General features: G+C 67.6%; 52 protein-coding genes (1 of these 52 only partly in view). 18 read left to right on the top strand and 34 right to left on the bottom strand.

Annotated features, from left to right (window positions below; genetic code table 11):
• The 6 genes from AC1DCJ_RS19615 to hemF all read left to right on the top strand — a co-directional run.
• On the top strand, nt 1–1110 hold the final stretch of the coding sequence (locus AC1DCJ_RS19615) for a S9 family peptidase (protein ID WP_478071728.1). The gene continues 1257 nt to the left of window position 1, outside the view; the window shows 1110 of its 2367 coding nt (coding positions 1258–2367); its start codon lies beyond the left edge, outside the window; it ends in the stop codon at nt 1108–1110.
• Complete coding sequence (locus AC1DCJ_RS19610) at nt 1111–1542, top strand: NUDIX hydrolase (protein WP_428710921.1); 432 nt, start codon at nt 1111–1113, stop codon at nt 1540–1542.
• Nucleotides 1543–1572: 30 nt separating this feature from the next.
• Nucleotides 1573–2166: a tetraspanin family protein gene (locus tag AC1DCJ_RS19605; RefSeq protein WP_137190787.1), complete on the top strand. Its 594-nt coding sequence runs from the start codon at nt 1573–1575 to the stop codon at nt 2164–2166.
• Between the two features lie 64 nt (nt 2167–2230).
• Nucleotides 2231–3760: a hypothetical protein gene (locus AC1DCJ_RS19600; RefSeq protein ID WP_478071727.1), complete on the top strand. Its 1530-nt coding sequence runs from the start codon at nt 2231–2233 to the stop codon at nt 3758–3760.
• A 176-nt stretch (nt 3761–3936) separates the two neighbouring features.
• On the top strand, nt 3937–5604 hold the full coding sequence (locus AC1DCJ_RS19595) for a hypothetical protein (protein ID WP_478071726.1): 1668 nt from the start codon (nt 3937–3939) through the stop codon (nt 5602–5604).
• A gap of 54 nt (nt 5605–5658) precedes the next feature.
• On the top strand, nt 5659–6555 hold the full coding sequence (gene hemF, locus AC1DCJ_RS19590) for an oxygen-dependent coproporphyrinogen oxidase (protein WP_478071725.1): 897 nt from the start codon (nt 5659–5661) through the stop codon (nt 6553–6555).
• Nucleotides 6556–6690: 135 nt separating this feature from the next.
• Here the strand turns inward: hemF and AC1DCJ_RS19585 are convergent, their stop codons facing one another.
• Both AC1DCJ_RS19585 and polA read right to left on the bottom strand, forming a co-directional pair.
• Entirely contained in the window at nt 6691–7167 is a 477-nt protein-coding gene (locus tag AC1DCJ_RS19585; protein ID WP_038685514.1) for a DUF421 domain-containing protein, read from the bottom strand.
• A gap of 375 nt (nt 7168–7542) precedes the next feature.
• Nucleotides 7543–10314, bottom strand: a complete 2772-nt coding sequence (gene polA / locus AC1DCJ_RS19580) for a DNA polymerase I (RefSeq protein ID WP_038685512.1) — start codon at nt 10312–10314, stop codon at nt 7543–7545.
• A 95-nt stretch (nt 10315–10409) separates the two neighbouring features.
• Between polA and AC1DCJ_RS19575 the strand changes: the two genes are divergently transcribed.
• Both AC1DCJ_RS19575 and AC1DCJ_RS19570 read left to right on the top strand, forming a co-directional pair.
• Nucleotides 10410–10694, top strand: coding sequence for a DUF2782 domain-containing protein (locus AC1DCJ_RS19575; protein ID WP_137190793.1), 285 nt, complete (start codon nt 10410–10412; stop codon nt 10692–10694).
• Between the two features lie 79 nt (nt 10695–10773).
• Entirely contained in the window at nt 10774–11013 is a 240-nt protein-coding gene (locus tag AC1DCJ_RS19570) for a hypothetical protein (RefSeq protein WP_137190794.1), read from the top strand.
• Nucleotides 11014–11240: 227 nt separating this feature from the next.
• Here the strand turns inward: AC1DCJ_RS19570 and AC1DCJ_RS19565 are convergent, their stop codons facing one another.
• The 3 genes from AC1DCJ_RS19565 to AC1DCJ_RS19555 form a co-directional block, all read right to left on the bottom strand.
• Nucleotides 11241–11687 (bottom strand): universal stress protein, encoded by a 447-nt coding sequence (locus AC1DCJ_RS19565; protein WP_137190795.1) that lies wholly within the window; start codon nt 11685–11687, stop codon nt 11241–11243.
• 72 nt (nt 11688–11759) lie between these two features.
• Nucleotides 11760–12320, bottom strand: a complete 561-nt coding sequence (locus AC1DCJ_RS19560) for a sugar O-acetyltransferase (RefSeq protein ID WP_478071724.1) — start codon at nt 12318–12320, stop codon at nt 11760–11762.
• Between the two features lie 72 nt (nt 12321–12392).
• Entirely contained in the window at nt 12393–12665 is a 273-nt protein-coding gene (locus tag AC1DCJ_RS19555) for a hypothetical protein (RefSeq protein ID WP_478071723.1), read from the bottom strand.
• Between the two features lie 255 nt (nt 12666–12920).
• Here AC1DCJ_RS19555 and AC1DCJ_RS19550 point away from each other — a divergent pair, with 255 nt between their 5' ends.
• Entirely contained in the window at nt 12921–13643 is a 723-nt protein-coding gene (locus AC1DCJ_RS19550) for a DUF4386 domain-containing protein (RefSeq protein WP_478071722.1), read from the top strand.
• Here the strand turns inward: AC1DCJ_RS19550 and rtcA are convergent.
• Together rtcA and AC1DCJ_RS19540 are read right to left on the bottom strand one after the other, a co-directional pair.
• On the bottom strand, nt 13633–14649 hold the full coding sequence (gene rtcA / locus AC1DCJ_RS19545) for an RNA 3'-terminal phosphate cyclase (protein WP_478071721.1): 1017 nt from the start codon (nt 14647–14649) through the stop codon (nt 13633–13635). The two genes, AC1DCJ_RS19550 and rtcA, sit on opposite strands and share 11 nt — an antisense overlap.
• Before the next feature lie 55 nt (nt 14650–14704).
• A complete protein-coding gene (locus AC1DCJ_RS19540) occupies nt 14705–15925 on the bottom strand; it encodes an RtcB family protein (RefSeq protein ID WP_137190800.1) in 1221 nt (406 codons plus the stop codon).
• Nucleotides 15926–16231: 306 nt separating this feature from the next.
• Between AC1DCJ_RS19540 and rtcR the strand changes: the two genes are divergently transcribed.
• Nucleotides 16232–17842, top strand: a complete 1611-nt coding sequence (gene rtcR, locus AC1DCJ_RS19535; protein ID WP_478071720.1) for an RNA repair transcriptional activator RtcR — start codon at nt 16232–16234, stop codon at nt 17840–17842.
• 482 nt (nt 17843–18324) lie between these two features.
• Here rtcR and AC1DCJ_RS19530 read toward each other — a convergent pair whose 3' ends face one another.
• Both AC1DCJ_RS19530 and AC1DCJ_RS19525 read right to left on the bottom strand, forming a co-directional pair.
• Nucleotides 18325–18879 (bottom strand): hypothetical protein, encoded by a 555-nt coding sequence (locus tag AC1DCJ_RS19530; RefSeq protein WP_038685497.1) that lies wholly within the window; start codon nt 18877–18879, stop codon nt 18325–18327.
• Nucleotides 18880–18984: 105 nt separating this feature from the next.
• Nucleotides 18985–19323: a low molecular weight protein tyrosine phosphatase family protein gene (locus tag AC1DCJ_RS19525; RefSeq protein WP_478071719.1), complete on the bottom strand. Its 339-nt coding sequence runs from the start codon at nt 19321–19323 to the stop codon at nt 18985–18987.
• 205 nt (nt 19324–19528) lie between these two features.
• Here AC1DCJ_RS19525 and AC1DCJ_RS19520 point away from each other — a divergent pair, with 205 nt between their 5' ends.
• Nucleotides 19529–20245 (top strand): hypothetical protein, encoded by a 717-nt coding sequence (locus AC1DCJ_RS19520; RefSeq protein ID WP_478071718.1) that lies wholly within the window; start codon nt 19529–19531, stop codon nt 20243–20245.
• A 150-nt stretch (nt 20246–20395) separates the two neighbouring features.
• Here the strand turns inward: AC1DCJ_RS19520 and uvrD are convergent, their stop codons facing one another.
• The 6 genes from uvrD to rpmB all read right to left on the bottom strand — a co-directional run bounded on the left by uvrD (nt 20396) and on the right by rpmB (nt 27598).
• A complete protein-coding gene (uvrD, locus tag AC1DCJ_RS19515) occupies nt 20396–22588 on the bottom strand; it encodes a DNA helicase II (RefSeq protein WP_038685491.1) in 2193 nt (730 codons plus the stop codon).
• Between the two features lie 34 nt (nt 22589–22622).
• Complete coding sequence (bla, locus tag AC1DCJ_RS19510; protein ID WP_478071717.1) at nt 22623–23630, bottom strand: subclass B3 metallo-beta-lactamase; 1008 nt, start codon at nt 23628–23630, stop codon at nt 22623–22625.
• A gap of 146 nt (nt 23631–23776) precedes the next feature.
• Nucleotides 23777–25177: an FAD/NAD(P)-binding protein gene (locus tag AC1DCJ_RS19505; protein ID WP_478071729.1), complete on the bottom strand. Its 1401-nt coding sequence runs from the start codon at nt 25175–25177 to the stop codon at nt 23777–23779.
• Nucleotides 25178–25213: 36 nt separating this feature from the next.
• Nucleotides 25214–26632, bottom strand: a complete 1419-nt coding sequence (gene cls, locus AC1DCJ_RS19500; RefSeq protein ID WP_137190894.1) for a cardiolipin synthase — start codon at nt 26630–26632, stop codon at nt 25214–25216.
• A gap of 551 nt (nt 26633–27183) precedes the next feature.
• Nucleotides 27184–27351: a 50S ribosomal protein L33 gene (rpmG, locus tag AC1DCJ_RS19495; RefSeq protein ID WP_172407465.1), complete on the bottom strand. Its 168-nt coding sequence runs from the start codon at nt 27349–27351 to the stop codon at nt 27184–27186.
• Between the two features lie 10 nt (nt 27352–27361).
• The gene (gene rpmB, locus AC1DCJ_RS19490) at nt 27362–27598 is read right to left on the bottom strand and encodes a 50S ribosomal protein L28 (RefSeq protein WP_019185625.1); all 237 of its coding nucleotides are present in this window, start codon (nt 27596–27598) and stop codon (nt 27362–27364) included.
• 306 nt (nt 27599–27904) lie between these two features.
• Here rpmB and AC1DCJ_RS19485 point away from each other — a divergent pair, with 306 nt between their 5' ends.
• Nucleotides 27905–29164: a glycosyltransferase gene (locus AC1DCJ_RS19485; protein ID WP_478071716.1), complete on the top strand. Its 1260-nt coding sequence runs from the start codon at nt 27905–27907 to the stop codon at nt 29162–29164.
• A gap of 216 nt (nt 29165–29380) precedes the next feature.
• Here the strand turns inward: AC1DCJ_RS19485 and AC1DCJ_RS19480 are convergent, their stop codons facing one another.
• From AC1DCJ_RS19480 to AC1DCJ_RS19410, 15 genes are all read right to left on the bottom strand, one after another.
• Nucleotides 29381–29875, bottom strand: coding sequence for a hypothetical protein (locus AC1DCJ_RS19480; protein WP_478071715.1), 495 nt, complete (start codon nt 29873–29875; stop codon nt 29381–29383).
• A 187-nt stretch (nt 29876–30062) separates the two neighbouring features.
• The gene (locus AC1DCJ_RS19475) at nt 30063–33269 is read right to left on the bottom strand and encodes an efflux RND transporter permease subunit (RefSeq protein ID WP_478071714.1); all 3207 of its coding nucleotides are present in this window, start codon (nt 33267–33269) and stop codon (nt 30063–30065) included.
• Nucleotides 33259–34236 carry an efflux RND transporter periplasmic adaptor subunit gene (locus AC1DCJ_RS19470; RefSeq protein ID WP_141058855.1) on the bottom strand — a complete coding sequence of 326 codons (978 nt, stop codon included), beginning with the start codon at nt 34234–34236 and terminating at the stop codon, nt 33259–33261. Before AC1DCJ_RS19470 ends, AC1DCJ_RS19475 begins: the two co-directional genes overlap by 11 nt.
• A complete protein-coding gene (locus AC1DCJ_RS19465) occupies nt 34233–35528 on the bottom strand; it encodes a TolC family protein (RefSeq protein ID WP_478071713.1) in 1296 nt (431 codons plus the stop codon). The genes AC1DCJ_RS19470 and AC1DCJ_RS19465 overlap by 4 nt, the downstream gene beginning before the upstream one ends.
• Nucleotides 35529–35584: 56 nt before the next feature.
• On the bottom strand, nt 35585–35953 hold the full coding sequence (locus AC1DCJ_RS19460) for a DUF2946 family protein (protein ID WP_478071712.1): 369 nt from the start codon (nt 35951–35953) through the stop codon (nt 35585–35587).
• Between the two features lie 100 nt (nt 35954–36053).
• Nucleotides 36054–37838, bottom strand: a complete 1785-nt coding sequence (locus AC1DCJ_RS19455; RefSeq protein WP_478071711.1) for a DUF885 domain-containing protein — start codon at nt 37836–37838, stop codon at nt 36054–36056.
• Nucleotides 37839–38132: 294 nt separating this feature from the next.
• On the bottom strand, nt 38133–38474 hold the full coding sequence (locus AC1DCJ_RS19450) for a lipid-A-disaccharide synthase N-terminal domain-containing protein (protein ID WP_038685475.1): 342 nt from the start codon (nt 38472–38474) through the stop codon (nt 38133–38135).
• The gene (locus tag AC1DCJ_RS19445; RefSeq protein WP_478071710.1) at nt 38474–39196 is read right to left on the bottom strand and encodes a glycosyltransferase family 2 protein; all 723 of its coding nucleotides are present in this window, start codon (nt 39194–39196) and stop codon (nt 38474–38476) included. Before AC1DCJ_RS19445 ends, AC1DCJ_RS19450 begins: the two co-directional genes overlap by 1 nt.
• Nucleotides 39197–39283: 87 nt before the next feature.
• Nucleotides 39284–40249, bottom strand: a complete 966-nt coding sequence (locus tag AC1DCJ_RS19440; RefSeq protein ID WP_313425188.1) for an NAD-dependent epimerase/dehydratase family protein — start codon at nt 40247–40249, stop codon at nt 39284–39286.
• 50 nt (nt 40250–40299) lie between these two features.
• Nucleotides 40300–41025, bottom strand: coding sequence for a suppressor of fused domain protein (locus AC1DCJ_RS19435; RefSeq protein WP_141058850.1), 726 nt, complete (start codon nt 41023–41025; stop codon nt 40300–40302).
• A gap of 41 nt (nt 41026–41066) precedes the next feature.
• Nucleotides 41067–41375 (bottom strand): helix-hairpin-helix domain-containing protein, encoded by a 309-nt coding sequence (locus AC1DCJ_RS19430; protein WP_137190815.1) that lies wholly within the window; start codon nt 41373–41375, stop codon nt 41067–41069.
• Between the two features lie 35 nt (nt 41376–41410).
• The gene (locus AC1DCJ_RS19425) at nt 41411–42334 is read right to left on the bottom strand and encodes a ParB/RepB/Spo0J family partition protein (RefSeq protein ID WP_038685464.1); all 924 of its coding nucleotides are present in this window, start codon (nt 42332–42334) and stop codon (nt 41411–41413) included.
• Nucleotides 42334–43131, bottom strand: coding sequence for a ParA family protein (locus tag AC1DCJ_RS19420; RefSeq protein ID WP_038685462.1), 798 nt, complete (start codon nt 43129–43131; stop codon nt 42334–42336). The genes AC1DCJ_RS19425 and AC1DCJ_RS19420 overlap by 1 nt, the downstream gene beginning before the upstream one ends.
• Nucleotides 43132–43342: 211 nt before the next feature.
• Nucleotides 43343–43981, bottom strand: coding sequence for a 16S rRNA (guanine(527)-N(7))-methyltransferase RsmG (rsmG, locus tag AC1DCJ_RS19415; RefSeq protein ID WP_038685460.1), 639 nt, complete (start codon nt 43979–43981; stop codon nt 43343–43345).
• Between the two features lie 151 nt (nt 43982–44132).
• Nucleotides 44133–44732, bottom strand: a complete 600-nt coding sequence (locus AC1DCJ_RS19410; protein ID WP_478071709.1) for a 4'-phosphopantetheinyl transferase family protein — start codon at nt 44730–44732, stop codon at nt 44133–44135.
• Nucleotides 44733–44822: 90 nt separating this feature from the next.
• On the opposite strand from AC1DCJ_RS19410, the gene AC1DCJ_RS19405 reads away from it, so the two are divergent.
• Nucleotides 44823–45074 (top strand): GlsB/YeaQ/YmgE family stress response membrane protein, encoded by a 252-nt coding sequence (locus tag AC1DCJ_RS19405; protein ID WP_038685456.1) that lies wholly within the window; start codon nt 44823–44825, stop codon nt 45072–45074.
• A 115-nt stretch (nt 45075–45189) separates the two neighbouring features.
• On the opposite strand, the gene xth is transcribed toward AC1DCJ_RS19405, so the two are convergent.
• On the bottom strand, nt 45190–45957 hold the full coding sequence (gene xth / locus AC1DCJ_RS19400) for an exodeoxyribonuclease III (RefSeq protein ID WP_038685452.1): 768 nt from the start codon (nt 45955–45957) through the stop codon (nt 45190–45192).
• Nucleotides 45958–46108: 151 nt separating this feature from the next.
• On the opposite strand from xth, the gene AC1DCJ_RS19395 reads away from it, so the two are divergent.
• Nucleotides 46109–46435 carry a hypothetical protein gene (locus tag AC1DCJ_RS19395; protein ID WP_313425200.1) on the top strand — a complete coding sequence of 109 codons (327 nt, stop codon included), beginning with the start codon at nt 46109–46111 and terminating at the stop codon, nt 46433–46435.
• Between the two features lie 36 nt (nt 46436–46471).
• On the opposite strand, the gene AC1DCJ_RS19390 is transcribed toward AC1DCJ_RS19395, so the two are convergent.
• Nucleotides 46472–47881, bottom strand: a complete 1410-nt coding sequence (locus AC1DCJ_RS19390; protein ID WP_478071708.1) for a coniferyl aldehyde dehydrogenase — start codon at nt 47879–47881, stop codon at nt 46472–46474.
• 445 nt (nt 47882–48326) lie between these two features.
• On the opposite strand from AC1DCJ_RS19390, the gene AC1DCJ_RS19385 reads away from it, so the two are divergent.
• On the top strand, nt 48327–48749 hold the full coding sequence (locus AC1DCJ_RS19385; protein WP_478071707.1) for a hypothetical protein: 423 nt from the start codon (nt 48327–48329) through the stop codon (nt 48747–48749).
• Nucleotides 48743–49171, top strand: coding sequence for a hypothetical protein (locus tag AC1DCJ_RS19380; RefSeq protein ID WP_478071706.1), 429 nt, complete (start codon nt 48743–48745; stop codon nt 49169–49171). The genes AC1DCJ_RS19385 and AC1DCJ_RS19380 overlap by 7 nt, the downstream gene beginning before the upstream one ends.
• 573 nt (nt 49172–49744) lie before the next feature.
• On the opposite strand, the gene AC1DCJ_RS19375 is transcribed toward AC1DCJ_RS19380, so the two are convergent.
• Complete coding sequence (locus AC1DCJ_RS19375; protein WP_141058847.1) at nt 49745–51394, bottom strand: MFS transporter; 1650 nt, start codon at nt 51392–51394, stop codon at nt 49745–49747.
• Nucleotides 51395–51497: 103 nt separating this feature from the next.
• Entirely contained in the window at nt 51498–52925 is a 1428-nt protein-coding gene (locus AC1DCJ_RS19370) for a DcaP family trimeric outer membrane transporter (protein WP_141058846.1), read from the bottom strand.
• Between the two features lie 437 nt (nt 52926–53362).
• On the opposite strand from AC1DCJ_RS19370, the gene acs reads away from it, so the two are divergent.
• Together acs and AC1DCJ_RS19360 are read left to right on the top strand one after the other, a co-directional pair.
• Nucleotides 53363–55306: an acetate--CoA ligase gene (gene acs / locus AC1DCJ_RS19365; RefSeq protein WP_448134759.1), complete on the top strand. Its 1944-nt coding sequence runs from the start codon at nt 53363–53365 to the stop codon at nt 55304–55306.
• A gap of 162 nt (nt 55307–55468) precedes the next feature.
• Entirely contained in the window at nt 55469–56134 is a 666-nt protein-coding gene (locus AC1DCJ_RS19360) for a response regulator transcription factor (RefSeq protein WP_038685440.1), read from the top strand.
• The last annotated feature ends 455 nt before the right edge of the window (nt 56135–56589 follow it).

Genomic DNA, 56589 nt, shown 5'->3' with positions numbered 1-56589 from the left:
ACCGCCAAGCCGCAGGCACTGACCGGTGGCAAGTGGGAAACCTCGATGCCGGTGCCCAGCGCCGACGGCCGCGGCTTCTACTTCCTGTGCAACCAGCAGAGCCCGGGCGACTACGAAGTCTGCGCGGTCGACACCGCCAGCAGGCAGGTGCGTGAGCTGACCGCGCTCAACGGCGTGGAAGACTTCTCGCTGTCCCCGGACGGCCAGCAGCTGCTGGTGCGTTACTCCGGCGCCTACCTGCCGGCGCAGCTGGCCGTGGTGCCCACCAGCGGCGGCCAGGCCAAGGTGCTCACCGACACCCGCACCGCCGCCTACAAGGCCCGCGAGTGGGTGCAGCCCAAGCTGGTGCAGGTGCCGTCCAAGCATGGCGCCGGCGTGGTCTGGGCCAAGTATTACGGCCCGGAAAACCCCGAACCGGGCAAGCAGTACCCGATCGCCATGTTCGTGCACGGTGCCGGCTACCTGCAGAACGTCCACCAGCGCTACCCGGCCTACTTCCGCGAGCAGATGTTCCACAACCTGCTGGTGCAGCAGGGCTACATCGTGTTGGACATGGATTACCGCGGCAGCGAAGGCTACGGCCGCGACTGGCGCACCGCCATCTACCGCAACATGGGCCACCCGGAGCTGGAAGACTACAAGGACGGCCTGGACTGGCTGGTGGCCACCAAGCAGGGCGACCGCGACCACGCCGGCATCTACGGCGGCTCCTACGGCGGCTTCATGACCTTCATGGCGCTGTTCCGCTCGCCGGGCACGTTCAAGGCCGGTGCCGCGCTGCGCCCGGTGGTCGACTGGCACCAGTACAACCACGGCTACACCGCCAACATCCTCAACACCCCGGACATCGACCCGGAGGCGTACCGTAAATCGTCGCCGATCGAATACGCCGACGGCCTGCAGGACCACCTGCTGATCGCGCACGGCATGATGGATGACAACGTGTTCTTCCAGGACTCGGTCAACCTCACCCAGAAGCTGATCGAGCTGCACAAGGACAACTGGTCCATCGCGCCGTACCCGCTGGAACGCCACGGCTACGTCCGTCCGGACTCGTGGCTGGACCAGTACAAGCGCATCCTCAAGCTGTTCAACGACACCTTGAAGTAAGTGGCGGCGCAGGCCAGCCACCCCGCGGCGCCGATCGAGATCGTCGCCGCGGTCATCCTGGATGCCACCGGCCAAGTGCTGGTGGTGCGCAAGCACGGCTCGGATACCTTCATCCAGCCCGGGGGCAAACCCGACCCGGGCGAAGCGCCGCTGCAGGCGTTGGCGCGTGAACTGCACGAGGAACTGGGCGTGCAGCTGGATCTGGGCAGCGCCCAGGCACTGGGCCGTTTCGAGGCCTGGGCGGTGCACGAACACGGCCGCCGGGTACGGGCCCAGGCATGGCGGGTGCAGGTCACCGGCACACCGCAGGCGCAGGCGGAAATCGCCGAGTTGGCCTGGGTTCCCCTGCAGGCGCCGCATGGGCGGCGCTTGGCAGCCTTGAGCGAAGACCATATCCTGCCCGCGGCCGCACGCGCGGTGGCCGCGGGCTGATGCCCGTGGCCGACTCCAACAGGACACCGGATGTCATCGCCCCCGCAATTGCCTAGTGCCCAGCCGCCCGTAGACCCGCTGGCGCCCCCGAAATTCCTGTCGCCGATGGCCATGTCGGTGCTGCTGGTGTGCGTGGCCTCCGCCGTGGGCTGGGCCATTGCGGCGCTGGTCGCCGGCCCGCTGTCGATCGGCGCCTTCCTGCAGGAACAGGTGGAAACCCGCGATGTGGCCTGGCTGTCACCGCCACTGCAGTGGCTGACCACGCACGCGCTGGGCATCTGCATCGCCATGCTGCTCACCTGCCTGGTGGGCGTGGTGGCGTGCGTGGGCATGCTGCGCCGTGAACAATGGGCACTGTGGTTGTTCATCGTCTTGCTGGTGGTGACCGCGCTGATGAACTTCGCTGCCGCGTGGGCGGTGGACGATGCCATCGCGCACTTTTCGCAGTATCTGACGCGGCACGGTGACACCCCCGACATGCGCCAGCTGCGCCACGACCTGCTGCTGCAGCGCATCGTCCTGAGCGGCATGCTGGTGCTCACTGCCGTGGCCTTTGCCGGCCTGCATGGCTGGTTGGCGGCACGCCTGCTGCGTGCCGACGTGCGCGCCTGGATGCGGCGCTGACCCCTGCCCCGGCCGGCGCCTGCGCCCGTGCCGACGTCCCCGATTTCCACCCAAGGATGCTGTTGTGACTTCTGTTGTTTCCGCGCGCCGCCGCTCCATCGGCTGGCGTGCCCTGGCCGTTCTCGTCCTGGCCGCCGCCAGTCTTCCCGCCGCTGCGCAGTCCATGGCCTGCGGCACCTACAAGCAGGACGACGGCAACGCCATCCTGACCCTGGAAAGCGAGGGTCACGGCTTCCTGACGTCGGCCCGCTCGCCCACCGAGGAACTGCGCATCGCACGCAGCGAGGATGTGCTGGGCATGGTCAACCTGGCCACCGGGCGCATGGAGAACTGGACCTTCGGCGAGGGTGACCGCACCCTGACCGGCGGGTACCACGATTTCGTGCGCGAGAAGGCCGCGGCCTGCAAGCCGTTCTACGCGGTCGAAGAAGGCAGCTGCCGCGCCGATCCGGTGGGCTGCCTGGAGCACTACCTCAAGGCCGAGCCCGTGCAGCTGCGCCAGTGGTGCAGCGAAGACGTGCCGGTGGCCTGCAAGCGCTTGATCGAGGTCTACCAGGAGCAGGCCAACGCAGCCGCCCCGGAAGAGCCGCCGCCGTTCCCCATGCCGGCGCAGTGCGATGAAACCGCCAAGGGCCACGACCCGGCGGTCTGCATGCGCCTGCTTGAAACAATGGCAGGCGAAATCATGGGCATGGCGATCATGGGGCTGAGCCACGCGTCGCAGGCGGTGCTGCCGCCCGGGCAGCTGATCGAACTGGCGGGCCTGTGCCAGCGGCACCCGCGCGAGGAATTCTGCCAGAGCGTCGCCGAGGCACAGTGGAACGCCGGCCGGTTGCTGGAGGCCCGCGACGCCCTGCAGCACGCCTGCAGCACACGCGCCGACGCCTATGCCTGCACACTGGTCGCCCCGCTGGTCGGGTTGTCGGCGGCGGCGCTGTCGCCGGTGCCCACCACCACCCTTCCCTGTGGCAGCTACGAGGCCGAGAACGGCATCCCCTCGGACCTGCAGTTCGGCGATGCCGGCGTGGTCCAGCTGAGCGGCTACGCCACGCGCCTGCGTGCCCGCGTGCAGGACGGGCGGATCCACCTGCGCCGCGACATCGGCGACGATGTCGTGCTGCAGACCACGCGCGACGGCAGCCTGGTGGGCATGGACGGCAACACCCGTTTTGCGCATTACACGCGTCAACCCGGTGCCGCCGGTGGCTGCAGCGCACCACTGAGCTTCACCGAGATTCCGCAGCCGCTGGACTGCCCCACGCTGGACCGCGAGGGCGGTCCGGAGGCCTGCTGCAAGGCCGGTCAGCTGCTGGGCTGCAAGTTGGCCGCCAGCGCGCGTGCCCGTGACGAAGACTGGAAAAGTACGCTGCCTTACTACGCCGCGCTGTGCACCGCCGGCGTGCGCGATGGCTGCGTGGGCCTGGCCGAGGTCTATGTACATACCGGTGACGAAGCGGTACCGAACATGTTGACCGCCATCTGCGCCAAGGGCGGCGCTACCCACATCGCCTGCGACGTGGACGCGACCCGTGATTGGCCGGCACTGCGCGCGATGGTGCGTGCGATCGCCGAGGAGGCCGCAGGCGGCGAGTGACGCCTGCGACGGCGGCGCGGCGCCAACGGCCGTAAGCGACAGCCACGGTTGCCAGCGCCGGCCGCATCGCTATCCTGCAGCCCTTCACAGACGGCGCAGGCGTCCTTGCAGGACATGCGCCGTCCACCGCGCTCCATCATGGCCTGCGACCGGGTGTGTCGCTTCAAGGATCGAACATGCTGCCCCGCCTTTCACGCCTCCCACTGCGCGCCGCAACGGCGGCACTGCTGCTCGCGCTGGCGCCCACCGCCTTCTCGCAACCGCTCACGTGCGGTCGCTTCCTCAACGAAAGCGACAGCGCCGAGCTGGTCCTGGAAGGCCCCGACCGCGGTTACGAGATCCATTACAACGGCGACCGCAGCGAGTTTCTCGTGCAGATGCAGGCTGGGCAGCCGCAGGTGATCGATCTCGGATCGGGCAGCATCCAGCCATTGAAAGCGAGCCAGCGTGGGCGCGTGCTGGAACTGGGCTGGAACCGCTTCTCACTGCGCACACCCGCCCAGTGCAGCGCGCCGGTGACCCATCCCGACGGCAGCTGCCTGGCCGACCCGCTGCGCTGCCTGGCCGATCGCTACGACAAGGACACCGCAGCGCTGGAAGCAGGCTGCAGCGACGGCATGCCGGCCCTGTGCCGGGATCTGCCCGGTCGCTATCGGGAGGATGCACAGGCCCGGCAGCAAGGTGACGGCGACGATGACAGCGACTTCTCCGAGAACCAGCTGGTCGTGATGCGTGCCTACATGGAAAAGGCATTCGACGAGATGGGGTTCCCTGCCCTGTGCCGCGAGGACCGCGATGTGTTCGATGAGGCGGCGTGCAGGAAGGTGTTGGCGTCCCGGCCGGAGCTTGGCGAGAAGATCGGCAAGGCACTGCAGGGTGCTGCGTTGGCGTCGAGCATGGTCGAGGTGCTTGCACCCGAACCGGACCGCCCGCTGTCGGAGGCGCACCGGATGAAGCTGCAGGGCTATTGCCAGGCACGACCCCATGGCGGCTTCTGCACCGAGGTGGCCGAACAGCACTGGGATGCCGGCGACCTGCAGCACGCGACGGCGGCGCTGGCGCTGGCCTGCACGGCAGGTGACACGCACGCGTGCGGGCTGGCACCCCCGTTGCAGCAGTTGGGCGCGGGCCTCACGCCCCAGGCCGCCGCAACGCTGCCGTGCGGCGCGTATGTCTCCCAGCGCGCCTTGATGGATGCACTGCGCTTTGGTGACCGTGGCCTGGTCGACATGGGCATGGGCCAGTTGCGCGCCCGCCTTGAAGACGGCGCCATCCGGATCCGTCACGAGCAGGGCGGCGACTTCGTGCTGAAGCCATTGCCCAACGGCGACCTGCTGGGCATGGACCGCTGGACGCGCTTCCAGCGCTTCCAGCGCGCGCCGGTCGACGGCGACCCAGCCCGTTGCGTGCCGCCGGTGCACTTCAACGAACTACCGCTGCCGCAGGATTGCCCCAAGGCGCTGGTCGACGGCGGGGCGGAAGCCTGCTGCGCCAGCGGCAGCATGCAGGGCTGCAACGTGCTGGGCACGCGACTGGGATTGAAGGGGCAGTGGGAGCAGGCCAGCGTGCATTACCTGCAGGTGTGCCGCGCAGGTATCCGCGAAGGCTGCGAGAACCTGGCCACTGCACAGGAACGGGACGGTGACGTGGATGCGCATGGCATGTTGCAGGCGCTGTGCCAGGCCGACGCGAGTGGGCGCCACGTTGCCTGCGACCTGCTGCACACGCGCAACTGGGCCATGATGTCGGCCGGGCACGCGCTGGAGCAGGCACTGCAGAACAACGACAACGATGCCGATGAAGACGTCCCTCCGGCACGGCGCACGCCCAACCACAAGGAATGATCCGCTGCGGCCGCGCCCACCGCCCGGGTATCCGGGCTGCGGTAAAGTAGCGCCATGAACGAATTCGAGCGCGTACGCAGCTACCTGACCGACCTGCAGGACCGCATCTGTGCGGCCATCGAGGCCGCCGACGGCCAGGCTCGGTTCGCCGAAGACCAATGGCAGCGCGCCGAGGGTGGTGGCGGCCGCACCCGCATCCTGCGCGATGGCGCGGTGTTCGAGCAGGCCGGCATCGGCTTCTCCGACGTGGCCGGCACCCGCCTGCCCCCGTCGGCGTCGGCCAACCGGCCGGAGCTGGCCGGTGCCTCGTGGCGGGCCACCGGGGTATCGCTGGTGTTCCACCCGGCCAACCCGTACCTGCCCACCACCCATGCCAACGTGCGCTATTTCCGCGCCGAGCGTGATGGCGTGGAAGTGGCGTCGTGGTTCGGCGGCGGCTTCGACCTGACCCCGTTCTATCCGTTCGATGAGGACGTGCAGCACTGGCACCGCGTCGCCCACGACCTGTGTGCGCCGTTTGGCGAAGGGCGCTATGCCGATCACAAGCGCTGGTGCGACGAGTACTTCTTCCTGCGCCACCGCAATGAAACGCGCGGCGTGGGCGGGCTGTTCTTCGACGACCTGCACGGCGACTTCGAACGCGATTTTGCCTACCTGCGCGCGGTCGGCGATGGCTTCCTCGACGCCTACCTGCCGATCGTGGCACGTCGCAAGGATATGCCGTACGGCGAGCGTGAGCGCGAGTTCCAGCTGTACCGCCGCGGCCGCTACGTCGAGTTCAACCTGGTCTACGACCGCGGCACGCTGTTCGGCCTGCAGAGCGGCGGGCGCAGCGAGAGCATCCTGATGAGCCTGCCACCGCGGGTACGCTGGGAATACGGTTTCCAGCCCGAAACCGGCAGCGACGAAGCCCGCCTGGCCGACTACCTGGTTCCCCGCGACTGGGTGTAACCGAACGCGCCACCGCAGAGGCGGGTGCGTTACCGAGGGTGGGATCGCGCACGGCCGATGGTCGCCCCGGCGGGTGGTAGAGCCACCCCATGGGTGGCTGCGGTGCCAAAGATGGCAGCCACCCATGGGGTGGCTCTACCCCTTCTTCGGCACGATGGTGATGTGGCCGTTGATTTCCAGCACCGCCAGCGCGACATCGTCGATCGACAGGCAGCCCTGTTGGCGCAGCGCCGCGTCGACATCAGACGAGGTGACCATTTCGCGCCGGAGCACCGAATCGAGCAGCTTGCCGTCGCGTGCGATCAGCACCGGCTCGCCTTCGACCAGGGTTTCCACGCGCCGACTGCGCGTACTCAACCACCCCACCCCGTAGTTGAGGAGGATCAGCGTGGCCGCCAGCAGCAGTCCGCCGCCCAGCGAGGTGTCCTTGCCCAGCAGCGCGTTCTGCACCGCATTGCCCAGCAGCACGATCAGCAGCACATCGAACGGGGTGATCTGGCCCAGCGCGCGTTTGCCTGACAACCGCACCATGCCCAGCACCAGCACGTACACCACCACCGCGCGCAGGATGAATTCCCACCACGGCATGGCCAATGCAAACAGATCGCTCATGCGGTTCTCCCCGGGTCCAGCCCACAGCATGGGCCGCGCGCAGGGCAAACGGCAATCGGCAGCGCGGGGTCTCTCGTGCGGCGGCCCGCGCGGGGTTTTCGGCGGCCCAAATAAAAAGCCCCGCCGACCAGGGGGAGGTCAGCGGGGCCGGGGAACGGGTGCTTGGGGAGGAGCCCCCGTTCCGAGATCTGCTCCAGGGGATGGGAGAGATCCACAACAGGCGTTGCGCCTGTCGAGGTCTATAAAAGCACCTCGAACATTGATAGTTCGTGAAGGGGCCCAATTAATGAAAGCTCTGTAGGGGAAACATTCATCCGACAGTCAGTTTTTCGAGACGCCATGAACCAATTCAGCTGTTTAAGCGTGATTTCCGTCTCAGTGCGCCTCGTCCCAGTTATCACCGACGCCCGCATCCACGACCAACGGCACCCGCAACTGCGCTGAAGACGACATCAGTTCCACCACCTTCAAACGCAAGGTGTCGAGAAACTCACTTTCGGTTTCGAACACCAATTCATCGTGCACCTGCATGATCATCCGGGCCTGGTCGCCCTGGCCCTGCAGCCACCCGTCCACCTTCACCATCGCCCGCTTGATGATGTCGGCTGCGGTGCCCTGCATCGGGGCGTTGATCGCCGCGCGTTCAGCCCCGGCGCGCAGGCCCTGGTTGCGGGCGTGAATGTCGTTCAGGTAGAGCCGGCGGCCTTCCAGGGTTTCCACGTAGCCCTGGTCGCGGGCCTGCTGGCGCATGCGCTCCATGAAGTCGCGCACGCCCGGGTAGCGGCTGAAGTACAGCGCCACGTAATCCTGGGCCTGGCCACGGTCGATGCCCAGGTTGCGGGCCAGCCCGAACGCGCTCATGCCGTACATCAGGCCGAAGTTGATCGCCTTGGCCGCGCGGCGCTCGTTCGGGGTGACCTCGTCCAGCGCGCGCCCGAACACCTCGGCCGCGGTGGCCCGGTGCACGTCCACGCCCTGTTCGAAGGCACGCACCAGGCCCGGGTCTTCGGACAGGTGGGCCATGATCCGCAGCTCGATCTGCGAGTAATCGCAGGCCAGGATCTTGCGCCCGGGCGGGGCCACGAACGCACGGCGGATGCGGCGGCCGTCGTCGGTGCGGATCGGGATGTTCTGCAGGTTCGGGTCCGACGAGGACAGCCGGCCGGTGGCCGCGCCGGACTGGTGGTAGCTGGTGTGGACCCGGCCGGTGTCCGGGTTGACCATCTCCGGCAGCTTGTCGGTGTAGGTGCTGCGCAGCTTGGCCAGCCCGCGGTACTCCAGGATCACCCGCGGCAGCTCGTGCTGCTCGGCGATGGCCTCCAGCGCCTCTTCATTGGTGCTGGGCTGGCCCTTGGGGGTCTTGACCAGCGCCGGCAGCTTCAGCTCGTCGAACAGCACCGCCTGCAGCTGCTTGGGCGAATCCAGGTTGAAGGTGTGGCCGGCCAGCTCGGTGGCCTTCTGCTGGGCGGCCAGCATGCGCACGCTCAGGTCCTGGCTCTGGCGGCGCAGTTCGGCCATGTCGATGTGCACGCCGTTGGCTTCGATCCGGGCCAGCACCGGCACCAGCGGCATTTCGATGTCGCGGTACACCCCGTCCAGCGACGGCACGGCCAGCAGCTGTGGCTGCAGCACGCGGTGCAGGCGCAGGGTGATGTCGGCATCTTCGGCGGCATAGCGGCCGGCTTCGTCCAGGCCCACCTGCGAGAACGGGATCTGCTTGGCGCCCTTGCCGGCCACGTCCTCGAACTTGATCGTGGTGTAGCCCAGGTAGCGCATCGCCAGCGAATCCATGTCGTGGCGGGTGGCAGTGGAATTGAGCACGAAGCTCTCCAGCATGGTGTCGTCGTGGTAGCCCTGCACGTCGATGCCATGCCGGCGCAGCACATGCAGGTCGTACTTGCCGTGCTGGCCGAGCTTCTTCTTGTCGGGGTTTTCCAACACCGGGCGCAGCGCGGCCAGCACCTGTTCGGCGCCCAGCTGGGCCGGCGCGCCGGGGTAGTTGTGGCCGACCGGGATGTAGGCGGCCCTGCCCGGCTCGACCGCCAGGCTGATGCCCACCAGGTTGGCGCGCATCGCATCGAGCGCGTCGGTTTCGGTGTCGAAGGCGATCAGGTCGGCCGCCTCGGCGCGCTGCACCCAGGCATCCAGCTGTTCGGTGGTGAGCACGGTCTCGTACTCGCCGGGCGCCGACAGCGCCGGATCGACCTCGGCCGCCGTTTCCGCCGGCGCGCTGCGTGCGTACCCGGCGGCGGTGCCACGCAGGCTCACCGTGGCGTCGCTGGCGGCCACTGCCGCCGCGGCCGGGCCTCCCAGCTCCTTCAGCGCCTGGGTGAAGCCGTAGCGCAGGTACAGCTCGCCCAGGGTGGGTACGTCCGGGTCGCGCAGTGCCAGCGTGCGCGGGCTGGACTCCAGCGGCACGTCGGTGCGGATGGTGACCAGTTCGCGGTTGAGGGGCAGGCGCTCCAGCGCCGCGCGCAGGTTCTCGCCGATCTTGCCCTTCATGCCCGGTGCGGCGGCCATCACCCCGTCCAGGTTCTGGTACTCGGCCAGCCACTTGGCGGCGGTCTTGGGGCCGCACTTCTCCACGCCGGGCACGTTGTCCACGGTGTCGCCCATCAGCGCCAGCAGGTCGACGATCTGGTCGGCGCGCACGCCGAACTTGTCCATCACCGCCGCATCCGAATCCATCCGGCTGCCGGTCATGGTGTTGACCAGTTCGATGCCCGGGCGGACCAGCTGGGCGAAGTCCTTGTCGCCGGTGGAGATGGTCACCTGCAGGCCGTCCTGGTGGCCCTGCAGGGCCAGCGTGCCGATCACATCGTCGGCTTCCACGCCGGGAATGCGCAGGATGCTCAGGCCGAGCGCTTCGACGATGCGGCACATCGGCTCGATCTGCGGACGCAGGTCGTCGGGCATCGGCGGGCGGTTGGCCTTGTAGTCGGCATACAGGTCGTCGCGGAAGGTCTTGCCGGGCGCATCGACCACGAACGCCACGTAGGCCGGGCGCTCCTTCAGGGTGGCGCGCAGCATGTTGACCACACCGAACAGCGCGCCGGTGGGTTCACCGTGGGCGTTGGTCAGCGGCGGAAGCGCGTGGAACGCGCGGTACAGGTAACTGGACCCGTCAATCAGGACTAATCGGCTCATGCGACGATTCTACGCGCCCACCCGCGCCGACCCCAGACACGACGACGACGATGCGTGGGGCATAATCAGCTCTCCCTTGTGCAAGGACCCCGCCCATGAAAACCCTGTTGCTGGTAGGCCTGCTCGCGTTGGCCGGTTGCGCCACCACGGGCGGCGGCGGTACGCCCCCGGTCGATGTGAGCGGTGCCGATGTGTCCAGCAAGACCCTGGCCAACGGCGACACCCTGCAGGAGTACCGCGTGGCCGGTCAGCTGCGGATGGTGAAGGTGACCCCGGCACAGGGGCCGGCGTATTACATGTACGACCGTAACGGCGATGGCCGCATGGACAGTGACAAGGACGGCGTGTCGCCGGTGTACTGGAAGCTCTACAGCTGGTGAGGCCACGCGTACCATCCGCCACGCGGTTGGAACGCCGCTTGCATCGACAGATCTTCCGGACTTTGCCCTGTTTCAGTAGATGAATACGCCCGAACGCCGCCAGCCGCCCGACTCTGCCCAGCTGCGGGCCGGGCTCACCGACGCGCAACGCCAGGCCGTGGACACGCTGGAGCATTTCGGCTGGCAGCTGCGCTTCGTGCGCCGCCCGCTGTTCCGCGACCCGATCCCGGTCCTGTTCGACCGCAGCGGCGAGCGCTACGTGGTGCTGCAGCCCGACGGCAGCCTGGACGAATCACAGACGCTGAAGCTGCGACCGTAACGGTGAACGCCGGCCAGCGGCGGGTCCACCGCTGCGTGTAGTGCCGGCCGCTGGCCGGCGCCTCGCACCCTCAATCCAACACGGTAGTGCCGGCCGCTGGCCGGCTCCACGCATCCTCAACACACCACGGTATCGCCGGCCGCTGGCCGGCGCCTCGTAAAACTTGGCGTTGTGGGGAGCCGGCCAGCGGCCGGCACTACCGGGACGCGCCTACGCAGCGTCCGCCCTCAGCGGATCACCAACACCGGCACCGTGCTGCGCGCCAACACCTCGGCGGTCTGGCTGCCCAGCAGCACGCGGGTGACGCCGCGGCGGCCATGCGAGGTCATCACGATCAGGTCGCTGTTGCGCTCGACGGCGGTGTCGATGATGCCGTCGGCCGCATAGCGGTCCAGCACGTGCACCACGTTGGCGCGCAGGCCCTGCGCCTCGGCGGTGGCCTTGGCCGGGGCCAGCACCTTCTGCGCGGTCTCTTCGCGGTCGGCCTTGTACTCGGGGCTGTTCATGTACCCCACGCTCCAGCCCATCGCGTCGTACATGCCCACCGCCCACGGCTCGGACACGGTCACGATGTCGACCTCGGCATCCAGGTCCTTGGCCAGCTCCAGGCCTTTGAGCAGGCCCTTTTCAGACAGTTCCGAGCCGTCGGTGGCAATCAGGATTCGCTTGTACATGGCAGGGCTCCTTCCGGTGCAGTGTGGGACCACCATTGCACACCCGGCGTGGAGGCCGCGCCTTGAGCCGGATCAATCGCGCGGGGGCACCACGCGTGCGGGGTTGCCCACCACCGTGGCACCGGCCGCCACGTCGCGGGTGACCACGCTGCCTGCGCCCACCACCGCGTCGTCGCCAATGCTTACGCCCAGCAGCAGGATGGCGCCACCGCCGATCCACACATTGCGCCCGATCCGCACCGGTCGTGCCAGCTCCAACCCCTGTGCCCGCGCCTGCGGGTCGCGCGGGTGGTCGGCCGCGTAGATCTGCACTGCCGGACCGATCTGGGTGCCATCGCCGATGCGCACCTCGGCCACGTCCAGGATCACGCAGTTGTAGTTGAGGAACACCCCGGTGCCCAGGTGGATGTGGCTGCCGTAATCGCAATGGAACGGCGGGCGGATCACCGTACCGTCGCCAACCGCGCCCAGGCGCTCGCGCAGCAGCGCACGGCGGACATCCGGCGCCTCGGCCAAGGCGGCGTTGTAGCGCACCATCCAGGCCTTGGCCGCCGCCATCTCGGCCTGCAGCTGCGGGTCGCCCGGCCGGTACGGTTGGCCAGACAGCATCTTGTCCTTCTCGCTCAGCGCCATGATCGTTCCTGCAATGCGGCTGCTGATGATGCCGGTTCGCCGCGATGCCGGTAAGCCCGCGGCACGCCCGGTTCAGCGCAGACGCAGCTGCCGGCGCGGCCCGCGCGTGGCGACCAGCGTTGCTACCGCCAACGCGACCGCAGTTCCCCAGAACGGCCAGGACGCCAGCAACGCGCACAGGCCGTCCGGGCGCGGTTCGCAGCGCAGCCGGACCAGGTCCAGGCCACCGCCGTGTTGCAGGCAGGTGTAGGCATGCTCGAACAGGGCCACGACCGGTGCTACCCAGTCTGCCGACAGCGTCAGCGCAACCAGGACAGCCAACAGGTACGGAGTTCCCTTGTTCATTTGCGCGCTCCCAGCGGACAGCGCCAGACTCTGGGCGCGGCGCCGGACCGCCACAAGCGGCACGCGACGAAGCGGCTGAAATGCGGGATGAGTGCACGGCCATGGCCGATGAGTGGGGGCGCCGGCGACCGCTGCGGTCGCCCCTGCGCCGCCCTACCGTCCGTCGGCGCGTGACTTCCGGCAGTCACCGCGGCCCCACCCGCGCCGTACGGTGGCGGCAACCGGTCCTTCCACACCGGTACCCGGAGCGGCACGATGGCAACGCAGCAGCGGACCGGCCGTCTGGCCGGCGGGGTGTATCTGGTGGTGATCGCCACCGGCATCTTCAGCCTGGCCTATGTGCCCTCGCGGATCAGCGTCGGCGACGATCCCGCCGCCACCGTGGTCAACGTGATCGCGCATGCCGACCTGTTCCGCGCCGGCATCGCCGCCTTCGCGCTGGAGCAGATCGCCTTCCTGCTGCTGCCGCTGCTGCTATATCGCGTGTTCGCCGCGGCGCATCGCCCGGCGGCCACGCTGATGGTGGCTCTGGCGGTCACCGGGGTACCGATCGCGCTGGCCGCACTGGCCCACCGCCTGGAGGCGGTGACCCTGCTCACTGACCCGGCGCTGGCGCGGGCGCTGTCGGACGGGCAGCTGCAGATGCTGGCGATGGCCGCGCTGAAAAGCTGGAGCAGCCACATCTTCCTGGCCAGCCTATTCTGGGGCCTGTGGCTGCTGCCCTTCGGCTGGCTGGTGTGGCGCACGCGCGCCATACCGCGTGCACTCGGCGTGCTGCTGATGCTCGGCGGCATCGGCTACCTGCTCAACGTGTTCGGCGAGCTGCTGATCCCCGGCTACGCCACGACCGCACTGTCCAACTACGCCACGCTGCCCGCTTCGCTCGGTGAGATCGGCAGCGGCCTGTGGCTGACCCTGTTCGGGGCGCGCGCCCCCGACCTTGTCCCGCCCCGGCTGGCGCGCGCGGTCAACGGCTGACCGTCACCCGCCACCCGCCCGCATGCGGCTGCCAGTCGAACTCGACCGGCAGGAATTTTTCGATCAGGCGCGCGTTGCTGACCAGATGCTCGCTGATCGCCGCGGTGGTGAAGCTGCCGGCACCAGCCAGCGCCATCGGCAGCAGCAGCTGGTCGGACAGGTGCTCGCCCACGCAACCGCTGCCCTGCAGGTACTGCTGCACCTGCCCGGCCAGGCGCGCGCCGACCTGTTCGGCCGACACCCCGCGCTCACCGTGCCCGCTGAACACCTCCACGTGGGCGTCGTGACGCACATGCACCAGCGCCACGTTGCCCGGGCCCAGTGCCGGGCGTACCGAGCGCACATGGCGTGGATGCGGATCCACGCCCAGCCTGTCTGCCAACACCTGCAACTCGCGCAGGCCGATGCTGCTGGACAGGCCGGACATCAACACCGTGGCTTCGATCGACGCCAGGTTGCCGCGGTCGTGGAAGTCGCACGCCTGCAACGCCGCGCATGGCGCGACCTCGATCTGCAGCACCCCGCCACCGGCCGGATGGAAGCCATGCTGCTGCAGTTCCAGCGATGCCTGCACGCCCATGCGCGCCAGCGCGGGCAGGTAGGCATCGGCGATGAAATCGGCGCTGGGCGCCAACGGGTTATGGGTACCGCCTTCCAACCGCACCCGCGACGGCGCTGCGGCCTGCCACAGCGCCGGCAGAATGGTCTGCAGCACCAGCGTGGCCGAGCCGGCGCTGCCGGTGGCGAACTGGTAATCGCCCGCGCACACCGGGCCAGGCTCGAAGCGCAGCGAGGTGGCGCCGAGTTGCACGCCCTGCGTGCAGGCGTTGCCCACCCGCGCCGCGGCCGTGACCGCGGTGAGGTGCTGGCGCATCAGGCCGGGGCGACGGCGTTGCGCGCGGATGTCGCGCATCGTGAAGCCAATGCCGGTGCACAGGCTCAAGGTCAACGCCGAGCGCAGCAGTTGCCCGCCGCCCTGGCTGCCATCCAGTTCCATCATGTCCATGTGTGTCGTCCTCCTTGCCGGCGCGCGGCGCAGTGTACGCCGCGCGGCCGGCGGTTCATCCCTTTACGCACACCACCTGGCGCAGCGTATGCACGATCTCGACCAGGTCGCGCTGGGCCTCCATCACCGCTTCGATCGGCTTGTAGGCCGCCGGCGACTCATCCACCACCTCCACGTCCTTGCGGCATTCCACGTGCGCGGTGGCCTTGGCGTGGTCGTCCACGCTGATCAGCTTGCGCGCCTGGGTACGGCTCATCACGCGGCCGGCGCCGTGGCTGCAGCTGTGGAAGCTGTCCTCGTTGCCGAGCCCGCGCACGATGAAACTCTTGGCGCCCATGCTGCCCGGAATGATCCCCATCTCGCCCTTGCGCGCACTCACCGCGCCCTTGCGGGTGAGCATCACGTCCTTGCCGAAGTGGTGCTCGCGGCTCACGTAATTGTGGTGGCAGTTGACCGCCTCGGCCTGCGCCTCGAACGGCTTGGTGATCACCGTGCGCACCGCGGCCACCACGTTGCGCATCATGATTTCGCGGTTCATGCGGGCGAAGCGCTGCGCCCAGTCCACGGCGAACACGTAGTCGCCGTAGTGGGTGCTGCCCTCGGGCAGGTAGGCCAGGTCCTGGTCGGGCAGGTTGATCATCCAGCGACGCATTTCCTGCTTGGCCAGCTCGATGAAGTAGGTGCCGATGGCATTGCCCACGCCGCGCGAGCCGGAGTGCAGCATGAACCACACGCGCTGGTCTTCATCCAGGCAGATCTCCACGAAGTGGTTGCCGGTGCCCAACGTGCCCAGGTGCTTGAGGTTGTTGGTGTTCTTCAGCTTGGGGTGGCGCTCGCAGATCAACGCGAAGTCATCCACCAGCTGGGTCCAGCCGTCCACCGCCAGTTCCGGCGGCGTCTCCCAGCTGCCCTTGTCGCGGCCACGGCCCACGCTGCGGCCGTGCGGCACCGCGCGCTCGATGGCGCTGCGCACCGCCGACAGGTTGTCGGGCAGGTCGCTGGCGGTCAGCGTGGTGCGGGTGGCGATCATGCCGCAGCCGATGTCCACGCCCACGGCCGCCGGGATGATCGCGCCGATGGTGGGCACCACCGAGCCGATGGTGGCGCCCTTGCCCAGGTGCACGTCGGGCATCACCGAGATCCAGCGGTGGATGAAGGGCAGGCGCGCGATGTTCTGCAGCTGCTCGCGCGCCGCATCTTCCAGCGGCACGCCGCGGGTCCACAGCTTGATCGGAACAGCGCCGGGCTGCTGGATGACGTCGTAGGTGATGCTCATGGTTCGTTTCCTTGTTCGATATGCCGGAAGGCGGCGCGGTACAGCGTCCGGCCCGGCCCGGCTGGCCCCATTGCCAGCCGGGCATTGCCCATGCCGCATCCCTGCGGCGTGCACCTGCGCTGCGATGGGGCCGGTGGGCGGCCCGCATCGCGTCCTGCCAGGGATAGAGCAATCGGCGTGCCAACTTTTTCACTATCTTCCCAAGAGATTGTTTTAAAAGGATTTTCATCAGATTTTTAGCCGTCTGTGCTTCTACCGCAGAGTGGACTTCTATATATTCTCAGCGAGCCTCTTATAAGGATGGATATGGGCAAGCGACAGGTGGTGTTCGGCATGCTCGGTATCCAGCTTGATGCCGGGACCGGTCCAGGCCGCTGGCAGAAGTGGCGGCCGACGGTGGCACTGGGCATGCACGATGACTTCGTGCCCAACCGCATCGAACTGCTGGTGGACGCGCGCCGCTTCGGCACGCTGACCGCGCTGGTCCGCGAGGACCTGGCGCTGACCGCGCCGGACACCGCGGTGCACATCCACGACACCTACATGGCCGACCCGTGGGAGTTCGAGGGGGTGTACGCGTGCCTGCACGATTTCCTGGCCGGCTATGCGTTCCAGCCGGACGAGGAGGACTACTACATCCACATCACCACCGGCACGCACGTCAGCCAGATCTGCTGGTTCCTGCTGACCGAGAGCCGGCACTTCCCCGGCCGGCTGCTGCAGACCTCGCCGCCGCGCAAGCAGCTCGTGGGCGATCCGGGCACGTACGCGGTGATCGACCTGGACCTGTCGCGCTACGACCACATCGCCCAGCGCTTCGCCCAGCAACAACTGCAGGACCGCGACCTGCTCAAGGGCGGCATCGCCACCCGCAACCCGGCGTTCAACCGCATGATCGAACAGATCGAAACCGTGGCCACCCGCTCACGTGCGCCGATGCTGCTGATGGGCCCCACCGGCGCCGGCAAGAGCCAGTTGGCCAGGCGCGTGTTCGACCTGAAGAAGCTCAAGCATCAGTTGCCGGGGCGGTTTGTCGAAGTGAACTGCGCCACTCTGCGCGGCGATGGTGCGATGAGCACGCTGTTCGGCCACACCAAGGGCGCCTATACCGGTGCGGTGAGTGACCGCGCCGGCCTGCTGCGGTCGGCCGACAAGGGCCTGCTGTTCCTGGACGAGATCGGCGAGCTGGGCCAGGACGAACAGGCGATGCTGCTGCGTGCGCTGGAAGAGAAACGCTTCCTGCCGGTGGGCAGCGACCGCGAAGTGGAGAGCGATTTCCAGCTGATCGCCGGCACCAACCGCGACCTGCAGCAGGCCGTGCGCGCGGGCCGCTTCCGCGAGGACCTGCTGGCCCGACTCAACCTGTGGACCTACCCGCTGCCGGGCCTGGCCGAGCGACGCGAGGACATCGAACCCAACCTGGACTTCGAGCTGGAACGCTGGTCGCGCGAGCAGCACGAGCGGGTGCGCTTCAATGCCGAGGCACGCAGCCGTTACCTGGCCTTCGCCACCAGCCCCGACGCCCCCTGGCGGGGCAACTTCCGCGACCTGGGCGCGTCGCTGATGCGGCTGGCCACGCTGGCCAATGCCGGGCGCATCCAGACCGATGGGGTGGAAGAAGAGATCGCGCGGTTGCGCGCGCAGTGGCATGGCAGTGCCGATGCGTCGCCGCTGGACGCGCTGCTGGGCGAGGCCGCCGCGGAACTGGATCGCTTCGACCGCGTGCAGCTTGAGGACGTGGTGCGGGTGTGTGCCCGCTCTGCATCGCTGTCGGCCGCCGGCCGCGAGCTGTTCGCGGTGTCGCGCACGCAGCGGGCCAGCACCAATGATGCGGACCGGCTGCGCAAGTACCTGGCCCGGTTTGGATTGGATTGGGAGCAGGTGCGCGCGGTGTCGCGCGGGGGTGTTGCGCCGTAAACGCCGGGTGCCGACGAGGGGTGGCCGGGTTACGTGCAGCCGACCAACGGTCGGCTCTACCCCGGGTTGGCGGCCTGCCAACGGTCTGGGGCWCGGTAGAGCCGACCGTTGGTCGGCTGCACTGGGAGCAGGTGCACGCGGTKTCGCGCACGGGTGTTGCGCCGTRAACGCCGGGGSGCCGACGKGGGGCCGCCGGGTTACGTGCAGCCGACCAACGGTCGGCTCTACCGGGGTTGGCGGCCTGCCAACGGTCTGRGGCACGGTAGAGCCGACCGTTGGTCGGCTGCACTGGGAGCAGGTGCGCGCGGTTTCGCGCACGGGTGTTGCGCCGTAAACGTCGGGGGGCCGACAAGGGGCCGCCGGGTTGCGTGTAGCCGACCAACGGTCGGCTCTACCGGGGTTGGCGGCCTGCCAACGGTCTGGGGCACGGTAGAGCCGACCGTTGGTCGGCTGCTCGCACACCCGGCACCGTTACACGGTGATCAGGCGATCTTCACCACGCGCGCGCCCTGGCACAGCGGGTAGGTGGCGACCAGGTCGGCGATGCGCTCGCGCAAGGTCTCGAACGACACGCCGTACAGATACAGCGCGGTCTCGGTCGGCCCCTGCCACCAGCTGCAGATCTCGCCCACGCCTTCGATGCGCTCGACGATCTGCTCGAACACATAGTTCGAGTCGCACTGCTCGTAGACCTCATCGGGCAGGTCGGTGCCGTTGAGGTACAGCGCCAGGCCTTCGGTGACGCCGAACGGCTGGTCCGGTTCGCCTGCACGCTGGATCAGCGAGCCCTTCGGCGCGCCCAGCTGTTCCAGCAGTTCGATCACGCCCGGCAGCGAGGCCGGGTCGGTCAGGGCAATCTCGATATCGCCGTAGTCCACTTCGCCCTCGTCGGTCAGCGCGGTGCCGCCGCCGGTAAGCTGGCCCAGCTCAGCGCTTTCCAGCAGCGCATCGAGCGGATCCTCGAACAGCTCATGGCGATGCTCGGGTTGCAGCTTGGCATTCAATTTGACGGTGACGTGCAGCGGGGAATCGGTCATGGGGGTGGCCTGTGCCAACGGAATACGCCCCATTGTAGTGCCGGCCGCTGGCCGGCTCCCGATAACAACCGAGCGAAGAGCAGCCGGCCAGCGGCCGGCAGGCCCTCACCGCAGGAACGGCGCAACCTTGCGCTCCAGCATGTCCACCAGTGCCGGCTGCATGAAGGCGTAGTCGTCGGGAATATCCAGGCAGATGATGCGCTTGCCGCCCAGCCAGGGCCGGAACCGGCTGGACAGGCGGCTGCGGTGCGCACGCTCCATCACGAAGATCAGCTCGGCCCATTCCAGCAGCTCCGAGCTGACCGGCACATCGGCATCGGGCTTGAGCCCGGCCGATGCGGTTTCGATGCCCGGCCAGGCGGCGAACACCTGCTCGGCCGTGGGGCTGCGCAGGCGGTTCTGGCTGCAGATGAACAAGACGTGGCGTGGAACGCGTTGGGTCATGGATTTCGGAATTCCTTCATCTGCAACACTCGGTCAGTGCCTGGTACCACCACTCGTACTATGTGTATGGTGCCGCACGCCTTCACCTGCAATCGTGATCTCCGCGCGTGCACCTTCACTCTGGCGGCGTCATTCCGGGCCCGCCACGGGCGTCACCCCGCCAAGCATCAAGCGCAGACGCACTACCATCGTAGAGGATGCCCATATGATCTCAAGAGACGACCTTCGCCAGGACTTTGACGATGTCCAGAGCGAGTCAGGATGCTACTTCTTCCAGCACGTGCTGCCGCAGTTCAACTACGCGTACTGCCTGAGAAGCACCGAAGACCAGGACTTGCTTGTGGTCTCGAAAGGCATCGAAGACAGGAAGTTCGCCTCGAGCGTGACAATGCAGGCACCCGCTTGTCTGCCGCCAGGAGCGCCCACTGTTTTTGAGCTGCAGGCGAACGACTATGGCTTTACCCACGCAATGGCGGTTCCCCACACGTATCACGGCCATCTGAAAGGCCGCCTCGAGGCAAAGCGTGGGCAACTGTTTCTCTGTATCCCGATCTTCCGGTGCGAGTTCGCCGGCGATGAGTCGGCGGACGCGTTCAGGGATGCCATCCTGAGGACCGTAGCGGTGTTCGACTGGACCCGAACTGTCTCCCCAAAAATCAGCGTTTACTTCGACAACCCTGGAACCGGGGGCGGAACGGAGGCGTGCGGCGCCATCGTGACGTTCGCCACATTGATCTCGGAAGTGAAGAACCTGAGCGGCATAGTCAATGGATTCATCGAGATCACGAACTACACAGGTGACGTCGTTGAGGTGCTTTCAACCAGCGAAGGTGCGTTTACGTTGATCCGCAACCGAAAGGATGAAGAAGCAATGGACGTTGATTCACTGAGATCGATGCTGGAGCACTTTGTCAGCCGCTGACGGTCAGTCGAGGCCGAGCACCAGCTCGGCATGGAATCGATGCCCTCCAGCGGATTTCTGAGGCCAGACGGTCAGTGCCGACCAACGGTCGGCACCTACCTGTGGGATGTTCCCACTCAACCGCTCCCCAGCAATCGTGGCGCGCCGGGCTCAGAGCACGGTGAGGTTGGCGTAGGCCATCACCAGCCACTTGCTGCCGGCGTCGGCGAACTCCACCTGCACGCGCGCGTGCTGGCCGTTGCCCTCGTAGTCGGTGACCATGCCTTCGCCGAATTTCGGGTGGTTGACCAGCGCGCCCAGCTTCAGCGGCGGCGCCTCCAGCGCGGCGTGGCCCATCACCCGGTTGGCACCGAGCGAGGCGGTGCGCGAGACCTGCACCTTGGGCCGCACTTCGTTGAGCAGTTCCCGCGGGATCTCGCGCAGGAAGCGCGACGGCACGTTGTAGTTTTCCTGCCCGTGGATGCGCCGCGATTCGGCGTAGCTGAGCACCAGCTTCTGGCGCGCGCGGGTGATGCCCACGTACGCCAGGCGGCGCTCTTCCTCCAACCGCCCGCTTTCTTCCAGCGAGCGTGCGCTCGGGAACAGGCCATCTTCCATGCCGGCCAGGAACACGATCGGGAACTCCAGGCCCTTGGCCGAGTGCAGCGTCATCAGCTGCACGCCCTCCTCGCCCGCCTGGGCCTGGCCTTCGCCGGCCTCCAGCGAGGCGTAGGACAGGAACGCGACCAGTTCGCTCATGGTCTCGCCGGTTTCCTCGATGTCGTCCTCGCGGCGCACGAACCGCGAGGCCACCGACACCAGTTCGTCCAGGTTGTCCGCGCGCGATTCGGAATCCAGCGCGTTGCGGCTTTCCTTGGACCAGTGTTCGCGCAGGCCCGACCGCACCAGCACGTGGTCGATGCGCTCGGCCAGGGTCATCTCGCCGGCTTCGCCATGCAACTGGTTGACCAGGGTCAGGAAACCGGCCAGCGCGTTGCGGGCGCGCGCCGCCAGTTCGTTGCCCTGGGTGGTGAGCATGGTGGCTTCCCACAGCGAAATCGCGTGGCTGCGCGCCAACCGCCGCACTTCATCCAGGGTGCGGTCGCCGATGCCACGCGTGGGCGTGTTGACCGCGCGCTCGAAGGCGGCGTCGTCGTTGCGGTTGGTCATCAGCCGCAGGTAGGCCAGCGCGTCCTTGATTTCGGCACGCTCGAAGAAGCGCATGCCGCCATACACGCGGTACGGCACCTGCTCGGAGATCAGGGCTTCTTCAAATGCGCGCGACTGCGCATTGCTGCGGTAAAGCACCGCGGCATCGCCATAGCTGCCGCCGTCGCGCACCCACTGGCGCGCGCGCTCGACCACATAGCGCGCCTCGTCCATTTCGTTGTAGGCCGCGTACAGGTCGATCGGGTCACCGTCGCCGCTGTCGGTCCACAGTTCCTTGCCGATGCGGTCGGGGTTGTGCGCGATCACCGCGTTGGCCGCGCCCAGGATGTTGGCGCTGGAGCGGTAGTTCTGCTCCAGGCGCACGGTCTGTGCGCCGGGGAAATCCTTCAGGAAGCGCTGGACGTTCTCGACCTTGGCGCCGCGCCAGCCGTAGATGGCCTGGTCATCGTCGCCGACCACGAACACGTGGCCGCTGTCGCCGGCCAGCACGCGCACGAAGGCGTACTGGATGGCGTTGGTGTCCTGGAACTCGTCCACCAGGATTTCGCGGAAGCGCGAGCGGTAGTGGGCCAGCAACGCCGGGTTGTCGCGCAGCAGTTCATGCGCGCGCAGCAGCAGCTCGGCGAAGTCGACCAGGCCGGCGCGGTCGCAGCGCTCCTGGTAGGCGATGTACGCCTGGCGCATGGTTTCCAGCCACGCGTCGTGCGGCTCGGGCTGGATGTGCTGCGGGCGTCGGCCTTCATCCTTCTGCTCGTTGATCCACCACGCGATCTGCTTGGGCGGGTGCTTGCTGTCGTCGATCTCCAGCTGCTGCACCACGCGCTTGACCAGCCGCAGCTGGTCATCCGAATCGAGCACCTGGAAGCTGTCGGGCAGCTTGGCGTCCTGGTAGTGCAGGCGCAGCAGGCGGTGGGCCAGCCCGTGGAAGGTGCCGATCCACGCGCCGCGGCTGCCCTGGGGCAGCTGCAGGTCGATGCGGTGGCGCATCTCGCCGGCGGCCTTGTTGGTGAAGGTCACCGCAAAAATGCCATGGGTAGGCACGCCGCAGACTTCGTTCAGCCAGGCGATGCGGTGGATAAGTACGCGGGTCTTGCCGGAACCGGCACCGGCAAGCACCAGATGGTGGCCGGGCGGGGCGGACACAGCTTCGCGCTGGGCGGGGTTGAGCCCGTCGAGCAAGTGGGAGACATCCATGGGGCTATTTTACGCCCTCCGCGCCCTCCCTGCGTCAGGGTTTGCGGCCGGCGGCCTCGTCCTTCAGGCGGGCGTCCAGCTGGGCGCGTCCGTTCTGCGCGTAACGCTGGCAGGCGCCCGCATCCACCAACGGCGGCGTGCCATCGCCCGCCAGGCGGGCGAACAGATCGCTGCCCAGCGGATGCGGCGTCACGTGGATTTCGCAGGGCAGCGCGGCAAGGGTGTCCAGGCCGCGGCGGAACGCGGCCACCATCTCCGGATGATCCAGGTAGCGGTACTGCGCATCGGAGATGGCGCTGACGCTGTCGGTGTAGGCGATGTCCAGGCAGCGTGCGCCCTCGCAGGAACGCCATGTCCAGCTGGTGCCACCGGGAGTGTGACCCGGCGTGGCGTGCGCGGTCAGCGCCAGCGGGCCAACGCGGACCACCTCGCCGTCGCCGATCACCGCGACGTCGGCCACGGGCGGGAAGGTCCCACCGAGTTCGAGGTACTGCGGGTCGCTGCGGTCGCTCCTGCCCTTGCGCAGCGTGGCTACCGCCGGTGCACGCGCCAGCAGCGGGGCACCGGTGGCCGCCTGGAGGTGGGCCAGGCCGGCGGCATGGTCGGAATGTTCGTGCGAGTTCAGCAGGTACTTCACCGCGTGCGGATCGAAGCCCAGTGCACGGATGTTGGCCGCGATCAGGGGACCGGCCGCCACGGTGCCGCCGTCGATCAGCACGTGCCCCTGGTCGGACGTCACCAGCACCGCCGACAGCCCACAGGTGCCCACGTACCACGTGTTGCCGAAGATACGCCGTGGCGGGGCGCGATCGTTCCAGCCGTCCATGACGCTGGCACCGGCCGGGCAGGCCGGCATGTCATCGATTGCGCTGGCCACGGGCGTTGCGGCGCTGGCCGGCACGCCGGGTGCGGGGGCATCGGCTATGTCTGCCGGCCGGCAGGCGGCGAGTAGCATGCCGGTACCCAGTACGGCGAACACGCGGCGCATCACGGCCGGGGTAACGGGTCCGCGCAGGGCGGTCGGGGCGGAGGTGGGCATCATGCGCATTCCCGGTCTGAAAGGCAGCAGCCTAGAGCGGTACGCGCACCGTCACCAATGCGAAGTTCGAGACAGAGGCATGAGCCCTTTGAATACCTCGCGTCAGCCGGTACCGCGAGGTGTCGCAGCTGGCCCACCTACGCAGGGGGTCAGCCCAGCGCGCGCGCCGCGGCCTGCTGCGCCTGCACCCGCAGCTCGGGAATGGCCAGGCTTTCCCACAGCGTGCCGATGCGCAGGCTGCCCACCACCTGCACACCCGGATGCGGCTGGCCGTTGGCCGCGAGCAGTTCGGCATGCGCCACCGAGGTATCCAGCCCCAGGCCGTGCGGGCCTGGCCGGGCGTGGCCGTCGGCCAGCAACTGCTGCACCAGCGGGTTGCGCATCGCGGTCGCGCGGGTTTCCACGCCGGTGGCATTGATCAGCGCGCCCACGCGCAGCGGGGGCAGGCCACCGCCGGCGCCGTGCGCATGCACCTGCAGGGTGCCGTCGAGCACCAGCACGGTATCGAGCCGGGCGCGGTGGCGCTGCAGCTGGCCCGACTGTTCCAGCGCAGCCAATTGCGCCTCGACACTCTCGGCGATGCGATGGCGGTGCACGTCCCAGTACCGCACCACGTGGCGCAGGAAACGGCGCTGGTCGGCGGCCTCCAGACCCCGCCACAGGGCCTGGCCCAACGGGCGGATGCGATCCATCACGCTCTGCCACGGCAGGCCCTGCGCGACGGCGTCACGGGCGTGGCCACGCAGCGTGCGCAGCGCCTGCCGCACTGGCATGCCCGGCAGCGGTTGCGGATCGAAACCGGCCGCGCCACCGTGCGCGTGCGGCAGCGGCAGCAGTGCATGCCGCGACAGCACGTGGATGCGCCCGCGGTGCCCGGCATTGGCCAGCGCCACCACGCTGTCGGCCATGCTCAGGCCCGAGCCGATGATGGCCAGGTCGCCGTCGCCGGCCAGCAGGCGCACGCCGTCGTAATCCCACGCGTCGACCACCTGGCCCGGGGGCAGCGCGTCGGCACCGGTGATCGGCAGCGGGCGCATGCTGTTGCCGCAGGCCAGCACCACCTGGCGTGCCTGCCAGATCTCGCCACCGGCCAGCGTCAGCTGCTGCGTGGCGGTGCCGGGCTGCAACGCGGTAACCGCGTCATGCACGACGCTGAACTGCGCGGGGCTGCTGGCCTGCGCCTGCTCCAAGCGTGCCTGCAGGTACGCGGCATAGCAGCGGCGCGGGGCGTATTCGGCGGCTACCGCGTCGCGCGGCAGGCCGGGGAACGCGTCCACCTGCAGCAGGTAGTCCAGGAAATCATCGGGCGCATCGGGCAACGCGCTCATCTTGCCGGCCGGCACGTTGAGCAGGTGCTCGGGCCACGGCGTGGCGTAGGCGATGCCCTGGGCCAGCACCGAGGCCGGCTCGAACACGGTGACATGCAGCGCAGCGGTGGCCGTGCGCAGCGCATGCAGCGCTACCAGCACGCCCGCCGCACCGCCGCCAACGATGGCCAGGTCACACTGGCGAGGGGTTTGGGTTGCCGTCATGCCCCGATTGTAGGCGATGCGCGCGGTGGCCCCGTGTGGGCCATCGCCGCGGCGCTACATCAGCGCATCGGCCAGCCGCGCGATGCCTTCGCGGCTGCGCCGCCAGGTCGGGCGCTTGCGCCAGCTTTTCAGCTCCAGCTGACGCGACTGCAGCAGGTAGTCGCTCTCGATCTGCAGCAGCTGGGCGACGATGCCGCGGTCATAGCAGAGCATGCCGATTTCCGCGTTGAGCGCGAACGAGCGGATGTCCAGGTTGATCGAGCCGACCAGCGCGATGTCCTCGTCCACGGTGAGGTGCTTGGCATGCAGGAAGCAGGGTTCATACAGCGCGATGCGCACGCCGCTGCGCAGCAGTTCGTCGTAGTAGGCCTCCTGCGCCCAGGCGGTGAGCCGCTGGTTGCTGCTGGCCGACAGGATCAGCTGCACCTGCACGCCCGACAGCGCGGCGATGCGCAGCGCGCTGAGGGTGGCCTCGTCGGGCACGAAATACGGGGTGACCAGCACGATGCGGCGACGCGCCAGGTGGATCAGCGCGTTGACCGCATCGCGTGCGTTGCTGAAGGGATACGCCGGGCCGCTGGGCAGCAGCTGGGTGGCCACGTCGGCCGAGCACACCGGCACGGCGGTCATCACGTCCAGGCGCTGCCCGGTTTCCATGTACCAGTCGCTGGCGAACACGGCTTCCAGGTGCGCCACCACCGGCCCGCGCACGCGCGCGACCAGTTCTTTGTTGGGGAACCCAGCGACGAACTGCGCGCGTGCCAGGTTCTGTGAGCCGATGTAGCCGACGCGGTTGTCGATCACCGCGATCTTGCGGTGGTTGCGCAGGTCCATGCGGCCGCTGCGGCGCCAGCGCAGGCCGCCGGGCAGCATCGCGCGCACGTCGACACCGATCGCCTGCAGGCGATGGCGATAGTGCCGCAGCCCACGCTTGGCCCCCACTGCATCGAGCAGCACGCGGCAGTGCACACCGCGCGCGGCCGCCCGCTGCAGCGCCTCCACGATGGCCTCGCCGACGGCATCGTCGAACATCAGGTAGTACAGCAGGTGCACGCGCTCACGGGCCTGGTCGATGTCTTCGATCAGGGCCTGCAGCGAGGCGTCGTAGTCATTGAGCAGATCCACCGCGTTGCCGTGGATGGGCATGAAGTCGCCCTGGCGCTCGATCAGCGGCACGATCTCGGCGGTGGCGGTCTCCGGCGGCGGCGTCCAGCGCAGCGGCGGCTGCAGGGCCTGCTCTTCACGGATCACCTGGGAGGCCTCGGCCTGGCGCTGCACGCGCTGGCGCGACAGCCACGGGTGGCCGAACAGCAGATACAGCGGCAGCCCGAGCAGCGGCACGAAGCCGACCAGCAGCAGCCAGCTGCGCGCGGCACCGGGCGTGGTGCGGCTGGGAATCCACAACAGCGCGGCCAGCCGGATCAGCCAATCCAGCATCAACAACCACGAACCCAGCAGCCACTCGAACAGCATCGCGTCGCCCGTCGGGAGGTAGGCCGGCATTCTGACATGGCCGGTGCATGCACCCGGTAGTGCCGGCCGCCGGCCGGCTCCTCGTCACTTCGTCAGGAGGCCCATCGCGCCTGCCATCGAAATGGATGCTTCTCCCAATGGCGGGGTGCACCTTGTTTCGAGGGACGTAGCAGATTGCGTAGGGCGCTATGCGCGTGGAAGGGTGTGCAGGCGCCCGTTTGGATAGGGTTGCGTCTCCGATGGGGTCTGTCGCGCGCGTGAGGGCCCCGCAGCGGCCGGTAGGCCCCTGGTGCAAATGTCCCCCGGCCGCGTGGCGCGCTGGCCCCCCATGCCCTTGGAGGCGAAATAAAGGAGGAGGTGGCGGCCGCAGGCCGACGCCGGGGGACATTCGCCGGAAAGGGTCTGGGGGKCCAGCGCCCAACCCACCCACAGGCCCCGCCTGAAAAGGTGCACAGCGCGCTTAGTGCTCGCCAAGCGGACGAGAGAAAGAACAAAAAAAACCCGCCACCAGGGCGGGTTTTTTCTTGGGGAAGCTCAAGAACCCTTGCGGATTACTTGATCTTGCCTTCCTTGTACAGGACGTGCTTGCGCACGACCGGATCGTACTTCAGGAATTCCATCTTCCCGGGGGTGTTCTTCTTGTTCTTGTCCGTCGTGTAGAAGTGGCCAGTGTTGGCCGTCGAAATCAGACGGATCTTATCGCGCTTGCCTGCCATGATCGTTTACTCCTCAGACCTTTTCGCCGCGCGAACGCAGCTCAGCCAGAACGGAGTCGATACCGTTCTTGTCGATGGTGCGCAGGGCATGCGCGGAAACACGAAGCTTGACCCAGCGGTTTTCGCTGGCAACCCAGAAGCGGCGCTCGTGCAGGTTGGGCAGGAAACGACGGCGGGTCTTGTTGTTGGCGTGCGAGACGTTGTTACCCGTCTGCACTCGCTTGCCGGAAACTTGGCATACGCGGGACATTGCGCACCTCGATAAAAGTAGTTGTCAGCCCATAGCCCGGGCGACGGCGGCCTCGACGGTTTCCCGCCACACGTCATGAGAATCAAAGGGTTACGCTGTCGAGGGCGGACCGGATGACGTGTTCCCGGCCACCGATCCAAAGATTTCTGGACACAGCGAGCCGCGCATTATGCCGCAGCCCGTGGGCTGGCGCAAGTTGTCCACAGGGCCATGGCGGTCCCCCGGTGCCGGGTCAACCCGCCATGTTCGCATCGCCACCCACGGGCGATGGCGATACTGGCCGCCCCTTTTCCCCTGGACCCCTCGATGCGGCTGCTGGCACTTACCTACGGCACCGAAGGCGACACCCGCCCGCTGGTCATGCTCTGCCACGGCCTGATGGCCGCCGGACACGAGGTGATGCTGCTGGCCGAGGGCGGTACCCTGGGCAGCGCGCGCGCCCTGGGCGTGCCGCATGCCGCGCTGGAAGGCGACATCCATGACGAGGTGGTCGCGCTGGTGTCGCGCGGCAACAACACGCTGGCCGCCTCACGCGGACTGGCCCGGATGGCGCGCCGGCACGTGCCGGCGTGGACCCGGCAGGCCGATGCGGCCGCCGCCGGGTGCGATGCAGTGCTGACCGGTGGGCTGGCCGCCTTCGTGGGCATGACCGTGGCAGAGCGGCATGGCTTGCCCGCGATCGGGCTGGGCATGATCCCGCTGACGCCCACGGCCGCCTTCCCGTCCCCGTTCCTGCCCCGGCTGCCCCTGCCCGGTGCACTGAACCGGCTCAGCTACGGGCTGGTCAACCAGGCGGTCTGGCGCACCTTCCGGCAACCGATCAACCAGGCCCGGCATGCGCTGGGCATGCCACCGCGACGCAGCCTCTGGCGCGATCTGCCGATGCTCTACGGCATCTCGCCCAGCCTGCTGCCGCAACCGGCGGACTGGCCGGCCAATCACCGCATCTGCGGCCAGTGGCGCCTGCCGGACAGCCCCTGGCAACCACCGCCGGACCTGCAGGCCTTTCTCGATGCCGGGCCCGCGCCGGTGTACCTGGGCTTTGGCAGCATGACCGGCTTTGATCGCGACCGCGTGCTGTCGGCGCTGCTGGACGCACTGGCCCCCCGCCGGGTGCTGCTGTTCCCCGGTTGGGCGGGGCTGCCCAGCACCCCCCTGCCCGCCCACGTGTTCGTGGTCGGGCCAACCCCACACGAGGCGCTGTTCCCGCGCTGCGCGCTGGTGATCCACCACGGCGGCAGCGGCACCACGCATTCGGCCTGCCGGGCCGGGGTACCATCGCTGGTGATGCCGTTCGCGGCCGATCAGTTTTTCTGGGCGGCGCGGTTGCAGGCGTTGGGCGTGGCGCCGGCGGCGTTGTCGCCGAAGCGGTTGGATGCAGGGACACTGGCGAAGGCGGTGGCGTTCGTTGAAGCCCCCGACACCCGGGCCCGGGCGGTCACACTGGGGCAGGCAATGGCCGAGGAACGTGGCGTAGATCAGGCGATAGCGCGGCTCGAGCAATGGCTGAGTCCGCGCCAGCAGGGAGCTGGCAGTGATCACAGAACGCAGCCATGGGAACATTAACCAAGGCGTTCGGGTGGTTTTACACGCCGTCGGCCGCATGGCATGATTCCTCTCAAGCGCTGCTGATCGGGACCTGGCAACAGGAAAGTAGTGCTGCGAAGACGGGCATGGCCCGGACTTTCCTCAGCCTTTGGCGGGATAGGCGCAAGCCGACGCGATACACAAGCACCGAGAACGAAATCTGAAAGCGCCCCAGAGATGGGGCGCTTTTTTCGTTCAGGGCCTGGAGATTCCAAGCTTGCTAGCGAGCACCTTGGTGACGCGAAACACGCCATGTCCGTGTGGCAGGACCTGGCCGTGCCAATTGCGGTTGTAGGCACTGGCAACCCAGATGTGGGCGCGGTTGGGTTCTGCTCGCCGCGTGATACGGGTCCAGATGATGTCACCGTGGCCCATGTCGGTGCAGAAGTACTGCTCACGTGCCTCACCCCGAACCTGACGCACCTGCCGACGGACGGATGCGTCGAAGAACGCACCGCGCATGAAATGCGCCACATCGTGACTCAACTGGTAGCGATCCAGGCAAAAGTAGCGTTCTTCGGTGTGATGTGGAAACCGCGGCCCCCTGCCTTTTTGATCGGTGAATAGATGGAAGCTGAACATCACGTCCACCTCGACGATCGAACCGTGCACAACAATCGAAAGCGTAAATGGATCGAGATGTGAGAGGTCGTATACCCGCGCGCCGACCGTGAACTTCCCGTATGACACCTGGTGCACTCCATGCGCAGCTCTTCCTGGACGGCGTTGATGATAGCGGCGCGAGTCAGCACACAAGTGCGCTCGACGTCGCATCGTGGCGCATCCTGCTGACGTCATGATGCCTGCCCGTCAGTGCGCGGCAGGCATGACGTTGCATGCCTGCCGCAGGATGCATCACCCGACCAACGGTCGGGTGCTACCGGGTGACCGGTGTCGCATCGTTTTTGCGGTGCAACCACCGGTACAACACCGGCAGCACCAGCAACGTCAGCAGCGTGGACGACACGATGCCGCCGATCACCACCGTGGCCAGCGGGCGTTGCACTTCCGAACCGGCGCCCACGTTGAAGGCCATCGGCACGAAGCCCAACGAGGCCACCAGTGCGGTCATCAGCACCGGGCGCAGCCGGCCCAATGCGCCGTCGCGCACGGCATCGGCCAGCGGCGAACCGCCGTCGCGCAGGCTGCGCACGAAGCTGATCATCACCAGCCCGTTGAGCACGGCAACGCCGGACAACGCAATGAAGCCGACACCGGCCGAGATCGACAGCGGAATGCCGCGCGCGGCCAGCGCCAGCACGCCGCCGGTGAGCGCCAGCGGTACGCCGCTGAACACGATCGCCGCGTCCTTGACCGACCCGAACGCCCAGAACAGCAGCGCGAAGATGATCGCCAACGTCACCGGCACCACGATGGACAGGCGCTGGCTGGCCGAAATCAGCTGTTCGAAGCTGCCGCCATACTCGATCCAGTACCCGTTGGGTACCTGCACGTCGCGCCCGATGGCCTGCTGCAGGTCGGCCACGAAACTGCCGAGGTCGCGGTCACGCACGTTGGCGGTGACCACGATGCGGCGCTTGCCGTTTTCGCGGTTGATCTGGTTCGGCCCCTCGCTGTTGCCCAGCGTGGCCAGCTCGCGCAGCGGCACGGTGCGGGCGCTGCCGCTGGTCCAGCTGCCGGCGCGGCTGGACTCGTCGGCATCATCGCCGGCCAGTGCCGGGGCCAGCGACACCGGCAGGTCGGCCAGTGCGGCCGGGTCCTGGCGCAGCGCTTCGGGCAGGCGCACCACGATGTCGAAGCGGCGGTCGCCTTCGAACAGCTGCCCGGCCACCTGCCCGCCCACCGCGGTAGCCACGGTGGACTGCACCTGGCCGGGATTGAGCCCGTAACCGGCCAGCGCGTTGCGGTTGGGGGTGATGGTCAACAACGGCAGCCCGCTGGTTTCCTCCACGCGCACGTCGGCTGCGCCCGGCACGGTGCCGGCCACGCTGGCGATGCGCTTGCCCACGCTCAGCAGCGTGTCCAGGTCATCCCCGAACAGCATCACCGCCACGTCCGCCCGCACGCCGGAAATCAGCTCGTTGGTGCGCATCTGGATCGGCTGGGTGAACTCGTAGTTGTTGCCCGGCAACTGTTCCACCGCCGCTTCCAGTTCCCCCAGCAACGCCGCCCGTGACTTGCGCGGGTCCGGCCAGTCCTTGCGCGGTTTCATCATGATGAAGGTGTCGGCCACCGACGGCGGCATCGGGTCGGACGCCACTTCCGGCGTACCGATCTTGGAGAACACCTTGTCGACCTCGGCGAACTGCACCAGCCGTTTTTCGATCTGCAGCTGCATCTGGATCGACTGGGTCAGGCTGGTGCCGGGGATGCGCATGGCATGCATGGCCACGTCGCCTTCGTCCAGGTTGGGCACGAATTCGCTGCCCAGGCGCGTGGCCAGCAGGCCGCAGCCCACCACCAGCACCAGCGCGCCGGCCACCATCCAGCGCCCGCGCCGCAGCGAGAAGGCCAGCAGCGGCTCATAGCGCCGGCGCACCCACGCCATCAGCCGGTTTTCCTTTTCCTGCACGCGGCCGCCGAGGAACAACGCGATGGCCGCCGGCACGAAGGTCAGCGCCAGCAGCATCGCACCGGTCAGCGCCAGCACCACGGTGATCGCCATCGGATGGAACATTTTTCCTTCCACGCCAGACAGCGCGAAGATCGGCAGGTACACCGCGGTGATGATGCCCAACCCGAACAGGCTGGGGCGGATCACCTCGGCGGTGGCGCTGGCGGTTTCGGCGAAGCGTTCGGCGGCGGTCATGTCGCGGCCGAGTGCGTGCTGGCGTTCGCCGAAACGGCGCAGGCAGTTCTCGATGATGATTACCGCACCGTCGACGATCAGGCCGAAGTCGAGCGCGCCCAGGCTCATCAGGTTGGCCGAGACGCCGCCACGGGCCATGCCGGTCAGCGTGAACAGCATCGCCAGCGGAATCACCGCGGCGGTGATCAGCGCCGCGCGGAAATTGCCGAGCAGCGCGAACAGCACCACGATCACCAGCAGCGCACCTTCAATCAGGTTCTTGGCCACGGTGTCGATGGTGCGGTCCACCAGCGCGGTGCGGTCGTAGCTGGCGGTCACGGTGACGCCTTCGGGCAGGCTGGCCTGCGCCTGCTGCAGCCGTGCGGCCGCGGCCTGGGCGACGTCGCGGCTGTTGGCGCCGATCAGCATCACCACCGTGCCCATCACCACTTCGTGGCCGTTCTGGGTGGCCGCGCCACTGCGCAGCTCCGGGCCGTCCTGCACCTGCGCCACGTCGTGCACGTGGATCGGCACGCCTTCGCGCCGGGCCAGCACGATGTTGCCGATCTCCTCCAGGTTGGCCACCTGGCCGGGAATGCGCACCAGGAACTGCTGGCCGTTGCGCTCGATGTAGCCGGCACCCACGTTCTGGTTGTTGGCTTCCACCGCCTGCGCCACGTCTTCCAGGGTGAAGCCCAGCGCGCGCAGCCGTGCCGGGTCCGGGGTGATGTGCACCTGACGCTGGAAGCCGCCGATGGTGTTGACCTCGGTCACCCCCGGCACGTTGCGCAGCTGCGGGCGGATCACCCAGTCCTGCAGGGTGCGCAGGTCGGTGGCGGTGTAGGCGCTGCCATCGGGTTTGCGCGCCTTCGGATCGGCGTCGATGGTGTACATGAAGATCTCACCGAGGCCGGTGGAGATCGGGCCCAGCTGCGGGTCCAGGCCCTCGGGGATCTGCGACTTCACCTGCTGCAGGCGTTCGGCCACCTGCTGGCGGGCGAAGTAGATGTCGGTGCCGTCTTCAAACACCACGGTGACCTGCGACAACCCGTAGCGCGACAGCGAGCGCGCCTGCTCCATGCGTGGCAGGCCGGCCATCACCGTTTCCACCGGGTAGGTGATGCGTTGTTCGGTCTCCAGCGGCGAGTAGCCGGGGGCCGCGGTGTTGATCTGCACCTGGACGTTGGTGATGTCCGGGGTGGCGTCGATGGGCAGCTTGGTGAAGCTCCAGATGCCAACCGCCACCAGCACCAGGGTCAGGCTCATCATCAGCCAGCGGTGGGCGATGGACGCACCGATGATGCGTTCCAGCACACCGGCGCGTTCAATGCTCATGCGACGCCCCCGCCTTGCCGATGTCGGCCTTCACCACGTAGCTCTGCTCGACCACGACCTGTTCGCCGGGCGTTACCCCGTCCAGCACTTCCACCTTGCCCGCATCGCGCGCGCCCAGGCGCACCGGGCGCGCGGTGTAGGTGTCGCCGGTGCGCACGAACACCACGTCCTTGCCGTCCATGCTCTGCAGTGCACTCAGCGGCACCACCTGCGCGGCCGGTTGGGTGGCCACCACGATGCGTGCCTTCACCGCCGCACCAGGCCGCCACAGGCCATCGTCATTGCGCAGCGTGGCGCGGGCCACCGTGCTCTGGCTGGCGGTAGCGGTACCGGGCAGGACGCGTTCGAGCGTGGTGGTCTGGCTGACCCCGTCGGTCATGCGCGCCACCGTGACCGGCACGCCGGCGGTGATGTGCTGGGTGTCGTTGCCGAAGATGTGCAGGTCCACCCACAACGTGGACAGGTCGCCGATCTCAAACAAGGGCGTGCCCTCGCCCGCCACGCCACCCACCTGGGCCTGGCGCGCCAGCACCACGCCACTGATCGGCGCGCTGACGGTGTAGGTGGTCAGGCTGAGATTGCTTTCAATGCTGGCCAGCACCTGGCCAGCCGCGACGCGGTCGCCGACGTTGGCGCGCAGCGAGCGGATCGGCCCGGGGAAGCGCGCCATCACCTGCGCCACGCGGCCATCAACGGGGGTCAGCAGGCCCTGCACGTCGTGCTCGTCGGCGATGGTGCCGGCTGCGACCGGGGCGACGCGGATGCCGGCCTGTTCGGCCATCGCAGCGGTGATCGTGGTGGTTTCCGGCGCGCTTTCGTCGTGCGCCGCCTCGTCGCTGTGGCCGGCCTCGCCGTGGCCCGGATCGGCCGCGGCCGGGGTGCCGGCCTCCTTCGCGCAGCCGGCCAGCGCCAGCAGGGTGAGCAGCAGGCCGGCGGTGAGCGCGGTGCGGGGGAAGAAAGTGGTCATCGGCGGTCCTCCGTGGACACGGCGGCAGTGGCGGGGGTGTCGCCGGCGGCGAGCATGCTCTGCCCGGTGAGACGCTGGATTTCGATCAGTGCGGTCTGCGCGGCGATGGCCGCGTCCAGCTGGCGCTGGCGGGCCTCGATGCGCATGGCCTGCAGCTGCGCCCATTCCATGTAGCTGATGGCACCGGCGCGCCAGGCCTTCTCGGCGGCGTTCTCGGCACGCGTGAGCTGCGGCAGCACGTCGCGCGCCATGCGCGTGACCTCCAGCCGCGAGGTCAGGTAGCGGCCATGTGCTTCGGCCAGGGTGGCGTACAGCTGCAGCGCGCGCGCATCCCGTTCCACCGCGTTGAGCGCCAGTTCGGCTTCGGCGGCGCGGATCTCCGGCGCGGCGCGGGCCACGCTGCCCAGCGGCACGCTGAAGCCGGCCACGAAGGCGCTGTCACGGCTCTCACGGTTGTTGCGTACGCCCACCTGCCAGCTGACATCCGGCCGCGCGGCAGTGCGGGCCAGCTGCACCTGCGCCTCGCGGATGCGGCGCTCGCCGGCCAGCATGGCCAGTTCGGGGGTGCGCTGCAGTGTGTCGGCCAGCACGGCGAAGTCCTGCAGCGCCGGCAGCTGCATCGGGTCGCCGGTGACGACGTCGAAACCGGGTTCGCGCTGCCGCCACATCGCCGACAACGCGGCACGCGCGGACTGGTCGGCCTGGGTGGCGCGGTCGCGGTCCAGCTCGGCCTGGGCCAGCATTGCCTGGGCGGTCAGCAGCACCGACTCGGGCGACGCACCGGCCTGCAGCCGCAGGCGCGCGGCCGCCACCGCGCGCTTGCGCTGCTCGATGTCGGTGCGGGCGATGGCCAGCCGCTGGCGGGCGTCGGTGACAGCGAGATAGCGGCGTGCCACCTCGGCCATCAGGTCCAGCCGGGCGGTTTCGCGCTGGGGAGCCAGGCTGTCCAGGTTGGCCTGGGCCACGGCACGGCGGGCGTCCAGCTTGCCGCCGCGTTCGAGCATGCCGGCCAGGGTGACGGTCAGCTCGGCGCTGCGCAGGCCGCTGGCATCGCCGCTGCCCAGCACGTTCTCAAGGTCCACGCCCACGGTCAGTGGCGGGCGCAGGCCGGTCGCGTCCCGGCGCGCTTCCCAGATCGGGCGTTGCGCCTCGGCCAGGCGAAGGTCGGGGTGGTACTGGGCGACGCGCGCGATGGCGTCGTCGAGGGTCAACGGGTCAGGCGTTTTCGTGCCCTGCGCATACACGCACGGCACGAACGCGAGGACAGCCAAGGCTGCCAGGCGCATCCACATGGGGAATCTCCAGATAACGGTTCAGATGGACAACGGCGGCACGCGGCCGCGTGGCATCAGGACGCTATCGGGGGGCGCAGCAGGCTCTCGGGCGGTTGCGTGCGCAACTGCGCGACCAATCCGGCCGGCACACTGTGCGCCGGCGCGGTGGGCAGGATCCACGGCAGTGACGCCATCGGCAGCACGCCGCCGTGGCCGTGGCAGTGGCCGCAATGCACCAGTGCGTGCAACAGGTCGCCGTCGGCCGGATCGGGTTCGGCATCGTCCGGCAGCGCGGTGTCGGCCGGGGCCGCGTCGCTGTGCAGGCTGATATGGATGTCGGCCAGTGCCGACGCCGTGGCCGTGCCGAACACGCCCAGGCCCACCGCCACCAGCATCAGCAGGCGCAGCAGCAGGGACGGACGGGGGCGGGCGTGGCGGAACATGCCGGCAGGGTAGCGGGCGGCTTGCCCGTTACACAATCGCAGCACGGCGCGATGGTTCACGTTGACGGGATCGGCCGCGTGACGGCCGATCCCGTAAGGGTCAGCTGGCGGCCTTGCGCTGGGCGATATAGGCCTGGATCTGCTGCTCCAGCACCGGCAGCGGCACCGAGCCCTGCTTGAGCACGGCATCGTGGAAGGACTTCACGTCGAACCGGTCACCCAGCTCCTGCTCGGCCTGTGCGCGCAGGCGCACGATGGCGATCTCGCCCAGCTTGTAGCTCAGCGCCTGGCCCGGCCAGGAGATGTAGCGGTCCACTTCGGTGGTCACTTCATGCTCGCTCAGCGCGGTGTGGTCGCGCAGGTAGGCGATGGCCTGCTCGCGGGTCCAGCCCTTGTGGTGCACGCCGGTATCGATCACCAGGCGCGCGGCGCGCCACATTTCGTAGGTCAGGCGGCCGAAATCCTCGTAGGGGGTCTCGTAGATGCCCATCTCCACGCCGAGCTTTTCGCAGTACAGGCCCCAGCCTTCGCCATAGGCGGAGATGTAGGCGTTGCGGCGGAACTCGGGCTGCTCGCCCTGCTCGGCCGCCAGTGCACCCTGCAGCGCATGGCCGGGGTCGGATTCGTGCAGGGTCAGGGCCGGCAGGTTGTACAGCGGGCGGGCCGGCAGGTTGTAGGTGTTGAGCCAGTAGGTGCCCATGCCACCGCGACCGGCGGTCCAGAACGGGGCGATGTCCGGCGGCACCGGCACGATGGTGAAGCGTGCGCGCGGCAGGGTCATGTACTTGCCGATCACCCCGTCCACGCGCTTGGAGATCCACGCGGCGCGGTGCAGCAGTTCGTCGGGGGTCTTGGCGTAGAACTGCGGGTCGGTGCGCAGGAAGGTCAGGAACTGCGCGAAGCTGCCCTTGAATTCCACCTGCTTGATGATGCCGTTCATTTCCGTCTGGATGCGCGCCACTTCCTTCAGGCCGATCTCGTGGATCTGCTGCGGGGTGAGGTCCAGCGTGGTGTATTCGTGGATCTGCTGCTTGTAGTACGCCTTGCCGTCGGGCATCGCTTCGGCGGCCAGGGTGGTGCGCGCCTGCGGCACGTACTCGCTGACGAAGAAGGTGCGCAGCTTGGCGAACGCCGGCACCACGCTGCCACCGATGGCCTGCCGCGCCTGTTCCTGCAGCTGCGCCTGCTCGGCCGCGGGGATGCTGGCGGGCAGCTTCTTGAAGGGCGCGTACAGCGGCGAGGCGGTCGGGTCCTTCAGTTCGGACACGGTGGCGATGGACACTTCGCGCCCGTCCAGCACCGCGCGCGGCACGCTGAAGCCGCGCTTGAGCCCGGCCCGCATGTTGTCGGTCTGCTGGTCGAAGTAGCGCGGCACGTCGTTGAGGCGGGCGATGTAGTTGCGGTAGTCCTTGGCGGTCTTCATCTCGCGGCGCGCCATGAAGGACAGGTTGGACCAGAACGAGGAGTCGGCGTTGAACGGCATTTCATAGCCGCGCAGGCGCACCTCGGCGGCCAGGTTGAAGACCTGGTCGCGGTAGATGGCGAAGTTGATCTGGTTGTCGGCCGAGAGCGCCTTCGGGTCGATCGTGCCGAGCTTGGCCAGCACCTCGTCCCAGACCTTCAGCCGGGCCTGCTGGGCGGCCGCGCCCACGTCGGGCATGCGGGTGGCGTTGGCCGGGCCGTCGCCGTCTTCGCTGGCTTCACCACCGCCGTCCTGGCGCCACTTCCATTCGGTTTCGTAAATGCTGCGGAACTGCGCATCGGCGGGGCTTTCCGCCGCCAGGCTGGCCGGTGCGGCCGCCGGTGCAGCGGGCGGGGCGGCCAGAACGGCGCCGGCAGGAAGAGCCAGGGCGAGCAGCAGCGCGGTGACGAGGGGCGATTTCACGATCAGCGGTTCCCGGTGGACGGCAAACCCCGATCATGGCACCCGGCGAAGGGGCCGCGCATGGATCAAAGGTCCTGTCCGCTTCGCGGGCAGAACCAGGGGGCGCGCGCGGCCCATGTCCCCGACGCCGGCCGCGTTACGGTCCCGATCTCCCATCCAACGTTGCCCCCGTCCGAAGACGCCGTGCCGACCAACGGTCGGCACCTACCGCGAGAGAGGCACCCACCGGGGAAGAGACCGGCACCCACCGGACACAAACCGGTAGCCACCGACCGTTGGTCGGTGGGCCCACCCTCAATGCGGCGCCTTGTCCCGCTTCCACCCACGGTGGGCGATATCCAGCTTCAGGCTGTACAGCGCGGTGAACGCCGGGAACAGGTTCTGCAGCACGCCCACCGAGTCCTGCTTGGCCGAAAACAGGAAGTAGCTCAGCGTCATCAGGCTGCCGACCACGCTCATGTACCAGAACAGCCGCGGGATAACCGGCTTGCCGGCACGCCGGGAGGCCACGAACTGGACCAGCCAGCGGCCGCCGAACATCAGCGCGCCGGTGTAGCCGATCAGCTTCCAGCCGGTCACGTGCAGGCCGGTCCAGTACAGCCAGGTCAACGGTTGGTCGAGCCAGTGCAGCTCCATCAGCGTTCTTCCACGGCGGTGCGCTTGCTGCGCGTGATCAGCCAGGCCACCCCGCGCAGGTCGCGGATGCCGACCAGCGCGCGGCCCAGGTTGGTGTACTTGGACACCCCGGCGGTGCGGTGACGGTGGTTGACCGGCACGCTGAGGGTTTTCCAGCCGGCGCGCTGCATCAGCGCCGGCAGATAACGGTGCATGTGGTCGAAGTACGGCAGGTCCAGGAACGCCTCGCGCTCGAACAGCTTGATGCCGCACCCGGTATCGGGGGTGTCATCGCGCAGCATGCGCGCGCGGATGGCATTGGCCCACTTGCTGGCCCAGCGCTTGCTGCCCGAGTCCTGGCGGTGCACCCGCCAGCCGGCGAACAGCTTCACCTGCGGCGCAGCCGCGGCGCGCGCGGCCAGCAGCTTGGGAATATCAGCCGGGTCGTTCTGACCGTCGCCGTCCAGCGTGGCGATCCAGGGCGCGCGCGCCTGCTTGACGCCGGTGCGCACCGCCGTGCTCTGCCCGCTCTGGCTGACATGGTGCAGCACCCGCAGCTCGGGGTGGGTGGCCTTGAGCCCCTGCAGCACCGCCAGGGTGTCATCGCGCGAGTGGTCGTCGACGTAGACGATCTCGAACACCACCTGCCCACGCAGCGCGGCGGTGATCTCCTCGATCAGGGGGGTCACGTTGTCGCGTTCATTGAAGACGGGAACAACAACCGACAGCTGGGGTTGGCTCATGGTCGGGCTCTGCGGAGGGCCAGGATCGAAAACGAGCGCGCATTTTCCGCACCCGAGGTTATCCGAAGATGAATCCGCAGATGTGTGTCAGGCGTGATTACCGAAATAATCGCGGCACCAGGCCACCACCGGAGGCAGTCCCTGCTCGATCGGCGTGGCCGGTTCATAGCCGAACGCGTCACGGGCGCGCGTGGTATCGGCCATGGTGCGGACCATGTCGCCGGGCTGCATCGGCTTGTACACCTTGTGCGCCGGGCGTCCGGCCGCCGCTTCGATGACCCCGATGAAGTGCTCGAGTTCGATCGGCGTGTGGTTGCCCAGGTTGAAGACACGGTGCGGGACATCCTCGCTGGACGGATGCGCCAGCGCGCCGAGGATACCGGCCACGATGTCGGAAACATGTGTGAAGTCGCGCTGCATTTTTCCGTCGTTGAACACGTCGATCGGGCGCCCGGCCAGCACCGCGCGCGAGAACAGCAGCGGTGCCATGTCCGGCCGGCCCCAGGGCCCGTACACGGTGAAGAAGCGCAGGCCGGTCGCGCGCAGGCTGTACAGCTGCGCATAGGTGTAGGCCATCAGCTCGTTGGCGGCCTTGGTGGCCGCGTACAGCGAACGCGGCTTGTCGATGCGCTGGTCTTCGGAGAACGGCGGGGTGGCCGAATCGCCGTACACCGAACTGCTGGACGCATACACCAGGTGCGCCACGCCACGGTGGCGGCACAGCTCAAGCATGTTGACGAAGCCGACCAGGTTGCTGTCCACGTAGGCGTGCGGGTTCTCGATCGAGTAACGCACCCCGGCCTGCGCGGCCAGGTGGATCACCCGGGTCGGCTGCACCTCGTCGAACAGCGCGGCCAGGCCGTCGCGGTCGGTCAGGTCGAGCACGCGGATATCGGCATCCGGACACAGCGCGGCCACGCGGTCGCGCTTGATCTGCGGATCGTAGTAGTCGTTGTAGTTGTCCAGCCCGACCACCGTTTCACCGGCATCGAGCAGCGCGCGGACCGTGTTGGCCCCAATGAAGCCGGCAGCGCCGGTGACGAGGATGGTCATCGCAGTAGTCCTGGAAATACGGGGAACAGCATAGCGGTGCGGTATGTCACTCAGAACAGGCCGAAGCGCTTCCTGGCAACGTTGACCCGGCCCGGCTCGATGATGTCGCTGACGCCCTTGGCATCGAAACGGTCGAGCAGCGCGTCACTGCCCTTCTTGAGCTTCAGCGCCATTTCTTCGGGGTACAGCGGCACCAGGGACATGAACACGATGGTCTTTTCATCGTCGATCACCAGGTGGCCAAAGTCCTCCGGGGCGTTGACCGGGGGCAGCACGATCACGCCGTCGAAGCCGACGCCCGGCGCATAGGGCGCGGGCGGATCGAAGTTGGGAATGGTGTGGCCGAAGCCCAGCCAGGTGTCGAACTTGTGCGGCAGCCGCGCCATCATCTTGAGCAGGCGGATCGGCCAGTAGTGGCGCTCGTCCTCAAGGTCGGCCTGCTGCAGCGGCCAGTCAGCCGGCAGGGTCACCATCAGCTCCATGTACCGCGGCGCGTCGACGTCGTCGGACAGGGTCATCGGCAGGTCACTCATGCCCGATGTGACCAGCCGCAGATGCGGGAACGCCTCGGTGGCCGGCACCACGTGCACGTCGATGTGCACCGCGTCGGACACGATCTCGTGGAACACGCTCGAGACCGGGCCAAGGTGCCGTTCGATATGGGCGCTGATCTGCTCGATGCACACCTCACCCGCCGCCGGTGCGAAGTCGCGGGGCCGGGTGTGGGTCAACAGGGGACTGCCGCCCGGGCTGACATCGTCGTAGGTATCGCTCATCCATCCCTCCTTGTGGGCCGCCACCGGCTGCCGGGACTGCGTCACCACAACGTGAGCGGCGCATCCTTGGCCAGCGTGGCCTTGCGTTCCTTGCTGAAATCCCACCACGGGCGGGGTGCCTCGCCCTGCAGGAAGCGCACGATCGACAGGAACACATCGATCACGCACGGGTCATGCATCACCCCGGTGCGCATGCAGAGCTGCGCATACATGTCGTAGGCATCGCGGCCGCGCAGGTGCGCGGGCACACGGATACCGATCAGACGCAGATCTTTCTCACAGGCCGGCCCGACATTCGGCAGGTCGGTCAGACGCAACAGATGGTTGCGGTCGACCTTGGCAGGGTTCATTGCGGGGGGAGGATCCTCTTGCGCCGGCGGGGGACTCAGCCCTTCTGTGCGCGCAGTCGTTCGAGCACGCCATCCAGCGTGTCCAGGTCGGTGTAATGGATGATCAGCTTGCCCTTGCCGCCACGCCCGTGGTTGATCGCCACGCGGGCGCCCAGCGATTCGGACAGCTCGGTTTCCAGCGAGGCGATGTCGGCCTGCGGCGCGCTGGCCGCCGGCTTCTTGCGCAGCGAACCGGGCACCTTGCCGGCCGCGAACTGCTGCGCACGGTGTTCCACTTCGCGCACCGACCAGCCCTGGTCGGCCGCTTCCTGGGCCAGCTTGCTGGCCAGTTCCGGGGCCAGGGTGAGCAGCGCACGCGCATGGCCCATTTCCAGCCGACGGGTTTCCAGCAGCAGGCGGATCGCGATCGGCAGCTCAAGCAGGCGCAGCAGGTTGGACACCGCCGCGCGCGAACGGCCCACGGCCTGGGCCGCCTCGGCATGGGTGAGCGCGAACTCGCTGATCAGGCGCTGCAGCGCTTCGGCTTCTTCCAGCGGGTTGAGGTCTTCGCGCTGGATGTTCTCGATCAGCGCCATCGCGATGACGGTGCGGTCTTCCAGCTCGCGCACCACCACCGGCACTTCGTCCAGGCCGGCCAGCTGCGAGGCGCGCCAGCGACGTTCGCCGGCGACGATTTCGAAACTGTCCGGTCCGAGCTGGCGGACCAGGATCGGCTGGATCACGCCCTGCGCCTTGATGGATTCGGCCAGCTCGGCGAGCTTGGTTTCGTCCATGTCGCGGCGCGGCTGGTACTTGCCCGGCTGCAGCTGGCCTACCGGCAGCTTGCGCAGCACTTCACCCGGCATGGGCTCGATCACCGCGGCCGCCTGTACCTGGGTCACCGCACCCTTGGGGCCCAGCAGCGCATCGAGGCCGCGGCCGAGGCCGCGTTTCTTGCCGAGGGCGGGCTTGGTGCTCATCAGGCGGTCTCCAGGGCTTTATCGGCCGTGTTGCGTTGTTGGTGGCGGCGGATGATCTCGCCGGCCAGGCCGAGGTAGGCAACGCCGCCCCGCGAGGCGCGGTCGTATCCGACGATGCTCTGCCCGTGGCTGGGTGCTTCGGCCAGGCGCACGTTGCGCGGCACGATGGTGCGGAACACGCGGTCGCCGAAGTGTTCGGTGAGCTCGGCCGACACCGCGTTGGCCAGGTTGTTGCGCACGTCGAACATGGTGCGCAGCACGCCCTCGATCTCCAGGCTGGGATTGAGGTTGGCGCGCAGCGCTTCGATGGTTTCCACCAGCGCGCTCAGCCCTTCCAGCGCGTAGTACTCGCACTGCATCGGCACGATCACCGAATCGGCGGCGGCCAGGGCGTTCAGGGTCAGCAGCGACAGCGCCGGCGGGCAGTCGATCAGGATGAAGTCGTACTCGTCACGGACCGGGGCCAGGGCGCGCTTGAGGCGCTGCTCGCGCTCGCCCTGGTCCATCAGCTGGATCTCGGCGGCGGTCAGGTCGATATTGCCCGGGAGCAGGTCGAACCCTTCCGGGGTGGTGACCCGGACTTCGGCAGCGGTGGCTTCGCCCAGCAGCAGGTCGCAGGTGGACGCGGCGACTTCACGCTTGTCCACGCCGCTGCCCATGGTCGCATTGCCTTGGGAATCCAGGTCGACCAGGAGCACGCGCTTGGGTGCAGCAGCCAGGGAGGCGGCCAGATTGACGGCGGTCGTGGTCTTGCCGACGCCACCTTTCTGGTTGGCGATGGCGATGATGCGGGCCATGCGTGTGAGCCTCATCGGCAGGGAGTGGGACTGGTCATTATGCGTATATGGGGCGTGTCATGCACTGTGAGATGCGCGCCGACAGGCGCCCGCGACCTCGATGGGGCGCCTGGCATGCGCCCGGTGGACAGCGCAGCGGCAGCTGTGGCGGGCGTTGCCGCCGATATGAGGGCGCGCGCGCAGCCGCAGGCCGGCGCGCGCCGGAGACCGGTCAGGGACCGGCCACCACCACCAGATGGCGCTCACCGGTCAGGCCGGGCACGTGCAGCGGCAGCACCTGTTCGACCGTCCAGCCGGCCGGCAGCTGGGCAATTTCGTCATGCGGGTGCACGCCTTTCATGGCCAGCAGGCGGCCGCCCGGGCGGAGCAGATGACCGCCGACGGCGATGATGCCGGCCAGGGTATCCATGGCGCGGGCGGTCAGGTGGTCGTAGGCGCCGGGTTCGGCAAGCGCTTCGGCCCGCGATTCGGCCACGCGGGCATTGGTCAGGCCGAGCTGGCGCACGGCTTCGCGCATGAAGCGCGCCTTCTTGCCGTTGCTTTCGACCAGGGTCACCTGCAGCTGCGGGCGGGCGATGGCCAGCGGGATGCCGGGCAGGCCAGGGCCGGTGCCCAGGTCGGCCAGGGTGCCGGCCTCCAGGTAGGGCTGCATGGCCAGCGAGTCGAGCAGGTGGCGGGTGACCATCTCCAGCGGGTCGCGGATGGCGGTGAGGTTGTAGGTGCGGTTCCAGCGGTCGAGCAGGGTCAGGTAGGTCAGCAGCGGCGGCGCCAGCGCGGCGTCCAGCTGCATGGCGGCCAGGCCGCGCTCAAGCGCATCGGCCACGCCGGCAGGGAGAGTGTGTTCTTTCATGCCGCCATTATCGCACCCCGGTAGAGCCGACCGTTGGTCGGCTGCGCAGCACCCGTAACCCGGATCGACGGCCGGCTGGCCACCCCCGGTAGAGCCGACCGTTGGTCGGCTGCTCTCCCCATAAACCCGACCGTCGCCCGGGCGGCCCCTCTCACATCACATGCCACGCCAGCGCCGCGCGGAAATCCGCCGCCGCCTGCCATTCGTGCAGGTGCCAGCGCCCCGCGTCGCCCAGCTCCGGGTCGCACCAGGCCAGGTGCAGGCGGCCTTCAGCGTCCGGGGCCAGCTGCAGGCGGTGCAGACCAAAGGAAATGCCCTGCCCCTGCGCCTTGAGGATGGCTTCCTTGGCACACCAGACCCGGAAGAACCACGGATTGCGGGTGGCTTCGTCCAGCCCCAGCAGCCAGGCAACCTCGGCCGGATGGAAGAAACGCGCGATGATTTCCACCATGCGCGGGCGCGGGCGCAGCGGCTCCAGATCCACGCCCAGCCGGACGCCTTCGCCCATCGCCACCAGCAGCAGGCCATGGCTGTGGCTCCAGCCGGTGCCGATGTGCGCCAGCGGGCCGTGCAGTTCGGGGCGGCCGCGGGCGTCGCGCTGCAGCGGCAGGGTGTCCGGCGTGCCACCCAGCTGGTCGGCCAGCAGTACCCGGGCCTGCGGCTCACCCCGGGTGCCGTTGACGTGCGGCAGGCACCAGACCGTGACCGGTCCGAACTGCCACGGCCCCCCGGGAGTGGTCGGCAGGGTCATGCCGACACCCGGTGAGGACGGCTGCACGGTGATTTCACGGGGCCTACCGTCAACTGGCCGTGTCGTTCACGCAAACCGGGAGTCACCGCTATGGGCATCATCATCTGGCTGATCGTCGGCGGCATCGTGGGCTGGCTTGCCAGCATCATCATGAAGCGCGACGCGCAACAAGGCATCATCCTCAACATCGTGGTCGGCATCATCGGCGCCTTGCTGGCCGGTTGGCTGTTCGGCGGTGGCATCAACGAAGCGATCACGATCCGTACGTTCCTGTTCTCGTTGATCGGCGCGGTGATCCTGCTGGCGATCGTGAATCTGTTTACGCGTAGAAGCGTCCGGTAAGCCCGACTGTTGGTCGGTACACGGCGGTTCGAACGCCGATTGTGCAACAAGGCCCGGCACTGCCTGGCCTTGTTGTATGGGGTGCCTCACCTTGCGGGCCAGCCGGCGCCCGGCATTACCCCAGCTGCACCCACGCCGGGGCGTGGTCGCTGGGGCGGTCCCAGGTGCGCGGCTCGCGGTCGATGCCCGAGGCGAGCGCGCGCGCCTTGAGCGCATCCGAAACCAGGGTCAGGTCGATGCGCAGGCCCAGATTGCGGCGGAAACCGGCCGCGCGGTAGTCCCACCAGCTGAACACGCCTTCTTCCTCGCTGTGCAGGCGGAAAGCATCGTGCAGGCCCAGCTTCAGCAGCTTGTTGAGGGCGCCGCGCTCGGCGGTGGAGGTCAGGATGTGGTTCTCGTTCCAGACCAGCGGGTCGTTCACATCCCGCGCGTCCGGGGCGATGTTGAAGTCGCCCATCACCACCAGCTCGGGGTAGCGGGCCAGCTCGGCCTCGACCCAGGCGTGCACCGCTTCCAGCCAGCGCAGCTTGTAGGCGTACTTGTCGGTGCCCACGTCCTGGCCGTTGACCACGTACAGGTTGATGATGCGCACGCCGTTGACGGTACCGGCGATGGCGCGCTTCTGCTCATCCTCGAACCCGGGAATGCCGATCTGCACGTCCTGCGCCGGTTCGCGCGACAGCAGCGCGACGCCGTTGTAGGTCTTCTGCCCGGCAAACACGCTGCGGTAACCCAGCCCGGCCAGCACCGCATCGGGGAACTTGTGGTCCTCCATCTTGGTTTCCTGGATACCGACCACGTCCGGCGCGAACGCCGTGAGCCATTGTTCCAGGTGCGGCAGGCGCACGTTGAGCGAATTGACGTTCCAGGAGGCGATTTTCATGCGCGCCATTCTACCGGGTAGCCACCGACCGTTGGTCGGTGGGCGCGGCAATGCCGGCCGCTGGCCGGCAACCCCGTGCAACCCCGGCATCGCGGACATGCATCACCGTTGCGCAGGCTACGCTGTGGCCCCCGACCGCACCGAAACCCCCATGGACGCAGACGCCTTCGTAGCCAAGTGGTACGCCGAGAAAGAACAGCTGCTGGCCGCCGCCTGGGCCCCGGGCACGGAATCGGCAGCACGGATCGCCGCGATGGCGCTGTCACCCACGCAGGCACAGCAGTTGCGGGACATGCTCGATGTGTTCGCCACCGACGCCATGTACACGCTGCTGCTCGGGCTGGATGGCAGCGCCGCGTTGGGCGGCGACCAGCGTCACTACACCGTGTTGGACGAAGACGGTTCGGTGATCGCCGAAGAAGGCGATCTGGAGGCGGCCGCCTACGCGTGGTTCCACGAAGGCCGCTCCTCGCGCTGACCCCCTCCGCAACGGGGCCGTGCTACCGGCTGCGGGTCAGCGCACCAGCGCCTTGAGCATCCCGGCGATCTTCGAATACGGCGGTTTGAGCAGGTCACTGGCGGCCCAGCGCGACTGCCACAGGATCGGCAGCTGCTTGCTGAGCCCATCGAAGCCGGCGCGGCCGTGGTAGGCGCCCATGCCGCTCGGGCCGACGCCGCCGAACGGCAGGTCATTGATGGCGAAGTGCAGCAGGGTGTCGTTGACGGTGATACCGCCGGCCACCACCTGCCCGAGCACGCGTTCAACCGTGTCGCGCTGCTGGCTGAAGACGTACAGTGCCAGCGGCCGATCGCGCCCCTGCACCTCGGCCAGGGCGGCGTCCAGGCTGGGATACGCGCAGACCGGCAGGATCGGGCCGAAGATCTCCTCCTGCATCAGGTCCAGGTCGGCCGGCGGGTCGAGCACGATGGTCGGCACGATCAGGCGTTCGCGCGCGGCACGTTCGGGATCCACCGTGGCCAGCTCGATCACCGGCACGCCGCGCTCACTCGCCTGGTCCAGGTAGCCGCGCAGACGCTGGTACTGGCCGTCGTGGATGATGCGGGTGTAGTCGGTGGCGTCGCTGAAATCACCGTAGCGCGCACGCACCTGGGTCTGCAGCTGCTGCACCAGTTCGCGCTGGCGGGCGCCATCGATGAGCACGTAGTCCGGGGCGATGCAGGTCTGGCCGGCGTTGAACCACTTGCCGGTGGCCAGGCGCGCGGCCGCCTTCTCCAGCGGGTAATCGCTGCACACGATGGCCGGCGATTTGCCGCCCAGTTCCAGGGTCAGCGGGGTGAGGTGTTCGGCGGCGGCGGCCATCACCTTGCGGCCGATGGCTGTGGAGCCGGTGAACACCAGGTGGTCCAGCGGCGAGCCGGCCAGCGCACTGGCCAGCGCACCGTCGCCCTGCACCACCGCCACGCGGTCGGCCGGGAACACCTCGGCCAGCAGTGCCTGCAGGAACGCGCTGGTGCGCGGCGTATGTTCGGAGGGCTTGAGAATGACGTGGTTGCCCGCGGCAATCGCGGTGGCCAGCGGAATCAGGGCCAGGTTGACCGGGTAGTTCCACGGCGAGATCACCGCGACCACGCCCAGCGGTACCGCACGGGTCTGCGCGCGCGCCGGCCAGAACCGCCAGCCCACGCCGACCCGGCGCGGTCGTGCCCAGCGGCGCAGGTGCTTGAGAAGGTGGTCGATGTCGCCGAGCACGGTCATGCCGTCGGCGATCATGGATTCGTGGGGGGAGCGGTGGCCGAAGTCGGCCGAGATGGCCTCGGCCATCTGCGGCAGGCGCGCCTTGAAGGCCATGCGCAGGCGCAGCAGGTCATCGCGGCGCTGCGCCAGCGACGGGCGCCTGGCCAGCCAGGCGCTGCGCAGGGCCTGCAGAACAGCGGGGAGTTCGGCCGGGGTGGTGGTGGTCATGTGCCGATTGTAGGGTCGAACCATGCTCGGCTCCCATGCCAACCTTCACAGGTTAGCTTAGGGCATCTATGCACTACACCACCGTACATGGCACATGAGAACCTGAGCCAAAAATGAGTCATATGCGCCAGTGACAGTCGGTCATGCCACTTACTCTCTTCCCGCTCGCGAAACCACGTAACCTCCCAGAGATTGACCGAGGCTTTGCCAATGCTGGAGGCAAGAGCATTGGAAAATAAGGACGTCCACCATTGCATTCATTCTGACGCCAGTGGCAATTGGTGGTTCTGATGCTAAAGGCAGCCGTTACCTCCGGTGCCATCGAATCCAGACCCGGGAATGCAAGACAAATGCGTCACCCTCTGACCTTGCGACAAGACTATGTGTAATTTCGTACTTACTTCATTGTCTGGCACCGCCACTACCATCAGGATGTGCATCCGCCATGTCTTTGGTCAAGTTGATGATGCGAGAGTTTCCTTTACTCCTTATGGGCTGCTTTCTGATGGTAGAAGCCGCCCAGAGTGCCTCATCACCCATCGATTACGCGCAGGTCTACAAGGCTGACGTCGCTAGGATGCAGGGCCATTGGGTTCGCTATGTGATGGCATCCGATTACCCATGCTTCACAATTCAATTGTTCAAGACGGAAAGGCTGGATGCCCTTACACACCAGAAGACGATCTGTTCGGTTGGAAAATTGAAATTTTACAGCGACTTCACGGATGTCAGCATCAAGGAAGTTGAATTCAAGTCCGATCATTTACGAATTGAAATTGGCTTCACGCCTCTTAGCCCTGTTGGCGAAGAGATACTGGAGTGCTCGATCTCAATCCGAAACAGGGCGATCGGAGATCTGTTGTGCTGAAGTTTCTGCTGATGTCGCTGGGATTTGTACTCTGCGCCGGTTTTTCCGTGCTGAGCAGCCCCGCCCAAGCTGCGCAACGACCCATCAACTATTCGAAGGTCAAGAAAGCAGACATGGAAAGGGTCCGGGAGCATCTTCTGGTCAGATATGTGCTGACCTCAGACGATCCTTGCCTGACGATCCAGTACCTGAAGCCCGGTCATCCAGGCGTGTTCCTTCGGGAGAAGACCATCTGCTCTCTCGGAGCAGCCAGGTTTGATCGCGACTTCACGTTGGTGGATTTCAAGTCGATTGAGTTTGCTAATGACCATCTGCATATGGAAATCGAGTTCATCCCTTCCCGAAGGGGGCGCAAGTCGATCAGGGAGTGCGTCATCCGCTTGAACCCTGATTCCATCGATGACCTGGAGTGTTGGCGATGACAGTAGTGATGATGGCGCTGTCTCCTGCACCACCAACACCCGAGCGCCATGAAACTCCCACTGTGCTGGACGTTGCGCTTGAAGACATCGCCTGAGTGGGCGATACCTTGGCCACAACTGTAGGCGAGCTTTCAGGTAATCCCCCGCCCGGCGCCACTATCACCAAGGTGCTCAGCGCACTGGAGCAGCGGCTGGCGCACACGTCATGTCACCCCGCCAATTCCATCGACGCGAACGGTTGCTCGCTTGACCAGATATGCAATGCGCCCGCTGTGGAAGGGCTTTTCCCCAACTATTCTGCAGGATCGCCGGTAGTGCGGTGGGATCGGTGTGGGCGTCGCTCATGGGCCGACTATAGCGGCACGCTGCGTGAGCGCGTGTCACCGGTAGTGCCGGCCGCTGGCCGGCAACCTCGCACGTGTGTCCGAAAGCGCATGGAGAGCCGGCCAGCGGCCGGCAGTACGTCGCCTTCGGAAGGGTGTGCGTGGTTGCCGGCCAGCGGCCGGCACTACCGGGGACGAAAAGGGCCGCGATTCGCATCGCGGCCCCTTGGTCATACCGTGTGGCGCACCGTTACTTGGTGATGTCCACCCCGCGCGTTTCGCGCAGGAACAGGCCGCCCACCACGACCGTCATCAACGCGATGATGATCGGGTACCACAGGCCGTAGTAGAGGTTGCCGGTACCGGCCACCAGCGCGAAGGAAATCGCCGGCAGGAAGCCACCGAACCAGCCGTTGCCGATGTGATACGGCAGCGACATCGAGGTGTAGCGGATGCGGGTCGGGAACAGCTCGACCAGGTAGGCGGCGATCGGGCCGTAGACCATGGTCACGTACAGCACCAGCAGCCACAGCATGAAGATCGTGCCGGGAATGTTGACGCGTGCGTTGTCGGCCTTGGCCGGGTAGCCGGCGGTGGTCAGGGCGGTCTTCAGTTCGGCACCGAACGCATCGGCCTTGGCTTTGCCCTCTTCCTTGGTCAGGCCGGCGGCCTCGTAGGAGGTGACGCTGGCACTGCCGACATTGATGATCGCCAGCGAACCGGCACCGGTCGGCTTCACTTCATACGGCACGCCTGCCTTGGTCAGCGCGGCGGTGGCCACGTCGCAGGAGCTGGTGAACTTGCGCATGCCAACCGGATCGAACTGGAACGAGCAGGTGTTCGGATCAGCCACCACCAGCGCCGGCGAATTGGTGCGGGCTTCTTCGATGGCCGGATTGGCGAAGTGGGTCAGGCCCTTGAAGATCGGGATGTAGGTGATGGCGGCCAGCAGGCAGCCGGCCAGGATGATCTTCTTGCGGCCGATACGATCGGACAGCCAGCCGAAGAAGATGAAGAACGGCACGCCCAGCGCAAGCGCGGCGGCGATCAGCAGATAGGAGGTGGTGGCGTCGACCTTGAGCATGCTGCTCAGGAAGAACAGCGCGTAGAACTGGCCGCCGTACCACACCACGGCCTGGCCGGCCGCGGCACCCAGCAGCACCAGCAGCATCAGCTTGAGGTTGCCGCCCTTGAGGCTGTCACGGAACGGGGTCTTGGAGCCCTTGCCTTCGGCCTTCATCTGCTGGAACAGCGGCGACTCGCTCAGCTGCAGGCGGATCCACACCGACACGCCCAGCAGCACGATGGACACCAGGAACGGAATGCGCCAGCCCCAGGCTTCAAAGGCTTCGTTGCCCAGGAAGTAGCGGCAGGCCAGGATGATCAGCAGCGACATGAACAGGCCCAGCGTCGCGGTGCACTGGATGAAGCTGGTGTACAGGCCACGCTTGTCAGCCGGCGCATGCTCGGCCACGTAGGTGGCCGCGCCACCGTACTCGCCGCCCATCGCCAGGCCCTGGGCCAGGCGCAGGATGATCAGGATCACCGGCGCGGCAAAGCCGATCGACGCGTAGTTGGGCAGCACGCCGACCAGGAAGGTCGAGATGCCCATGATCAGGATCGTGACCAGGAAGGTGTACTTGCGACCGATACGGTCGCCCAGGCTGCCGAAGAAGGCCGCGCCGAACGGACGCACGAAGAAGCCGGCGGCGAAGGCCAGCAGGGCGAAGATCATGCCCGTGGTTTCGTTGACGCCACTGAAGAACTGCTTGGCGATGATCGCCGCGAGCGAGCCGTACAGGAAGAAGTCGTACCACTCGAAGACCGTCCCCAGGCTGGACGCGAAGATGACCTTCTTGTGTCCCTGGGTAAGCGTGGCAGGTGCGGGTGTTGTTGACATGGGAAGCATCCCCTCGGTAGTGCCGACCGTAGGTCGGCAATCGCAGTGTTGGTCGGGTGGTTTCTAGTTGTGTAGGTGCCGACCGTTGGTCGGCACACATTTTTTAGAAGCTGTACTTCGTGGTGAACTGCAGGCGGTTGATGTCGCCCTTGCGCCCGTCCTCGATCTCGCGCACGCCGTACATGTACTCGGCACCGATATCGACCTTGGGCATCGGCGTGTAGAAGATGTTGCCGCGGATGCTCTGCACGCTCTTGGTGACCAGCGGGCCCAGGCTGCCGTCGTTGTCGTAGTCGCTGCGGGCGTAGATCAGGTTGGTGCGCAGCTTCGGGGTGAACGCATGGCGCCAGCCCACGTAGCCGGCCAGCACACCGGTCGGATTGAGCTCGTCGCGGGCGATGTCATAGGCGGTATCGGCGGTGACGCCCAGGCCCACGTAGCGGGCAATGCCTTCGCCGCCACTGACCTGGTAATGCAGCGTATCGCTGCCGCCCATCACCCACTTGCCGCCCAGGGTCAGGCCGCCGCCGATCTTGTCGGCCTTGGCGCCGGTGGTCTGGTTGTCGATCTGCAGCTGGCGCACCACGCCGCCCACGCCGAAGGTGCCCCAATCGCCCTTCCAGCCGTAACGCAGGGTCAGGTCGGGCAGCGCACCGCGGTCGGAGTTGCTGGCCACATTCGTCCACGCCCCGGTGATCGGGTTGCGGGTGCCGGTCAGCACAGTGGTTTCCGGGTTTTCCAGCGCGACGCTGAAGCCGCCCTGGGTGTAGCGGATCTGCGCCTGGCGCACGAACAGCACGCCGTCGGTCGGCCCGACGAAGTCGGCTGCTTCGGGCAGCGAGGCGGCGTCCATGAAGTTGGACCAGGTCTGGCCGGCCAGCCAGTTGTTCCAGTACATGTACGCGTGGCGCAGGGTCACGCCGTAGGTATTGGTGGCGGTCTGGTTGCCCAGCGAGTTGCCGAAGAAATCCATCTCGAAGAACGCGCCGGCCTTGTTGCCGCCTTCGCTGACGTTGTCGATGCCCAGGTTGAAGCGCGAGAACTTGGCGTGGGCGTTGTAGTCCACGTCCGAGCGCTTGCCGCTGCCGCCGGCACCGGCCACCGGGGTCTGGCCCGGCAGGTACAGCGCGCGGCCGGTGGCGTCGTCGGCCAGCTGGCCATCACCGGTCTGGGTGGCCATGAAGTCGGCCTTGATGAAGCCACCGATCTTGACCGTGGTACCCGGCGCGGCGCCCGGCGTGATGGTGGTGACCTGGATCGGCTGCTTGCCGGCCGGCACCTGCGCAGCCAGCGGCTGCTGGGCCTGCACGGTCTTCACCGCGGTGACGTCGGTCTGGGCCTGGCTGATCTGGGTCTGTTGCTGCTGGCTGGTATTGACCAGCATCTGCACCTGGCGCTCCAGCTCGGCGATGCGTGCTTCCAGCGCCTTCTCTTTGGCGGTATCGGCGAATGCGACGCCTGGTGCGATCAATGCAACGAACAGGGCGGCCGCCAACGGCCGGCGTGTCGTCTTCAATAAACGGTGGCTCATGTTGCCCTCTCTCCCGGGTGGCAATGCGAACGCCGCGCTGGGCACGGTCGAGCCGACAGTGGGGCCGCCCCGCCTGCAAGGGCTATTGGCCATTAGTCGTACTCGCCCGCCGGGCGAGCACGACCCGGACGCCAACGGCGACCGGCAGGTGCCACAGGCACCTGGGCAGGTACCGACCGTTGGTCGGTACGCTCTTCCTCACAGATGGCGCAACGCCCCCTTCCCACGGGCCAAAACGCGCCCGACACCCGCCGACAGCCGCTTGCTGCCCACACCGCACGCGCCAACCTGACCCGTTCCCCACGTTCCTGCCGCGTTCGACCATGGTCTAACCACCCAGCCACCGCGAAGCAGGGTGGATGCGGCAAACTGAGGGGGAGAGGTCGCACCTTATGTTGCGACCGCACAACCCAAGTCCTGTTGCAAGTGAGGGTGCCATGGCCGATCTTTACCCCGTCAAGGCGGATTTTTCCGCCAAGGCGCGCATTGACAAGAACACGTACGAAACGCTCTACCGTGAGTCGATCGAGCATCCGGATGCTTTCTGGGGCAAGGCCGCGCAGCGCCTGCAGTGGTTCAAGCAGCCGACCACGATCAAGAACGTCAGCTACAACCTCGATGATTTCCGCATCAAGTGGTTCGAGGACGGCGAGCTCAACGCCAGCGTCAACTGCCTGGACCGCCAGCTCGAGCAGCGCGGCGACAAGGTTGCGCTGTTGTTCGAACCGGACAGCCCCGACGCGCCGTCGCAGGGCGTCACCTACCGCGAGCTGTACGAACGCGTGTGCCGGTTGGGCAATGCGCTGCGCAACCTGGGCGTGCAGAAGGGCGACCGGGTCACCATCTACCTGCCGATGATCGTCGACGCTGCCGTGGCCATGCTCGCCTGTGCGCGCATCGGCGCGGTGCACTCGGTGGTGTTTGGCGGCTTTGCACCGAACTCGATCGCCGACCGCGTCATCGACTGCGCCAGCAAGCTGATCATCACCGCCGACGAAGGCCTGCGCGGTGGCCGCAAGATTCCGCTCAAGGCCAACGTGGATGCGGCACTGAAGCTGCCCGGCACCACCACCGTGGAGACCGTGCTGGTGGTCCGCCACACCGGCGGCGCGGTGGACATGCAGGCCCCGCGCGACCGCTGGTTCCACGATGTGGTCGATGCGCAGCCGGCGCAGTGCGAACCGGAGCGGATGAACGCCGAAGACCCGTTGTTCATCCTGTACACCTCCGGTTCCACCGGCAAGCCCAAGGGCGTGCTGCACACCACCGCCGGTTACCTGCTGTACGCGTCCTACACCCATGAAGCGGTGTTCGACCTGCGCGAGGACGACATCTACTGGTGCACCGCCGACGTGGGCTGGGTCACCGGCCACAGCTACATCGTGTACGGCCCGCTGGCCAACGGCGCCACGTCACTGATGTTCGAGGGCGTGCCGAACTTCCCGAACACCTCGCGGTTCTGGGAGGTGATCGACAAGCACCAGGTGACCATCTTCTACACCGCGCCCACCGCCATCCGCGCGTTGATGCGGGAAGGCGAGGCACCGGTGAAGCGCACCTCGCGTGCGTCGCTGCGCCTGCTGGGCAGTGTCGGCGAGCCGATCAATCCCGAAGCGTGGCGCTGGTATTACGAGGTGGTCGGCGACAGCCGCTGCCCGATCGTGGACACCTGGTGGCAGACCGAAACCGGCGGCATCCTGATTTCCCCGCTGCCGGGCGCCGTCGATCTCAAGCCGGGTTCGGCCACCCTGCCCTTCTTCGGCGTGCAGCCGGCGCTGGTCAATGCCGAAGGCGAGATCCAGGACGGCCCCACCGAGGGCAACCTGATCATCCGCGATTCGTGGCCGGGCCAGATGCGCAGCGTGTACGGCGATCATCAGCGCTTCATCGACACGTATTTCCGCACCTACCCGGGCAGCTACTTCACCGGCGACGGCTGCCGTCGCGATGAAGACGGCTACTACTGGATCACCGGCCGCGTGGACGATGTGATCAACGTGTCCGGCCACCGCATCGGTACTGCCGAGGTGGAAAGCGCGCTGGTCTCGCACCCGAAGGTGGCCGAAGCGGCCGTGGTCGGTTTCCCGCACGACATCAAGGGCCAGGGCATCTATGCCTATGTCACCCTGATCGCCGAAGAAACGCCGAGCGATGCACTGCACAAGGAACTGATCGCCTGGGTGCGCAAGGAGATCGGACCGATCGCCGCGCCCGACCACCTGCAGTGGGCGCCGGGCCTGCCGAAGACGCGCTCGGGCAAGATCATGCGCCGCATCCTGCGCAAGATCGCCGAGAACGCGCCGGACCAGCTGGGCGACACCTCGACCCTGGCCGATCCGTCGGTGGTGGCGTCGCTGGTGGAAGAGCGCAAGGTGAAGTAAGGGTCGCCACATCGCATTGGCGCTGTCGCTCCCACGGTCCGCAAGCGGACCGTGGGCCCCTTCTCACCGTCACTCGCGCTCCGCCCCCTGACTCAGGGGCTGTCATCTCGATGCACTCGTTCCGTTACGTCGTGTCACCCCTTTCGCAACATGGCCCCCACCATGACAACCCTTCTGATTGCCGACGACCACCCGCTGTTCCGCGAAGCCCTTCGCGGGGCCGTGCAACGCGTCATTCCCGGCGTGCAGCTGTTTGAAGCCGACAGCGTGGAAGCGCTGTACCAGCTGGCCGACCAGCACACCGACGCCGACCTGGTCCTGATGGACCTCAACATGCCCGGTGCGCAGGGCTTCAACGCGCTGGTGCACATGCGCGCCCTGCACCCGCAGCTGCCGGTGGTGGTGGTGTCCGCGCGCGAAGAGCCCACCGTGATGCGGCGCGCGCTGGACCATGGTGCGTTCGGCTTCATTCCCAAGTCCGCCGATTCGGACACGATAGGCCATGCGCTGGGCACCATCCTCGATGGCGAAACCTGGGCCCCGCCGGAAGCACACAACGTGCCGCCGACCGGGCGCGAGGAACGCGAAATCGGCCAGCGCCTGCGCGAACTCACCCCGCAGCAGTTCCGCGTGCTGCAGATGCTGGGCGCCGGCCGTCTCAACAAGCAGATCGCCTACGACCTCAACGTGTCCGAGGCGACGATCAAGGCCCACGTCACCGCGATCCTGCGCAAGCTGGGCGTGACCAACCGCACCCAGGCCGTGCTGATGGCCGGCAAGCTGGCCATCGACGACGAACAGATCGTGTTGCCGCCGGAAGAGGATTGAGGGGGCGGTCGGTTGCGTATCCACGTGGCGACGAGGGCGGTGTGCGTGATGTGAGACCGGTAGGGTCGCGCCCCGGCCGACTGCCGATGCGGCCCCCACGTTCGATATCGGCATGACGTTTGAACGGCGCCGGCTTTGGCGTCTGCTTCGTTGGGGGTCATGCCATTCCCGAACGCTGCACGTGTATCGACAGTCGGCTGGGGCGCGACCCTACCGGTGGTTCTCTGGCCAGTTGATGATGCGTTTGTGCGGGCCGCTGCGTCGCGGTGATGTGCGAACGGTGGGGAAATTGCGTGGTGTGCAGACAAGGGCAGCCGACCAACGGTCGGCTCTACCCGTCGAGGGTGCGGCGGTTGCATATCCACGCTGCGACGGTCTGGGTGTGCTTGACCCCAGCCGGTAGGGTCGCGCCCCAGCCGACTGCCGATGCGGCCCCCACGTTCGATATTGGCATG

This window comes from Stenotrophomonas sp. 10N36, assembly GCF_056395005.1.
Note: the sequence above shows the minus strand (reverse complement) of the source record. Positions and strands in the feature narration are given on the sequence as shown.

What these genes read in the sequence shown, in the direction of transcription:
- AC1DCJ_RS19605 (WP_137190787.1), top strand. Translation starts at nt 1,573, where the DNA reads ATGTCATCGCCCCCGCAATTGCCTAGTGCCCAGCCGCCCGTAGACCCG.
- AC1DCJ_RS19595 (WP_478071726.1), top strand. Translation starts at nt 3,937, where the DNA reads ATGCTGCCCCGCCTTTCACGCCTCCCACTGCGCGCCGCAACGGCGGCA.
- hemF (WP_478071725.1), top strand. Translation starts at nt 5,659, where the DNA reads ATGAACGAATTCGAGCGCGTACGCAGCTACCTGACCGACCTGCAGGAC.
- AC1DCJ_RS19585 (WP_038685514.1), bottom strand. Translation starts at nt 7,167, where the DNA reads ATGAGCGATCTGTTTGCATTGGCCATGCCGTGGTGGGAATTCATCCTG.
- polA (WP_038685512.1), bottom strand. Translation starts at nt 10,314, where the DNA reads ATGAGCCGATTAGTCCTGATTGACGGGTCCAGTTACCTGTACCGCGCG.
- AC1DCJ_RS19575 (WP_137190793.1), top strand. Translation starts at nt 10,410, where the DNA reads ATGAAAACCCTGTTGCTGGTAGGCCTGCTCGCGTTGGCCGGTTGCGCC.
- AC1DCJ_RS19570 (WP_137190794.1), top strand. Translation starts at nt 10,774, where the DNA reads ATGAATACGCCCGAACGCCGCCAGCCGCCCGACTCTGCCCAGCTGCGG.
- AC1DCJ_RS19565 (WP_137190795.1), bottom strand. Translation starts at nt 11,687, where the DNA reads ATGTACAAGCGAATCCTGATTGCCACCGACGGCTCGGAACTGTCTGAA.
- AC1DCJ_RS19560 (WP_478071724.1), bottom strand. Translation starts at nt 12,320, where the DNA reads ATGGCGCTGAGCGAGAAGGACAAGATGCTGTCTGGCCAACCGTACCGG.
- AC1DCJ_RS19555 (WP_478071723.1), bottom strand. Translation starts at nt 12,665, where the DNA reads ATGAACAAGGGAACTCCGTACCTGTTGGCTGTCCTGGTTGCGCTGACG.
- AC1DCJ_RS19550 (WP_478071722.1), top strand. Translation starts at nt 12,921, where the DNA reads ATGGCAACGCAGCAGCGGACCGGCCGTCTGGCCGGCGGGGTGTATCTG.
- rtcA (WP_478071721.1), bottom strand. Translation starts at nt 14,649, where the DNA reads ATGGACATGATGGAACTGGATGGCAGCCAGGGCGGCGGGCAACTGCTG.
- AC1DCJ_RS19540 (WP_137190800.1), bottom strand. Translation starts at nt 15,925, where the DNA reads ATGAGCATCACCTACGACGTCATCCAGCAGCCCGGCGCTGTTCCGATC.
- rtcR (WP_478071720.1), top strand. Translation starts at nt 16,232, where the DNA reads ATGGGCAAGCGACAGGTGGTGTTCGGCATGCTCGGTATCCAGCTTGAT.
- AC1DCJ_RS19530 (WP_038685497.1), bottom strand. Translation starts at nt 18,879, where the DNA reads ATGACCGATTCCCCGCTGCACGTCACCGTCAAATTGAATGCCAAGCTG.
- AC1DCJ_RS19525 (WP_478071719.1), bottom strand. Translation starts at nt 19,323, where the DNA reads ATGACCCAACGCGTTCCACGCCACGTCTTGTTCATCTGCAGCCAGAAC.
- AC1DCJ_RS19520 (WP_478071718.1), top strand. Translation starts at nt 19,529, where the DNA reads ATGATCTCAAGAGACGACCTTCGCCAGGACTTTGACGATGTCCAGAGC.
- uvrD (WP_038685491.1), bottom strand. Translation starts at nt 22,588, where the DNA reads ATGGATGTCTCCCACTTGCTCGACGGGCTCAACCCCGCCCAGCGCGAA.
- bla (WP_478071717.1), bottom strand. Translation starts at nt 23,630, where the DNA reads ATGATGCCCACCTCCGCCCCGACCGCCCTGCGCGGACCCGTTACCCCG.
- cls (WP_137190894.1), bottom strand. Translation starts at nt 26,632, where the DNA reads ATGCTGTTCGAGTGGCTGCTGGGTTCGTGGTTGTTGATGCTGGATTGG.
- rpmB (WP_019185625.1), bottom strand. Translation starts at nt 27,598, where the DNA reads ATGTCCCGCGTATGCCAAGTTTCCGGCAAGCGAGTGCAGACGGGTAAC.
- AC1DCJ_RS19485 (WP_478071716.1), top strand. Translation starts at nt 27,905, where the DNA reads ATGCGGCTGCTGGCACTTACCTACGGCACCGAAGGCGACACCCGCCCG.
- AC1DCJ_RS19475 (WP_478071714.1), bottom strand. Translation starts at nt 33,269, where the DNA reads ATGAGCATTGAACGCGCCGGTGTGCTGGAACGCATCATCGGTGCGTCC.
- AC1DCJ_RS19470 (WP_141058855.1), bottom strand. Translation starts at nt 34,236, where the DNA reads ATGACCACTTTCTTCCCCCGCACCGCGCTCACCGCCGGCCTGCTGCTC.
- AC1DCJ_RS19465 (WP_478071713.1), bottom strand. Translation starts at nt 35,528, where the DNA reads ATGTGGATGCGCCTGGCAGCCTTGGCTGTCCTCGCGTTCGTGCCGTGC.
- AC1DCJ_RS19460 (WP_478071712.1), bottom strand. Translation starts at nt 35,953, where the DNA reads ATGTTCCGCCACGCCCGCCCCCGTCCGTCCCTGCTGCTGCGCCTGCTG.
- AC1DCJ_RS19450 (WP_038685475.1), bottom strand. Translation starts at nt 38,474, where the DNA reads ATGGAGCTGCACTGGCTCGACCAACCGTTGACCTGGCTGTACTGGACC.
- AC1DCJ_RS19445 (WP_478071710.1), bottom strand. Translation starts at nt 39,196, where the DNA reads ATGAGCCAACCCCAGCTGTCGGTTGTTGTTCCCGTCTTCAATGAACGC.
- AC1DCJ_RS19440 (WP_313425188.1), bottom strand. Translation starts at nt 40,249, where the DNA reads ATGACCATCCTCGTCACCGGCGCTGCCGGCTTCATTGGGGCCAACACG.
- AC1DCJ_RS19435 (WP_141058850.1), bottom strand. Translation starts at nt 41,025, where the DNA reads ATGAGCGATACCTACGACGATGTCAGCCCGGGCGGCAGTCCCCTGTTG.
- AC1DCJ_RS19430 (WP_137190815.1), bottom strand. Translation starts at nt 41,375, where the DNA reads ATGAACCCTGCCAAGGTCGACCGCAACCATCTGTTGCGTCTGACCGAC.
- AC1DCJ_RS19425 (WP_038685464.1), bottom strand. Translation starts at nt 42,334, where the DNA reads ATGAGCACCAAGCCCGCCCTCGGCAAGAAACGCGGCCTCGGCCGCGGC.
- AC1DCJ_RS19420 (WP_038685462.1), bottom strand. Translation starts at nt 43,131, where the DNA reads ATGGCCCGCATCATCGCCATCGCCAACCAGAAAGGTGGCGTCGGCAAG.
- rsmG (WP_038685460.1), bottom strand. Translation starts at nt 43,981, where the DNA reads ATGAAAGAACACACTCTCCCTGCCGGCGTGGCCGATGCGCTTGAGCGC.
- AC1DCJ_RS19410 (WP_478071709.1), bottom strand. Translation starts at nt 44,732, where the DNA reads ATGACCCTGCCGACCACTCCCGGGGGGCCGTGGCAGTTCGGACCGGTC.
- AC1DCJ_RS19405 (WP_038685456.1), top strand. Translation starts at nt 44,823, where the DNA reads ATGGGCATCATCATCTGGCTGATCGTCGGCGGCATCGTGGGCTGGCTT.
- xth (WP_038685452.1), bottom strand. Translation starts at nt 45,957, where the DNA reads ATGAAAATCGCCTCCTGGAACGTCAATTCGCTCAACGTGCGCCTGCCG.
- AC1DCJ_RS19395 (WP_313425200.1), top strand. Translation starts at nt 46,109, where the DNA reads ATGGACGCAGACGCCTTCGTAGCCAAGTGGTACGCCGAGAAAGAACAG.
- AC1DCJ_RS19390 (WP_478071708.1), bottom strand. Translation starts at nt 47,881, where the DNA reads ATGACCACCACCACCCCGGCCGAACTCCCCGCTGTTCTGCAGGCCCTG.
- AC1DCJ_RS19385 (WP_478071707.1), top strand. Translation starts at nt 48,327, where the DNA reads ATGTCTTTGGTCAAGTTGATGATGCGAGAGTTTCCTTTACTCCTTATG.
- AC1DCJ_RS19375 (WP_141058847.1), bottom strand. Translation starts at nt 51,394, where the DNA reads ATGTCAACAACACCCGCACCTGCCACGCTTACCCAGGGACACAAGAAG.
- AC1DCJ_RS19370 (WP_141058846.1), bottom strand. Translation starts at nt 52,925, where the DNA reads ATGAGCCACCGTTTATTGAAGACGACACGCCGGCCGTTGGCGGCCGCC.
- acs (WP_448134759.1), top strand. Translation starts at nt 53,363, where the DNA reads ATGGCCGATCTTTACCCCGTCAAGGCGGATTTTTCCGCCAAGGCGCGC.
- AC1DCJ_RS19360 (WP_038685440.1), top strand. Translation starts at nt 55,469, where the DNA reads ATGACAACCCTTCTGATTGCCGACGACCACCCGCTGTTCCGCGAAGCC.